Consider the following 54823-nt stretch of genomic DNA (forward strand, 5'->3'; position numbering starts at 1 on the left):
AAGGACAAACATGTAGACGTCCGCAGTTCCTTAAGACTCACTTAAGGTTCGCGAGGCGCATGCATCCAGTAACCAAGTCGCGCGTTCAATCCAGCGGCGTGGCATCGTCGAAAAGAGACACAGCGGAGGAGCTGACCAATGTCCGTCACGATCGGTCTACTTCTCTCTCTCAGTTTCGTGGTGTCCATTGCGGCCCTGGCATTCCTGATTTGGGCGATAGCCAACCACCAGTTGTCCGCCACTCAAGACAACGCCTACACCATTTTCACGCCTGGTGAGGCAGGTGCCCCCGACGATGCGGCTTTTGAGGGCGAGCCAGACACAGCACACGGCGAGCACCACTTCGATGTAGAGCGAGCCGGCATCGACAAGATTTCGAGATTGCCGGTTTTGGTATTGTTGACTGGTGCTGTCTTCTGGCTGATTTTGGGATCGGTGTTTGGCCTGACGGCTTCGCTCAAGCTGCATTGGCCCGATTGGCTAAGTGGGGAAGCAGCGCTGACCTTCGGTCGGGTCCGCACTCTGCACCTGAACCTGGTAATTTATGGATGGCTGTCCCTTGCCGGCATCGGCGTGGTGATGTGGATCGTCCCGCGCATATTTCATACTGCGTTAAAATATCCCAAGCTGCCGATCATCGGTGCCGGGCTATGGAACCTTGGCGTTCTGGCGGGAGCGCTCGCTATAGCATCGGGTTGGACGGACGGCGAAGAGTGGCTGGAAATCCCTTGGCAGATAGATATCGTGCTAGCCGTGGCCGGTTCGTTTTTCGTGGTGCCAATCGTTGCGACGGCTGTCGCCAGGAACGTGCACCACATCTATGTCAGCGGCTGGTATTTTCTCGCGGCCTTGTGCTGGTTTCCCGTTCTTTTCGTCATCGCAAATTTTCCGTTCATTCATTCCGGCGTCGAAGAGGCGACGGTGAACTGGTGGTTCGCGCACAACGTGCTTGGGCTATGGCTCACGCCTTTGGGAGTCGGCGCCGCCTACTATTTCATCCCCAAGATCATCGGGAAGCCGATCTACTCCTACAGCCTTTCTTTGCTGGGGTTTTGGGGGTTGGCACTCTTTTATAGCCAGGTTGGCATCCACCACCTGATAGGCGGCCCCGTTCCCACATGGGTCGCTACGCTTTCCATCGTCCACAGCGTGATGATGTTCGTCCCCGTGATCGCCGTGGCAGTAAACCAGCACGTCACTGTCGCACGCAATTGGTGGGCAGTTCGGCAATCGGTGCCCCTGAGGTTCATATCCTTGGGGGCAGTGCTCTACACGGCCGCATCATTCCAGGGATCAATCGAAGCGCTTCGTACCGTCAATACGGTAACCCACTTCACCCAATATACGGTGGGTCATGCCCATCTTGGCGCTTATGGCTTCGTCAGCTTTATCATGTTTGGCGCTATCTACCACATGATGCCGCGATTGACCGGCCGACAATGGCCATGGCCTGGCCTGTTAAATGTCCATTTCTGGTTCGTGGTGGTCGGCTTCGCGATTTATTTCGTTGCGCTTACGGTAGGTGGCGTTTTCCAGGGCCTGGCGATGCTCGACATTACTCGTCCGTTTGCCTACAGCGTCACCCTGCTGATGCCATATCTCGAGGCACGCTCCATCGGTGGTAGTCTGATGACGGTTGGCCATCTGGTTTTCGCGTTCAACATAGTCGCGATGCTGGTGATGAAGCCCGCCGACGCCCAGCGCCCGCCTGCTCCGGCATCCACCGCTCCGGCCACAGAATCATGAACCGTCTACTCCCGCTTTCGATCGTTGCTCTTGGTATCCTCGCCTTTGCGACGTTGATGCTCGTCGTCGTTCCAGGCATGCAGATCCGATCCCAGTCCCCGTCACCAGGATTGCTCCCTTACACCCAAGCTGAACTGCGTGGTCGGGAGCAGTATGTCTCCCTTGGCTGCCTCTATTGCCACAGCCAGCAGCCTAGGGCGTCCGATCAGGCGCCTGATGATCAACGTGGATGGGGCCGTGCTTCGGTTGCGTCCGATTACGTTTACGATCAACCCCATCAGCTCGGTACGATGCGCACCGGCCCGGATTTGCTCAATGTTGGCGCGAGGCTTCCCAGTCAGGCCTGGCACCTGACTCACCTTCTACAGCCGCGTGCGATCTTTGATTGGAGTATCATGCCGGCATACCCGTTCCTGTTCGAGCAGAAACCCGCAGCGGAGCCAGGAGATGTGGTGGTGGCGCTGCCGCCAGGTTACGCTGCGCAGAACGGGGTCTTCGTCGCCAGCCAGCAAGCGCTTGACCTAGTGACCTATCTTCAGGGCCTTGACCGCACTTATCCCGCCTTGCCAGACGCGGTAAGGGACGACGGCTATGCGGAACCCGATGATGAGGGACGCAAGCCATGAAACGCAACCGTCGACCCGACCCGACGCCACCCGATGAATCGTTCGAGCCTTATGAAGAGCCCCGGACGATCCCCATACCTGTCCTCTCCATCGCCGTTGCCTTGGCACTTTGGGGAGGATTGACGCTCTACCAGAACGGTCAAGCGGTTGGTGTTGGGCAACAGGAGCGTGCTGATGATCTGGCTGCCCAACCGGCACTGGGCACAGATTCCGGTGCGGTCCTGTTCGAGGCTCGATGTGCCACATGTCACCAGCCCAACGGGGTTGGCGTGCGAAACGCTGTACCACCTCTAATGGGCTCCGAATTCGTCGCCGCTGCACCTCAGGTCATGACGCAGATCCTGCTCCACGGGATCGACGGACCGATCAGCGTCGCGGGAAGACAGTTCAACGGCCACATGCCCAGTTTTTCGAGCGTGCTTCCGGATCAGGAGATCGCAGCCATTGTGAACTATGCCCGAAACAGGTTCGGTGCGCCTCACTCTTCACAACTGGCGATCGACAGTGATTTCGTGGCCGAGCAACGCTCGAAATACCCCAACCGCGGCAGCTGGTTCGGTGGAGAAGAAATCGCAGCCGTGCTTGATACCACTTTGCCATCTCAACCACCTGCGCGATCCGGATCTATCGAGAGCGCCAATCCGGCCGTCCTGAAACTGATAAATGACGGTCGAGGGCCGGCTTGGGCCTGTTCGTCTTGCCATGGATCGGAAGGACAAGGGGGCGAGACGGTTCCTCGCCTGGCGGGCTTGCCGTCGGGCTATATTGCCAAGCAGCTAAAGGATTATGTGGCCGGCGATCGCCACAACGAAACCATGACGCTTGTGGCCTCGACCTTGACTGAGGATGAGATGACAGGGTTGGGCAACTATTATTCCAGGCTGCGCTCTCCATCCAACGCTGCCCCCTCGTTGGGGGGAGACCTGGAACGTGGGGAACAGTTGGCACTTGAAGGGGACTGGTCCCTCGACGTTCCCGGATGCTTCTCATGCCATGGACCTTCCGGTTTCGGCGTCGCTCCGGGGTTCCCGTCACTGGCGGCCCAGCATCCAGCCTATACCGCGGCACAGCTTGCCGCGTGGGCCGGAGGGCAGCGCGACAATGCTCCGGTGGCTCTGATGAATCATATCGCGATTGCCCTCGACGACGACGATCGTCGCGCGGTAGCGGACTACCTTGCGACACTGCCTCCGGTTCCGGCCACCGGAGGGCCAGCGGGAGATGATGAAGATGAATGACATGGACCAAGAACGCCGAGAGGTGGAGGGCCACGAGGGCCGTGACCGTCCCAGATCGGGAAGACGCGCCCTGCGATGGATTTTTGCAGTCGGTGGTGGCCTGGGGCTCTTCGCTGCGGGACTTCTCGTGTTCGACTTCGATTTGATCAGGAGCTGGGGTGAGCCGGCCGACGCTCCCGAAACAGCCACTGCCATGTTTGAACCACCGTCTGAAGCGGATATCCCGGATGGTCCGGCGGGTGACGCCATCAGATTGGGAATGGAAATCTTCAAGAACACCGGGACCAACGCGTCCGATCATGTCGGCAATTCGCTGTCCTGCGCAAATTGTCATCTTGATGGGGGACGACGTGCTGACTCGGCGCCTATGTGGGCGGCGTGGGTCACCTATCCGTTGTTCCGATCCAAGAACAACTCGATGAATACAATGGAAGATCGGATAAAGGGGTGCTTCACCTATTCGATGAATGCCCAGGATTCGATCAGCGGCGGTCCGCCACCCGCGGGTGACGACATATACCGCAATCTGCAGACTTATATGCACTGGCTGGCTACCGGCGCTGCAACCAACGTCAAGCCTGCGGGGGCCGGGTACCCGGCGTTGGAGTTGCCGGAGCAGGGATACGACCCGGCACGGGGCGAAGATGTGTTTCAGGCCAATTGTGCAGCTTGCCATGGCGCCGATGGCCAGGGACAGCAAGACGCGAACGGACGCTATACCTTCCCGCCGCTATGGGGACCACAATCATATAATTGGGGGGCAGGCATGGCGCGGGTCAACACCGCCGCAGGCTTCATCAAAGCCAATATGCCGCTCGGTCAACCGGGTCGGCTGACTGATCAGCAAGCATGGGATGTCGCGGCGTATCTTAACAGCCACGAACGACCCAAGGACCCTCGTCAAACCGGCACGGTAGAGGAGGCAGCGGCCAAGGACCACGCCGGTGAGGAGACTTACTATGGCAAGATTTTGAACGGCGTATTGCTTGGGACAGGAACGCCTCGCCCCTCGGCACCCATAGGTGGCACACCGGCACCAGCGCCCGTTCAGTGAGGGTGTGATGGCTACTGCGTCGATGACAACCCGGCTGTTTGGAATCGACGGTATGTCCTGCGGCGCCTGTGCCAGAGGTCTGGAACACCGGATAAGACAAATGACCGGTGTGGACCAGGCATCCGTCCACTATCTCACGGCATCGATGCTGGTGAGATGGACTGATGAAGTCACCGATATGACCGCGATCGCGGAACGGGTTCGACAGTCCGGATATCAACTTGTCCCCGAAAGCCGTCCTGAGCTAACCGCCGCCCGCCTGCAACGGGATTTCGATTTGGTGGCCCGCCGGCTTGCGGTGGCCGTATTCTTCGGCATGTGGTCAATGGCCGCCGCCATCGCTCTTTATGCAATGCCCCAGGGGGATGCGACGGTCTCGCGAGCACTTGCCCTTGGGTCGGGTCTGCTGGCAATGCCGGTCGTCGCATATGCTGGGGCCGATATCGTTGCAATGGCCTGGAAGTCGCTCAGATTGGGTGACCTCGGTATCGATCTTCTGGTGACTTTGGGCGTGCTGGGCTCCGTTCTGCTTTCCATCAGCCACCTGTTGAGCGGATCGACGTCGGTTTATTTCGATACGGCCGCAATGCTCATCACCTTGCTGCTTGTCGGGCGGCTTATCGACCTATGGGTTCGGAAAGGTGCGGTAGCGGCCATAACTGCCATGGACGCAGCCAGCCCAGATCTGGCCAATCGGGTGACTGAAAACGGCAGCGTCGAAACTGTTCCGGCGGCTTCTCTTGTTGTAGGCGACACCGTGGTTGTCGAAGCAGGGTCGACGTCCAGCGTGGATGGTGTCGTCCTGACGGGCTCCTCTTCGGTCAACCGCGCTGCACTTACAGGGGAAAGCAGGGTTGCCGACGTCGGGCCGGGAGAGCGGGTAGAGGCAGGAACCATCAACCTCACACGACGACTTCAACTAAGGGTCGATCGCGATCCGGGCGACAGGGATATTGACCGTATGGGCGGGAGGATAGCTGTCGAGATCGCCCGTCGTGGACACGACTCTACTCGTACTGACCTTTGGGCCCGTCGTCTTTCAATCGTGATCCCGGCGCTTGCCATCGTCGTCGGCGTCGCGACGTTCCTAACCGGCGTTGGCTTCGAAGTGGCAGCCAGCCGAGCTCTGACGCTGCTCGTGGGTGCTTGCCCATGCGCCCTGGCTTTGGCGGCGCCACTGGCGCAGGTGAGAGCAACCCTAGCAGCCGCGAGGTTTGGCGTTCGAATCCAGGACCCTGTAGGGTTCATGCGGTTAGCTGAAGTGAAAGACGCAATCTTTGATAAGACCGGGACGCTGACGATCGGGATGCCGGGTGTGATTTCGATCACGGCAAGCGACGGTTGGAGCGAGCAAGAAGTCCTGGCTATGGCCGCTCATGCAGAAACCGGGATCGACCATCCGTTGGCCCGATCCATCATCAGAGCGCATGGCTCGGAGATGGGGGAGGGCGGTACGCGCTGGGATCGCGGAGCGTCCGCAATTACACCGGACGGTGCCGTAATTTCCGTGGCAGGCGCGCAAAACACGTCGGATGCTTCCGGCACCGTACTGCAGGTGCTTCGGGACAATGAACTTGTCGGTCATATCCTTGTGGATGACCCTATCGACCCAAGCGCATCTGCAGCAATTGGGGCGCTTTCTTCACTTGGTATCCTGTGTTCCATTGCAACGGGAGACAACGCAAATCCGGCGCATCGCGTGGCAGAGGCTGTTGGCATCGCATCGGGTCTGGTCCATGCAGGATGCACTCCAGCCGAAAAAGCAGACCTTGTAAGAGCGGCAGGAAGACCTGTACTCTTCGTCGGTGACGGTATTAATGACGGTCCTGCCTTGGCAGCATCAGCATGTGGGCTATCGGTTCGATCCGCACATGCATCGGCGTCGAGCACGGCCCACGTCGCGATCGTCGACGAGGGAATCCGAGCTATCGCGCCTTTGGTCAGGCTCTCCCGCAGAACGGTGGCGACGGTGAACGAGAACATCGTTCTGGCCACCGTTTATAATGTTGTCTTGGTGCCTCTCGCCGCTACGGGGATGATGACACCGCTGACCGCGGCATTGGCCATGCTGTTCAGTTCGCTCAGTGTGCTGCTCAACACGTGGCGGCTCGGTCTCTCGGCACGTCCGCGTGCGGCAATTTCTGCGCTGGGAAATGTTATGCGCCATTAGCATTTTGCCGTGACGGTCGTCCTTAGCGGGTGCGGTCAAAGCGCGCACCGTTCAATCTACTCTTTTATATATAAGAATTACAGAATATATGAATGAGTAAATATTAAAGGAGTACGTCATGACTATCCGTATCGGCGAAACCGCCCCCGATTTCGACGCCGACACCACCACCGGACCTATAAATTTTCATGAGTGGATCGGCTCCTCCTGGGCCTTCTTTTTCAGCCATCCAGGTGATTTCACGCCCGTCTGTACGACGGAAATGGGCCGCACGGCGCAGCTAGCGGAACGCTTTGCCGAGCTCAATACCAAACCTATCGGTTTGTCGACCGACTCGGTCGAGGAACACCTCAGCTGGATTTCTGATGTCAACGAAACCCAGAATACCGTGTTGCGCTTTCCGATCGTTGCCGATCCGGACCTGCGGATTGCCAAGCTCTACGAGATGATCCACCCTTCACAAAGCGAGACCGCCGCGGTCCGCTCGGTTTTTATAATCGATCCCGCCAAGAAGGTGCGGTTGACCATGACCTATCCGCTTAGCATTGGTCGCAATTTTGATGAGATCATTCGCGTCATCATGGCGCTGCAGACCAGTGACAAGAACCGTGTTTCCATGCCTGCGGATTGGCAGCCTGGGCAGGATGTCATTATCCCACCCTCAATCAAGAATGATGAAGCCAAAACTTTGTTTCCGCAGGGCTGGAACGAACTTCGTCCTTACTTGCGCATGACCAAGATTTAGCTTTCTGTATATCGGGGAGTGCCAGATGGATTTTGGACAGACTGCAGAAATTCTGGCGCGCATCCAGTTCGCCTTCACTATTTCTTTTCACTTCATATTTCCGGCGTTTTCCATCGGCACGGCCAGCTATCTGGCCGTGCTGAACGGCCTTTGGCTGTGGAAGCGTGACCCGGCCTACCTCAAGCTTTTCGAGTACTGGAAGACCATATTTGCCGTCACTTTCGGCATGGGCGTCGTCTCTGGCATAGTCATGAGCTACCAGTTCGGGACCAACTGGTCCGCCTTCTCGGAACGTGCCGGGGCGGTCATTGGTCCGTTGATGGGCTATGAAGTGCTGACGGCGTTCTTTCTTGAGGCCGGATTTCTGGGGATTGCCCTTTTTGGCCGCAAGCGCGTCGGCGACACGCTTCACATGGTGGCAGTGGTGACCGTCGCCATTGGCACCTTGATTTCCGCTACCTGGATCCTTTCGGTCAACAGTTGGATGCATACGCCCCAGGGCTTTTCGATCGATGCCAGCGGCAATTTCGTGCCGGAAGATTGGTGGGCAATCGTTTTCAGCCCGTCTTTCCCCTATAGGCTCGTCCACACGGTGCTTGCCGCATTCCTGACCACAGCATTCGCTGTTGGTGCGGTTGGTGCTTGGCACCTGCTAAAGGATCGGGACAACCGCCAGGCACGGATCATGTTCTCCATGGCAATGTGGATGGCGGCGATCGTGACGCCGATGCAGATCCTGGCGGGCGACATGCATGGCATCAACACATTGGAGCATCAACCTGCCAAGATCGCTGCAATGGAGGGGCACTATGAAAGTCATCCCGACGGTGCGCCACTAATCCTTTTCGGCATCCCCAACGAGGAAGAAGAGCGGATCGACTACGCCATTGAGATCCCCAAAGCCTCTTCGCTTATTCTCAAGCACGACCTGAATGCGCCGCTCGACGGTCTCGATGCGTTCGCTGTCGAGGACCGGCCACCGGTGACGATTCCCTTCTTTGCTTTCCGCATCATGGTGGGCATCGGCTTTGCCATGCTGGGCATCGGAATGTGGTCGCTATGGACGCGCTGGCGCAAGACGCTTTTCACCAACCACTGGTTGCATCGCGCCGCACTCGTCATGGGCCCTTCCGGATTTGTCGCCGTGCTTGCAGGTTGGTTCACGACCGAGGTGGGGCGGCAGCCCTTTACGGTCTATGGGCTGATGCGGACATCCGAAAGCCTTTCGCCGGTCGCTGCACCCGCCGTTGGGGCATCATTGGTCGCCTTCGTCATCGTTTACTTCATTGTGTTTGGCGCCGGCGTTTTTTACCTGTTCCGGCTGTTCAGACGTCCGCCGGTCATGGAAGTGGATCACGAACTCGATCTCGGTCCGACGCGGGCAGCTGGTATAACGCCGGGACCCGCCCAGGAAACCACCATTCGTGAGGGCGTAAATCATGGAGATTGATCTTCCCACCGTCTGGGCAGGCATCATCGCTTTTGCCGTGCTTGCCTATGTGGTGCTCGACGGCTTCGATCTGGGCGTCGGTATCCTGTTCCCGTTCTTCAGGGATAGGCACGACCGGGACATCATGACCAACTCCATCGCTCCGGTTTGGGATGGCAACGAAACCTGGCTGGTTCTGGGTGGCGGCGGGCTGATGGCGGTCTTTCCCGTCGTTTATGCCACTGTCCTGCCCGCGCTCTACATGCCGGTTATTCTAATGCTGCTCGGGCTGATCTTTCGGGGCGTTGCCTTCGAGTTCCGCTGGCGGACGACCAGGGGTTCGATCTGGTGGGATATAGGTTTCTGGCTCGGCTCGACCGTCGCCGCATTCACGCAGGGCATTGCACTGGGAGCGCTGGTACAGGGTATCGAGATCGTTGACCGGGCCTATGCCGGCGGGTGGTGGGATTGGCTAACGCCGTTTTCCCTCATAACTGGCGCCGCGGTCACCGTGGGCTACGCCTTGCTAGGTGCGACTTGGCTCAATCTCAAAACCTCAGGCGACTTGCAGGCAAGGTCCCGCCGCATCGCTATGTGGACTGGTGGTGCAACGATTGCGCTGATCGGCGTCGTGTCGCTTTGGAGCCCGTTCATCGACCAGATCTACTTCGAACGCTGGTTCGGCTGGCCCACGGCGTTTTTCTCTGCATTCGTTCCCATGCTGCTTGCCGTATGTGCCTTCGCGCTCTGGCAGGGATTGACCACTGACAAGCACCTTCAGCCTTTTCTGGCCGCGCTGGGCCTATTTGTGCTCAGCTTTATCGGGATCGGGATCAGCTTTTACCCCTACATGGTGCCAGGTGCGCTCACGATAGAAGAAGCCGCAGCGCCGGACAGCTCCTTGATGTTCCTCTTGGTCGGCGCATCGGTGCTGGTACCGGTGATCCTGGCCTATACCGGCTACGCCTATTGGGTCTTCCGTGGAAAAATCGACCCGGAGGAGGGCTACCACTGATGCATGTGCAAAAATCCCTGAAGCAGGTCGGCTGGTTCGTGGCGCTATGGGCCATGGGTGTTGGCACCATTCTAGCGGTTGGCTTGATCATCCGTCTGGCGCTAGGCCTTTAGATGGTCACTCCGATTTGTCGGACCCCACGCGACTACGGGCGCCGGGCCGAGAGCGCACGGATCGGCCAATCGTCGCCGGTGCTGGCGCTTGTTTGGAGGTTGCGTCCATGATCAAGCCGATAAGACTTTCTCCCAGCTATGCCATCTCAAGTCAGCTTTTGCCTTCCGACCTGGCGGACGCCAAGAGTGCCGGTTTTCGAACAGTGCTGGACGTACGTTATGACGATGAAGATCCTGGGCAGCCTGCCTTTGAGGAGATGGCTCGGGCTGCTGATTTGGCGGGAATTGCGATAGTCCACTTGCCGTCTGCATCGCCGCCCAACGACGGGCAACTGCGTGAGTTCGTTCGGCTTTCGCTCAAGTTGCGGAAGCCTGTCCTGGCATACTGCCGTTCGGGGGATAGAGCGAGACAACTTTGGAAACTCACGGAACTGCGTCGAGGCAACCTCTGACGAGCCAACGATTGAGCTGCCGACCGCAGCATGGGGTCGATGTTCGGCGCAGAATTCCCAATGGGTATCTAGGGACCTCAATGCGGGCTGACTACTAACTGCCGCCGCCTTGCGCCATTGCCAACGGCATAGTGAGTGTCGCAGGCATCAAATCTGGACAGCTACATCTTCTTTGGAACACAACAAAATAGAGAGTTCACCACATGGCCTATACGGAAAAATTCCAAGCCCTCGCCGATGAGGCTCAATCACGTGTTTCGGGTGTCTCGGCCCATGAGGTTGAGGGCCTCGTGAATGAAGGCGCCCTACTGCTCGACATACGAGATAGCGAAGAGCATCAGGCTGATCATATCACGGGGTCAATTAACGTCAGCCGTGGAAAGCTAGAAATGAACATTGAAGCAGCAGTGCCCGACCTTAATGCGACCATCCTCTGCTACTGTAATGCGAATAATCGAGGTGCCCTGTCCGCTGACACTTTGCGCGCAATGGGTTACAAAAATGCGCGATACATTGCTGGGGGCCTAAGAGCCTATCGCGCAATGGAATGATCTCATTGGCTGTGCGCTACGACCAAAGATTTGGTGCGGTCTCCTCCCAAGAGCCGGGCTGTCGGCGAGCCGAAGGCTCGCTATGCGGGTCTTCGCCCTTCGGGCTTTCATCCCTCACGCGAAAGAGGATCGCCGTAGATGGGGACTTGCTCCTTACCGCTTGCGCGCAGCACCGGGCAAGGGAAGCTGCGCCGCGGCCTCATGTTTGCGCCAACCGGTACAAACGCTGGGTTGCCGGCCGCGCCCTTGCCCGCCTTGCTCTTCGCGGCGTCCGGCTCCTGCTCAGGAAAATCCCGGGCGGTATCGAAGAGAAGGGAGCGCGACGAGGGCGCGGGCAAGAATGGAAAAAGCAGAGCTAGAAAGGCTGAAGGACAAGGTGCCCTGCGCGGCCGTCCTCGAACGCACGGGATTTGCGCTCGACCTCAAGGAAAGCACGCGCCGGGCAATGAAATTTCGGCGCGATGCGGCAATTATTATCGTCATCCATGACGGGAGGGGCTGGTTCGACCCTCTCTCGGACGGCAAGGGTGATGTCTTCCGTCTCGTCGAACATCTCAACGGCGTGCCTTTCATCGAGGCCATGAAAGAAGTCACCGGGCTGGTCGGGTTCGTGCCCACTACACCCCAATGGGACCGACAGTCACGGGAGCGAGAGCCCGATCTGTCGATTCCAGAACGCTGGCAGGCCCGCCGCAATCCATGGCGCGGATCAGCCACCTGGCGTTATCTTATCGAGGCACGTCGTCTTACCGAACCGGTTCTTCGAGCCGTGATCGCGGCAGGCTCGTTGCGCGAAGGCCCGCGTGGCAGCATGTGGGCGGCGCACAAAGATGCCGACGGCATCGTCACCGGGTGGGAGGAGCGGGGTCCGGACTGGCGTGGCTTTGCCACTGGCGGCGCCAAGGTGCTGTTCCGACTTGGCCACCGCGATGCGCTTCGCCTCTGCGTCACCGAGGCGGCGATCGACGCCATGAGCCTCGCGGCGATCGAGGGTCTCCGCTCCGACACGCTCTATCTCAGCACCGGCGGTGGCTGGTCGCCGGTCACCAACGCGGCAATCCGGGCGCTGGTCAACCGGCCGGGGATCCAGCTCGTTGCCGCCACAGACAACAACAAGCAGGGTGACGTCTATGCCCAAAGGCTTATGACCCTCGCCGGAGAGGTCGGGTGCAGCGCGGAGCGGTTGCGTCCCCTGGCGGACGACTGGAACGGGGATCTGAAAGGGATGGGGGAGGCAGGAGGAATGGAGGGGAAAGGCGGAGTGCCGCATGCCCGCCGACCGCGTCAAGGGTGAAGCTCACGCCCGGCTGCGCCGGCCCTTGACCCGCCCGGTCGGAGAGGCGGTCGCGGGGGAGGGGTCCGGAAGGGCTGAAGATGATGGTAATCCGCAAGGGATGAACCGCGCTCCGGCCCGCAAGTGGCCAGGAGCTCCCTATGACCCTTCACACCTCCATCCGCAAAATCTACTTCGGCGTCGCTGATCGCCGGCAAATGTTCCGCCTGTTCGACCGCCATGCGCAGCGGCCCAATCGCTGGGAGAATGACGATAGCGCGCTGTTTGCCGGCGAGTGGTTCGAGATCGCGCGCGCCGAACACGACTATATGCTCGACATCCTGCCGCCGCTCTGGATGCGCGGGGAAATGTTCGCCATGCGCGAATTCCTCACCGGCTCGGTGACCAGCGTCTTCTACACGCTGCGGATCGACGGCAAGACCCGCTATTTCCACGCCTATTGTGACCTCGCCCAGGCTCGTTCCCCGGTCGAGATGCGCGACGGAATCGTCGAACGCGAATGCTGGCCGGTGAAGGCCATGACGCATGATGAGCGTCTCGAGCATGTTTGGAGCGAAACCCATGATGAGTATCGTGGCTATGCCGGGGACAGGTTCCTCCCCCAGCATCGCGGCAAGCGCACCATTCTCGCCTATGGCTTGGGCACGACCGAGCTCAAGCTGCTCGACGATCTCACCGATGAAGAGATCGCTGCCAAGCTGCCCGTCCATTTGCGGCACCTCCCCACCCGCGTTGCAGCGTGAGGTGTGAGCGATGTTCACATTTCCCATTCTGGCCGTGCGCAAGATCGTCGAGCGCGGCATTGCCGATGCCGCCGCCAATGGCGGCTTCCGCAATCCCTACTACGGCACGCGTCCGGGCCAGGGCGAGAGACCCGGCATCTGGCTGGTCGGCGACGAGGGGGTCTACATCATGTCCAACGGCAAGCTAGCCGAGGGGCAGAAGGCTCTCGTCATCTATGCCGAGCAGTGCCACCCCAAGGGCGATATCGACTGGTGGGATTACAAGCGCCGCCATTTCGGCGCCGATGACGGTATCGAGTTCATCGAAGCTGACCGGCTGATCCCGCTCTTTGACCGCAACATGCGGGCGACCCACCTCAATGTGCAGCTTACCGAGAGCGAAATCGCTCTCTCGCTGCTCACCCGCTGACCTCTTCCAAATCCATGCCGCCGACCCTCGACCGATATCCTTCGGCCGAGCGGCCACGCGCGCCTTTGCTCTGGAGACCGCCCATGTCCAACGATCCCTTCACCCTCGACCTGTTCAGCAACACCTCACTTTCGTCCGGGCTCGGCCTGGGCGTTACCGCCTTCGGCAGCCTCTTCGACGACGACCGCGTCACCGAGGAGGCGCCGAACAGAGAAGGTGCCGCCGCACCGGCGCCAACGTCACCGAATGGTCCTTCGACCCCTTCAACATCGCGCCCGACACCAGACGCCACGCCTCGCGGCCAGACCTTCTTTCTCGAAGGCAATCGCGGCCTGGCCAAAGGCTGGAAGCAGCGCGCGCGCGATAATCTCGAGGCCCTCCAGCTCGCCGCGAAGATCGAGACCGAAAACCGCCCGGCCACGCCCGAGGAACAGGCCCGCCTCATCCGCTTCACCGGTTTCGGGGCCTCGGACCTTGCCAATGCCGTGTTCCGGCGTCCGGGCGAGACGGCATTCCGGGACGGCTGGGACGAGATCGGCGCCGACCTCGAGGATGCAGTGTCCAGCCAGGATTATGCCTCGCTGACGCGTTGCACCCAGTACGCCCATTTCACGCCCGAATTCATCGTCCGGGCGATGTGGTCCGGCCTCATGCGGCTCGGTTGGCGTGGGGGCAGGGTGCTCGAACCCGGCATTGGCACGGGCATTTTCCTCGCGCTGATGCCGCTGGAATTGCGCGACCAGGTGCATGTCACCGGCATCGAGATCGATCCCGTCACCGCGCGCATTGCCCGGCTACTGCAGCCGCAGGCGCGCATCATCAATGCCGACTTCGCCCGCGCCGAGCTGCCTGCCAGCTTCGATCTCGTCATCGGCAACCCGCCATTCTCGGATCGAACGGTGCACTCTGATCGCGCTTATCGCTCGATGGGACTGCGATTGCATGACTATTTCATCGCCCATTCGATCGATCTGCTGAAGTCAGGTGGCCTCGCGGCCTTCGTGACGAGCGCGGGCACCATGGACAAGGCGGATGCATCGGCGCGCGCGCATATCGCCAGGTCCGCCGATCTCGTCGCCGCCATCCGTTTGCCCGAGGGCAGCTTCCGCGCGGATGCCGGCACAGACGTCGTGGTCGACATTCTCTTTTTCCGGAAGCGTCGGACCGGAGAGGTCGCGAGCGATATGGCCTGGATCGATGTCGATGAAGTCCGCCCGGCCAACGGCGACGACGGCTCGATCCGCGTGAACCGTTGGTTCGCGCGCCACCCGGATCTTGTACTTGGCGCGCATGCCATCACGTCGGGCCCATTCGGTGAGACCTACACCTGCCTGCCGCGGCCTGGTGTTGACCTCGAAGACGCCCTTCCGGTGGCGATCTCCCATCTGCCGGAGACCATCTATGACGGCGAGCCCGATGCGATTGACCTCGACGCCGATCACGGCGCGCCCGTTGAAGACGGCGGAGACCCGAGCCCGGCCACCCGCGAAGGCAGCTACTTCATGGCCTCAAACACGGCGCTGATGCAGATGGTGGACGGGGTTCTCGTGACCATTGCTGTGCGCAAGGGGCGCAGCGCCGACGGCGTGCCCGACAAACATGCCCGCATCATCCGCAAACTGATCCCCATTCGTGACGCGGTGCGCGAGGTGCTCAAGGCCCAAGAGCTCGACCGGTCGTGGAAGCCGGCACAGGTCAAGCTGCGCATCGCCTGGTCCAATTTCGTGCGCGCCTTCGGGCCGATCAACACCACCGTGGTGTCGACGAGCGAAGATCCCGAGACCGGCGAGGTTCGCGAGATGCATCGCCGGCCGAACCTGCAACCATTCCTCGATGACCCCGATTGCTGGCTGGTCGCCTCCATCGAGGACTACGACCTCGAAACCGATACCGCGCGGCCAGGCCCGATTTTCACCGAGCGGGTGATCGCGCCACCCTCGGCGCCTATCATCACGTCGGCCGCTGATGCCTTGGCCGTGGTGCTGAACGAACGCGGCCAGGCCGACGTCGATCACATCGCCGGGCTGCTGCAAATGGATGCCGATGCTGTTATCGCCGAACTGGGCGAGGCCATCTATCGCGACCCCGAAACCGGGGCGTGGCAGACGGCCGATGCGTACCTCTCCGGTCAGGTCCGCGACAAGCTCAAAGCTGCCGAGGCCGCCGCGACCCTCGATCCCGTCTTCGAACGCAACGTCCGCGCGCTTGTCGATGTTCAGCCCGCCGATCTTGGTCCGTCCGACATTACCGCGCGTCTCGGCGCACCCTGGATTCCGGCGGTCGACGTCGTCGCCTTCGTCAAGGAGGCCATGGGCGCCGACATCAAGATCCGTCACATGCCGGAACTGGCATCATGGACAGTGCAGGCCCGCCAGCTTGGCTATATGGCGGCCGGCACATCGGAATGGGGCACCGGACGCCGCCATGCCGGCGAGCTCATCGCCGACGCGCTCAACAGCCGGGTGCCGCAGATCTTCGACACCATCAAAGACGGCGACAGCGAGAAGCGCGTGCTCAACGTCGTCGATACCGAAGCCGCAAAGGAGAAGCTGACCAAGATCAAAACGGCGTTCCAGACATGGATCTGGTCCGACCCTGATCGAACGGATCGCTTGGCGCGGGTCTACAATGACCGCTTCAACAATATAGCGCCCCGAAGCTTCAATGGTGACCACCTCCAGCTTCCGGGCGCCTCAGGCGCCTTTTCTCTTTATCGGCACCAGAAGCGCGGCATCTGGCGCATCATCTCGGCGGGCTCGACTTACCTCGCCCATGCCGTGGGCGCGGGCAAGACCATGACCATGGCCGCCGCGGTCATAGAACAGAAGCGTCTCGGTCTCATCGCCAAGGCCATGCTGGTCGTGCCCGGACACTGCCTGGCGCAGTCGGCGCGCGAGTTCCTGGCGCTCTATCCGACCGCACGCATCTTGGTCGCCGACGAGACCAATTTCACCAAGGAGAAGCGCCACCGCTTCCTGTCGCGCGCGGCGACCGCGACGTGGGATGCTATCATCATCACGCACTCGGCCTTCCGCTTCATCAGCGTACCCTCGGCCTTCGAGCAGCAGATGATCCAGGATGAGCTCGAGCTCTACGAGACCCTGCTCACCAAGGTGGAGAGCGATGACCGTGTCTCGCGCAAACGCCTCGAGCGCCTGAAGGAGGGCCTCAAGGATCGCCTGGAGTTGCTTGCGACGCGCAAGGACGATCTGCTCACCATCTCGGAAATCGGCATCGACCAGATCATCGTCGACGAGGCGCAGGAGTTCAGAAAACTCTCCTTCGCCACCAACATGGCGACGCTCAAGGGCATCGACCCCAACGGCTCGCAGCGCGCCTGGGACCTCTATGTGAAATCCCGCTTCGTCGAGACGAAGAATCCAGGCCGGGCGCTCGTGCTCGCCTCCGGCACGCCGATCACCAACACGCTGGGCGAAATGTTCTCGGTGCAGCGCTATCTCGGCTACGCAGCGCTGCTTGAGCGTGGCCTGCACGAGTTCGATGCCTGGGCCTCGACCTTCGGCGATGTCACCACCGAGCTCGAGTTGCAGCCCAACGGCAAATACAAGCCGGTCACGCGCTTCGCCACCTTCGTCAACGTTCCCGAGCTTATCGCCATGTTCCGCTCATTCGCGGACGTGGTCATGCCCGAGGATCTGCGCGATTACGTCAAGATCCCAACTCTCTCCACCGGGGCGCGCCAGATCAGGACCTCAAAGCCGTCGGCCGCCTTCAAGCGCTATCAGGTCCTGCTCGATGCCCGCATCAAGGCGATCGAGCAGCGCGAGGGGCCGCCCGAGCCTGGCGACGACATCCTGCTGTCGGTCATTACCGATGGCCGCCATGCGGCGATCGACTTGCGCCTCGTGGATGCCGACAATGACAATGAGGCGGACAACAAGCTCAACGACCTCGTTTCCAATGCTTTCCTCATCTGGCAGGAAACCGCCGGCAACGACTATGTCCGTCCCGACGGCAAGCCCTTCGAGCTGCCGGGCGCCGCGCAGATGATCTTCTCCGATCTCGGCACCATCAACGTCGAGAAGACACGGGGCTTCTCGGCCTATCGCTGGATTCGCGACGAGCTGGTGCGTCTCGGTGTGCCGACCTCCGAGATCGCCTTCATGCAGGATTTCAAGAAGTCCGACGCCAAGCAACGACTCTTCGGCGACGTCCGCGCCGGCAAGATCCGCTTCCTGATCGGCTCCTCCGATACCATGGGCACCGGCGTCAATGCGCAGTTGCGCCTCAAGGCCTTGCACCATCTTGATGTCCCCTGGTTGCCCTCCCAGATCGAGCAGCGCGAGGGCCGCATCCTGCGGCAGGGCAACCAGCACGATGTCGTCGACATCTTCGCCTATGCCACCGAGGGGTCGATGGATGCCCAGATGTGGCAGAACAATGAGCGCAAGGCCCGTTTCATCGCGGCGGCGCTCTCAGGTGACACCTCGATCCGCCGGCTTGAAGACCTCGGCGAAGGCCAGGCGAACCAGTTCGCCATGGCCAAGGCCATCGCGTCTGGCGATCCGCGCCTGATGCAGAAAGCTGGTCTTGAAGCCGACATAGCCCGGCTCGAGCGCCTGCGCTTCGCCCATCAGGACGATCAGTTCGCGATTCGCCGCCAGATCCGGGATGCAGAGCGGGATATCGAGTATTCGACGCGTCGGATTGTCGAGGTCGGCAACGACCTCGCCCGTCTGGTTCCGACTGCCGGAAACGCCTTCGGTATGACGGTCGGCGAAGAGCGCCTCACTGAGCGCAAGCTCGCCGGCCGGGCGCTGATGAAGGAGATTCTGACCCTCGTGCAGCTTCAGCACGAGGACGAGACCATCATCGCCTCAATCGGCGGATTCGAGCTCGCATATTCCGGCCAGCGCTTCGGCCAGGACGGCTACAGCTACAGCACGGCGCTGCTGCGCACCGGAGCCGAGACTGAAATCGAACTCCCGGTCACCAACACACCGCTCGGTGCAATCGCCCGGCTCGAGCATGTCCTTGTCGGCCTCGAGGAGGAGCGGGCACAATATCGGCGTCGCCTCTCTGACGCCGAGCAGCGCCTCGCCTCCTACCGAGTGCGCGAGGGCGGAGAATTCAGCTTCTCTGCCGAGTTGACCGACAAACGCCGGCAACTTGGTGAGATCGAAAAATCGCTTGCCGAGGATATCGTCCCCGCCGGCACCCGCGCCGCAGCCTAGCCAGAACTGCAACGCTCGGGAGGAGCAAAAAAGGGCGGAATGAGGAGGGGATAAGCCTGCTCGCAGATCGGGCGATCCGCCGGCGCTGACGCTCAATCGCTCCCTTGCGATCCCGGCCCGTCACCCTGCGCAGGGCTGAAGGCGCCCCGCTGGGCCAGCCGGGCAGGAATGCTCGGGCGCAATTGCACCGGTTCGCCCGCTCCGCGGGCCGGAGGGTGTCTTCGGGAAGAAGACGGACAAGGACCGGCAAAGGCCGTGTCCGCAATCCTAAAGGAGCATCTCCATGGAACTGAAATTTGTCGATCCGCGCTCGCTCACGGACAATCCGGACAAGGCGCGCCGCTCCAGGTCCAGCCCGCAGGCCGACGCCCTGCTGCTGGCAACGATCAAGGCCGTAGGCATCGTGCAGCCGCCTGTCGTCACCGCAGAAACTGATGGCGGCAACGGCTTCGTCATCGATGAGGGTCATCGCCGCGTGAAGCAGGCGATTGCCGCCGGGCTAGAGGAAATCGCCGTTCTGATCGTTCCGCGCGCCGAGGACGGTGGCGCCATGCGTTCGTTGGTTACAACGATCGCACACGAGCAACTCAATCCGGTCGATCAATGGCGCGCCATCGAGCGCCTCGTCTCGCTCGGCTGGACCGAGGAGGCGATTGGCATCGCGCTCGCCCAGTCGGTGCGCCAGATCAAGAAGCTCAGGCTACTGGCCAGTGTGCTGCCGGCGATGCTGGACCACATGGCCAAGGGCGACATGCCCGATGAGCGGCAGCTTCGCACGATCGCGGCGGCGTCGCTCGAGGATCAGAAGGAAGTCTGGAAGGCGCACAAGCCGTCCAAGGGCGATCCGCAGGTCTCGTGGTGGAGTGTCGCCAATGGCCTCGCCAGGACCCGCATGTACGCGCGCGACGCCAGTTTTGGCGACGAGCTTGCCCAGGCCTACGGCATCGCCTGGGTCGAGGACTTGTTCGCTCCCGCCGACCAGGACAGTCGCTATACCACCGATGTGGAAGCTTTCCTTGGCGCCCAACAGGAGTGGATGACCCAGAACCTGCCCAAGAAGGGCGTCATCACCGACGTCAACACCTATGGCGAGGTCAAGCTGCCGCCCAAGGCAGAACGCGTTTATGGGACGCCCAAAAAGTCGTACCACACCGCGATGTATCTTGACCGCGAGGGCAAGGTGAAGTCGGTCCACTTTCGCCTACCCGAGGCCAAGAAGAAAAGTGAGGGCTCCAACGACGCCGGCGGCGCGGACGAGACGATCGTCATCTCCAAGCCCCGTCCCGACGTCACGCGCAAGGGGGTCGAAATGATCGGCGACCTGCGCACGGACGCACTGCATGAAGCGCTGGCGCGGGCACCCATCGAGGACCACACCCTGCTCGCACTGCTCATTGTCGCCTTCGCGGGACAGAACGTGCGCGTCGACTCCGGCGCGGGCGGTGACTTCCGCTTTGGCGGACGCCTCGGCCGGCACGCGGCAACCCTCTTCGATGGGGAGGGCAAGCTCGCCCCTGACACCAATGCGCTGCGCGTCGCCGCCCGCGGCGTTCTGATCGACGTGCTCTCGTGCCGCGAGAACATCAGCAAGTCCGGCATCGTGGCGATCGCCGCTGGCTCGGCCATCGGCGCCAATGGCTTTCTGGCCAATATGGGCACAGAGGACTTCCTCTCCTGCCTGTCGCGTCCGGCGCTCGAGGCTTCGTGCAGCGATACGCCGGTGGTGCCGCGGGCGCGGGTCAAGGATACGCGGGATGCGCTCGCCGAACATTACAAGGAGGGTCATTTTGTCCATCCAGCCGCGCTATTTGCCCCCGACGCGACCAGCCTCGCGGAATGGCTCGCCAAGAACACCGTCACGGAAGTCGAGGATGACGATGTGACGGACGTCGATGAGATCGGCGGAGGTGCCGACGACGAATTCGAGGAGGGCTTCCGCGACGCCGCCGAGTAAGGCCTTCGCGGTTCCATTCTTTCGATCGCTCTTCCGCCGCCGGGTCGACCCGGCGGCGGTTTCGTCTTTAGCACTTCATGGAGGGCGGCATGTCCGCACACGCGATCTTCCAAACCGCACCCGTGGGGGCCTTGCCGCCATGTCTGACGGAAAGTCGTGGCAGCCTGGTGCCGACGCCGTCTAGGCAACTTCCAGTCTCGGCTCCATTTCACGCACCATGCCGGTCCGTTCAGTTCGCCCACTGGCGAGGGAGGGGGTCGCCGTGATCCCCGCACCAGAGCTGCGCCGCCAACTCTCCCGGATGCGGGAGGCACACCGGCAAACCCAGCGTCAGCTGGACATGGTGGACCGGCAGATCACACGCCGCATGACCGCGCTGATCCCCGGCCTGCTGCCCCGCCGGTCTCACTATCATCGGGGCAAGCCGGCTGACCCTGGGGCGTTTCTTGAGCGCTATCGGGCACAGGTCTCCGCCCTGACCACTGAACGCCAACCGGAGATCGAAGCCCTTTCGCTTAAACTGGCGTTACAGGAGCAGGCGATCGCCAACTTCATTGAGCGGCACGGTCATGAGGCCGGCCTCAGCGAACAGGTCCCTTGACGTATGCGATCGGGTCGGAAGCCGCCGAGGGTCGATGGCCCCTCGACTGATGCGGGGCATCTGGGCGACCAACACGTGGTGGTTGTCCCTACCGCAGACACATTGGAGCCTGGCGCGTGAATGTCAGTTGGTCATGACCGTCTGTCCTTCGGTTCCCATGTCGAAATTGAGGTCCCGTGCTGGTCCTCCCTCGGGCTTCATGCAGTCCTGAACCGGCGACCGTTCGCTTCAAGGCCGCGTACCGCGCCGCGCGGCGGCCGGCTCGAACCAATCTCGACATGGCAGGCCCGCGGCCCGCGCGAGGGCTGAAGGGCCCCTGCTTGGCTGCAAACCTTCCATGCTCGCCTCGGTCCGCCCGGACCCTGAAGCACCCGTCATTCCGCCGGTTCTGTTGGTCTGCGCCCGAGGGAGGGCCGGCACGGGGCCGGTCCGAGCTTCGGGAACCTAAAAAGGAAAACGCAATGACCGACAAACCAGCCAAATCCCGCCCCAACGCCCGCGTCGTTCCGCTCCGCAAAGCTACCACCCTGCAGATGGTCCGGCTTGCGTGCCCCGACCCCGGACAATGCGCTCTCATCTCGGAGAGTTTCGGCCTTTCTGTCCTCGACAGCGACGGCATCCGCGACCTCCACGAAAAATTCATCATCGATGCCGCTGCGGCGCTCGACGAGGGGCTTGGCGAACGCGCCATGCAGATACACATGCAGCGCATCGTTGGGGCATTCGTTGGTTCGGCCTATGGAGCCGGTCAGTTTTACAGCCGGGCCGTCTCCGAGGCGCGCGACGCCACAGCCAAATCAGCCTGCGATGACCGCGACGAGGATATTGGTGGGCCGGTTGGCTTTGGCAGCGCCGCGCAGCGCAAGCGGGAGTTCGCCGCAGATATGGCGCTCCAGGCTCACGCCTTGCGCATGGCTGCCGAGGGCACTATCGCAGCTTACGAGAAGATCGTTGGCGAGGCTTGGAAACCCTTCGAACGGGTCGTCGATAACCCCGGCCAGTCCGTCGACCGCAAGGCGGCCGAGGTGCAGATGGCGGCCCTTGGGTGACGGGCCCCTCGGGCGGAGCTTCGGCTTCGCCCACTTATCGCATCAGATCTTCCAAAAAGAAACTACGGTGGGCTGAGGGGCGACGGCAGTGCGCCGCTCCACAGCAGTCGGTCCGCAGGATCAGGTTATTCAGCGTGCTCGCCCTCCCGCCCCAGTCTTAGAACTGAAGGATTTCTAGGCTGAATGGTGGGGATGCGCGAAGCGTATCCCCGATCTCGATTACTCGCTGGCGCCTTCGCCTTCGAGCCACTCGACCATTTCGGCGATCTCTGCCTCCTGGGCATCGATCACCTTCTGCGCCATTTCCCTCGCCCACTGGTTATCACCATGCTCCAGCTCGGCCTTGGCCATGTTGATGGCGCCCTGGTGGTGCGGGATCATCCCGCAGACGAAGGCCACGTCGATGTCTTCCACCATCATGCCGTCCATCATCTGCTTGTTAGTCACGTCCATGCCGGCCATCAGGTCGGTATGGGCCGCGTCCATCTCATGGGACATGTTCATGGCCATGTCGCCGACCATGCCCTCGGCGGTCTTGCAGATTTCGGGCAGCTCGGCACCCGCCGCCGACATGTCATGGCCCGCCATGGCGTCCTGGGCGAAGGCAGAGCCGGAAGTGGCGATCAGGAAGGCGCCGGTCAGAAGGGTCGTCTTGAAGAGGTTCATTATCATAGCTCCTTGGTTTGGCGTTCTTGTAGTTCGATTACATTACGTGCCCGGAGGGGATAACCCCGAGAGCCGAAAGACCCATCCAGATCGCCATGGCGACCATCATCAGGTTCTCGGTAAGGGAGACAAACCCGAGCGGTACGTTGCTGGAACCGCCGACGCAGGCGCATTTGAGCTCACGTCTGTCTACGTAGACCGCCTTAAAGACAGAGACCGCGCCGATCGTCCCGATGAACAGCGCTATCGGAACCGACAACCAGGTTAGAGCCCCGGCGACCATCAGGATGCCGGCGGCGCCTTCGGCATACGGATAGACGTAGCTGTACGGAACCCAGCGCTTGGCTAGGAGGTCGTAGTTCAGGAACATGGTGGCGAAGCTCTCGACGTTCTGCAGCTTGAGCAGCGCCAGCACGACCATCGAAAAGCCGATGAACCACTCGGCGGCCCGCAGCGTGAACGGATTGCCCGTAACGGCATAGCTGGCCGCCATGGCGGTCAACGCAGTCATGGCGAACAGCACCGCCACGGGCCGATACGTCGTTGCCTTGGGGTCTGCAACGGTCTTGCCCAGGAACCGGCGGGTGTCGTCATGACCGCCGACGCGCTGGCCGTCGACAAAGACCTGGGGCGTCGTCTTTACGCCGTACTTCTCCTTGAACGCGTCGGTCTCCTCGCGTGTGGTCAGTTGATGATCCTCGACCTCATAACCGGATCGCTTCAGCATGTCCTTGACCTTCAGGCCATAGGGGCAGGTGTGGTCCGGCATTACCATGCGATAAATGACGGCCTTCTTCCTGGCCGACGTGGCGTCCAGTGCTATGGTGGACATGGGACAGTCCCTTCTTTGAAACCAGTGATTTTCATCTTGTGCACCTTACCATCATTGGAAGGTCAAGGCCCCTTATCCATGACTTACCATCGTGACGTGGATGCCTACGTCCGCAGGCTCGACGGTAACCTTCACGTCAGTATACATGGTCTATGTTGACGACCATGACCCCAGATGATGCCACGCACCTGCTGTTCGAAGCCCATCTGCTGGTGCGGCATGGACCGGAACGCAGCGAGCGGGCAATGGCGGACCTTGCGCCTGCCATCAACCGGCTGGACGAGGTAGAGTCGTTTTACCCTGATCTCCAGGTGGAGATCGACCCGATCCGGGCCGCCTTCGCCTGCCAAACGCGTAGAGATCGAAATGACATCCAAATCTTACCTCTGGCCCGGCGTCCCCCTGGCGCTCGGTTCCGCTGTGCTGTTCGGCGCAGCGGCGCCGCTTTCGAAACTGCTGATCGGGTCCGTTGACCCGTGGCTACTCGCAGGCATTCTTTACCTGGGTGCCGGCACCGGGCTGGCGATTGTGCACCTCGGCCGTCCGCTGATCGGCCTTCCGTCCCCGGAGGCACCACTTCAGCGCAGCGACCTGCTGTGGCTGGCGGCGGTAATCCTGTTCGGCGGCATGCTGGGACCACTCTTCCTGATGCTGGGCCTGTCGCAGACCAGCGCCTCGTCCGGATCGCTCCTGCTCAACCTCGAGGGCCTGGCTACAATGGCCATCGCGTGGATCGTGTTCCGCGAGAACGTGGACCGGCAGCTGATCCTCGGTGCCGCCGCCATCCTCGCCGGCGCCGTGCTGCTGTCGTGGACGGGAGCTGGCCTGAGCCTCGACACCGGCAGCCTGTTCATCGCCGCGGCATGCCTGAGCTGGGGCATCGACAACAACCTCACACGCAAGCTGTCGTCAGCCGATCCCGTGCAGATAGCCATGATCAAGGGCCTGGTCGCCGGATCCACGAACCTGGTACTGGCTCTGTCGCTGGGTGCCAGCCTGCCGGGCATCGGCCTGATCGGCGCGGGTGCCGTCGTCGGTTTCCTCGGTGTCGGCGTCAGCCTCGTCATGTTCATGCTAGGGCTGCGGCACCTGGGTACCGCGCGGACCGGGGCGTACTTCTCGCTGGCGCCGTTCATTGGTGCAATGCTGGCCATCCTGATTTTCCGCGATGCCATCACCTGGCACTTAGTCGGCGCGGGGATGCTGATGGCGATCGGGCTGTACCTGCACTTGGCCGAGCGGCACGATCATGAGCACGACCATGAGGGCCTCGAGCACGACCATGCCCATACCCATGACGAGCACCACCGGCATGCACACGATGGCCCGGTGACGGAGCCTCATTCGCACTCGCACCGGCATGAACCAATGCGCCACAAGCACCCACATTACCCGGATCTGCACCACCGTCATGGGCATGGCCACGGCTAAAGTTCAAGTTCAGTTCAGCCTGCATAACAGTGCTTGGTTTCTGCTCGCCAAGATCAGAGGCAGATTATGTACAACGGCCTGGTAAATGTGGATGTCCGAAAAGGGGTGGAGGCTGCCTCTTTGCGGAGCTTGCCAAGTGGCGTCTGGTGGCTACCGTGCTCATCTCGACCTTGCTCCAACCGTTGCTGGCCCGCCTCGCTGCCCCATCCCGCTCTCTTGTGATGGCATTCCTAATGCGACCGCGGATCTTCCACGATCAACCCGCAAGGGGTCCGCTAGCAAGCTGCGGCCTCTCGGCTGACGCCTTCGCGGTGATCGCGCCCGCCGCCGCACCCTGACGGAGCCATCGAGCGGGAATTGTCCCGCTCCAAGATGGAGCCCTCAGATGTCCAACGATCTAACCCTCGCCCAGAAGGCCGCCTGGCACCTCGCCCGCACTCTTATGGCCCCAGTGGTTCTTTTCCAGGTCGACGATGAATTCGGCGTGCTGCCCGCCGACGAGATCGATGACGCCGACGTCAAAGTCCTCTTCGAATACGATCCCTATAGCGGCGGTTGCTCGGTTCACTGAAACCGATCCGACCTCCGATTGAGGCGGCGCCCGGCGCCGCCTTTCTTTTTGTCTCTCGCCTGCTCCCGCCCCCGTCCTGCCGGTGGTCCTGGCGGAGCCAGGCTATCAGCGCAACGGCTTCGCCGTCCTCCGCTGCGCTGCGGCCCATGGGGGTGCGCTGTCCGCCTTCCTGCTCCGCCCTGGCGGACCCCGTGACGGGGCCGCGATCGGCGCAGCCTCCAGAACCGGAGGTTCATGAAAATGAGCATGAAAGAGAAAGGACCGCGCATCGACATCTATGCGCGGATCACCGACCGCATCGTGGCGGATATGGAGAAGGGCGTTCGCCCATGGATGCAGCCGTGGCGTGCGTCGAATGCCGTGGGCCGGGTGACGCGGCCCATACGGCATAACGGCCTGCCCTATAGCGGCATGAACGTGCTGCTGCTGTGGTCTGAGGCCCTCGCCCGCGGCTTCATCAACCCGATGTGGATGACGTTCAAGCAGGCGCTTGAGCTCGGCGGCGCCGTCCGCAAGGGCGAAACCGGCTCGATGGTCGTTTTTGCCAGCCGCTTCACCAAGACAGAGACAGACGCCGCCGGTGAGGAATTCGATCGGGAGATCCCGTTCCTGAAGGCGTATACGGTCTTCAATGTCGCGCAGATCGACGGCTTGCCGGACCAATATTACGGGCCGAAGACAGAACCCGTGCGCGATCCAGTCGCGCGCATCGAGTATGCCGATCGCTTCTTCGCCAGTACCGGCGCCGTGATCCGGCACGGCGGCTCACAGGCCTATTACGCCCCCTCGCTCGACATAATTCAGATGCCGCCATTCGAGACCTTCCGCGACGCCGCCTCATATGTCGCCGTCCTCAGCCATGAAGCCGTCCACTGGACTGCAGATTCTCGACGGGTCGGACGCGATCTCAGCCGCTATGCCAAGGACCGCAGCGAGCGGGCGCGTGAGGAACTGATCGCCGAGCTCGGGAGCTGCTTTCTCTGCGCTGATCTTGGCATCGCGCCAGAGCTCGAGCCCCGGGCCGATCATGCCAGCTACCTGGCCTCCTGGCTCAAGGTCCTCGTCGACGACAAGCGGGCGATCTTCTCGGCCGCTGCCCATGCGCAGCGTGCAGTCGCCTTCCTGCACGGCCTTCAACCGGCGATCTCTGAAGATCGCAGTGCTGCCTGATGATCATGAGCCTGTCGACGGCGGGGACGGTCACGGGCCCCCGGTCCCTCTGCGCGCCCTCTTGCTCCTGGCGGACGTGTAATCCACCGCCTGGGCGCTGATAGCCCGCCCATGGCGAAGTCGGACCCAAGATCGCCCCCTCCTGTGTGAGAAGGGCCTCGTGTGTGTTGGATGCTGAATGGAGCGCCAACGGCGGACGGTCATCATCCTGCCCTGACTACGAACCGTTGGCAGGGTGCATCCGGGGGGCGGTCGTTATCGTCTGTGTCACACCGAAGGTTGCAGGCTGGGCTCGTGGTCGTCTGCACAGCCTTTACCGGGTCCGTGCTGAGAAACCAGAATGGGGGCTGGTCGCGTCGTGGGCGCCAGCGCTCGAAGCGAGGCTGACGAGGTCGGGCAACGGATCGCGCCGCACCGTCACCCCAGATGAAAGTGCCAGACCGACACCAGCCAATGTCACCTCCGGGCGGGTCTTCAAGCTCACGCCCAGATCACGTCCTCGATTTGGCATGTCTGACCGAATGACGTCGTCGCCGAAACGGCGACGCCTCGATCTTATCCCCGCAACCGCCGTCCGCAACTTTCTTCCCCTGATCGCTGCGCGCTCATTCCTCGCGAAGCAAGAATGCTGCTCCCGGCCGCCCTCCACTTTGTTCCGGCCTCTTCGAGGTGCGGGTCGATCGCCCCCGGTCTGTCGACAGCCATCGAGGTCGCGATGGGCGCGACCCGACAAACTTACGGAGACGACAAATGGCTACCATCGGCACCTTCACCTCCAGCGCCAACGGTTTCACCGGCACGATCAAGACCCTCAACCTCAACGTCAAGGCGCGCATCGAGCGGGTCGAAAACCCTTCCGACAAGGGCCCGCAGTTCCGCATCTTCTCGGGCGCAGTCGAACTCGGTGCAGCCTGGCAGAAGACGGCCAAGGAAACCGAACGCGACTACCTCTCGGTCAAGCTGGACGATCCGAGCTTCCCCAACCCGATCTACGCCACCCTAATCGAGGTCGAAGGGCAGGAAGGCCTACAGCTCATCTGGTCCCGGCCCAACGGCAACCGCGACTGATCCGCATCGAGGCCCCGTCCACTGGCGGGGCCTTGATCCTTTTATCCACTGCGGGAGAAACACCTTGGCCTTCATCGACGAAATCGAAGAGCTGCGCGCCGAACTCTGTCACAGCCACCTGACCGTCGCGGAACGCCGTAGCGCTGAGACAAGACTGGTCGAACTCCGTCAAAATCGAAACGTAGAACCCGGCAACGCGCAGAAGGCCACCACAAGGCACTAGCTCCACTGCGCCTAGCCTGTGACGGCTCAATGTCTACTTAGCGTCGTCACCCACGTCAGGATCGAGGAACGGCTGTCACAGAGTTTGGAACCGATCGAGAGACCCGCCTCGGCTGATAGCCGCGGAGCCTTTTGGCCCGCAATAGCTCAAGGAAGAGTCCCACAGCCTCACCCTCGTCATCGAAGGAGTGCTGAACTGTGCGCCCGATGGTTCCGATCCGGCCCCAGCGACGGATGAGCCGGGCTTGACCGAACAGCGTTTCCTCAATCGACAGCGCGTAGAAGCGCGCCATGTTACGGTCCGGGTCCCGGCGTTCGATATAGAGCTGATATTGCTGCGCGATCATGCCGAGCAGAATCGCGCAGCCCGAATCCGCCGTCCAATGATTGGTTTGAATCACTGGATCGGCATCGATTCATTTTGGTGATGGATGCGGCGGCCGCCGATCAGCCGTTGAGCGCATCCTTGATCGCCTTGGCCGGCGTAAAGCTCAGCTTCTTGGAGGCCGCAATCTTGATCGCGGCGCCCGTCGAGGGATTACGACCCTCGCGCGCCGGCGTGTCCTTGACCTTGAACTTACCGAAACCGGGAATGCTGGTTTCGGCCCCCGATGTCGCTGCTGCGGCAATTTCCGCGAATACGGCTTCAACGATGGCTTTGGCTTGGGCCTTGGTGAGGCTTTGCTCAGCGGCGATCTTGTCGGCGATCTCGGTCGTCGTGGTCATTGGTCACTCCTCATGATGGAAACGGTTTTTGCTTACCACGGATTTCATGTCCGCACGCCGGAACCAGATGGCGCGCCCACAGCGGATTGGTGGATTGCCCGCTGTGAACACGATCTGCTCGTCGGCACGCATCTGCAGCACTTCATGCGGCAGGATGAGAGGACGTCTCGATAATTGCCTGGAGCGGGTGCGAGACGATCCAGACGATTTTGTGCTGGTGCTGACCTGGCTGACCTCGACCGTGGTATCGCCGCACCGTTTGGAAATGTAGTCTGCCGTCTCTGGGTCATTGATCGCCGCAAACGACATCCAGGACGCGCTTTCAAACCATTTGCTCGTCGCGTCACGGCCGCCGTAGGCCTCGCGCATCTGCCCGATGGACTGAAACAGCAGCACCAGCGTGATGCCATACTTGCGGCCGGCATCGCGGGCAGTTTCGAGAATGCGCATAAAGCCGAGCCGCGCCACTTCATCAAGTAGGAACAGTGTCCGACCCTCGATCTTGCCGTTGCGATTATAGATGGCGTTCATCAAGGCGCCGATGATTACCCGGGCGAGGCCCGGATGGTTCTCCAAAGTCTTGAGGTCGAGATTGATGAAAATGTCGGTCGTGCCGGCGGCGAGGTCGTCGGTGGAAAAGGTGTTGCCCGAAACGAGCGCCGCGTAGTTCTCGTAACTCAGCCAGTGGGTTTCCTTGGCGGCTGAAGCGTAGACGCCCGAAAAGGTCTCGGGCGTCATGTTGATGAAGGGCGCGACGTTCTCCTTGACGAAGGTCGAGCCGGAACTGTCGTAGATGGCTTGCAGCCGTTGCCGTAGTTTGGGTTCGGGCTCAGCCATATTGGCGCGGACCCGCCGCAGGGTTTGTTCTGCCGGATCGACATGACCTGACAGGCACACATCGGCGATCAAAGCCGTGAGCAGTTGCAGCGCCGCACCCCGGAAGAAATCATCGCGCGCCGAACCTGCGCGCGGCGCCTCGGTGATGATCCAGGACGCGACGGCGGCAATGTCCTCTTCCTTGCTGCCACTAAAGCGACCGATCCAGTCGAGGGCGTTAAAGCCAATTTCGGGACTGGATGGATCGAGGGCAACGACCGTGCGCTGTGCGGCGCGCCGGTGCTCGCGGACCATCGGCGCGACCTCGTTGGACGGGTCGAGTATCACCAGACCATGCCCCCATTTGAGGGCGGTCGGGATCGTCACCGAGGTTGTCTTGAACCCGCCCGATCCCGCAAAGGCGATGCCGTGGGTTGAACCGAAGGCACAGTCAAAGCACAGGAGCGGCGACGTACCGCCTACGCCCCAACTTTCCTTGTCATCGGCGCGGAACGCCCGCTCGGCGACAACATCCTGGTCAACGCGACAGCGTTCCCCGATGACAACGCCGCCCATACTGGGGAACAGCCTTTTGGTTTCGGCTTGGCTCATCCAGTTGGAGGATCCGTGAATGGCGCGTCGTCCTTCTATCCGCTTCGGCGCCTTGGCGGAAAAGGCCCGGTTGCCGCGCGAGACGACGCGGAGCCCAAACAATCCGGCACCAAGGGCGAGCATCGCGCCCATCGTTGTCGATGGATCGACAAAGCCGAGAACCGCATTAAACGGTACCTGGTCTGCGAAGCTGGAGAGTCGCGCAAGTTCACGCCACACGGCGACCGCGACCGCGACCGTTGCGCCGCTGGCAACCCCACCGCCGACATAGCGGATCGCCGTCGAGCCGGCCGACGCAAACAAGATAACAACGCCCAAGCCGGCAGCTGTCGCATAGGGCAGGGCTATGCCGAGCTTGCCGAGTAGCATCTGCGCGCTAGATGTCGTCCCTAGACCTGCCATCCGCTGCTCGATCCCTGTCAGCATCCAGACGGTCGTGGTCATCAGCAGGATGGGCATCAACACCGAAGTCAGCTTCTTGAGCGTCATGGCGGAAGGCCTCTTCTCCGATGGCAAGGAGGCGCGCGCGCTCAGGCGCATTGCCGGCCAACTTGCGTTTGGCCTCGAGCAACAGGCCAAGCAGCAACGCCCGCTTTTCGTAGCGCAGCCCCGCCTTGGCGATGAGGCCGCCCAGTTGGATTTTTTCTCTGGTGTCTTTTTTCCGGTCGTCGGTCCTGGCCAATTGCATCATCCGCTCAGTCCGTCCGAGTGTTGCCCTGAGGCGCGCCAGGAGCGGCCTCCTTCGCCCCGGTGGCCTTCCGAAACCGAGCTGAGAGTTCTTCGAAGGCTTTGATGAGGTCGCTGTCTTCGACCTCGACGTCGCCGAGCCCGGCCCTGAGCGCGATGCGTCCGATGCGTCCGGCCTCTTTGGTTTCCGCCTGCTTGAGCTGCTCCTGCAGCCTGGCGATTTCGTCGCGGAGTTTGATGACGGGCTTTTTCACGTGTCGTTTCCCCTTGGACCGAAAATGCCCCGAAGTACGGCATGATCTTCCTCCCATGCACGCCAGTGCGCACCCTATCAAATCCGATAGGTCGGCAGCGCCGACTTCTTTTGCGATTATCCCGCCGTTCCGAAGGAATGGCTCCAAGGGCGCAGTAATACGTTGCGAGGCAACGTTGCGGGCTCCGCCGGAAGGCAAGGACCAGTTCGGGTGAACACCGATCCTGCAACACCGGAAGCTCCGCTGCCTTGGCCATCACCCACTTCACACCCCAGATCATCAGTCGCGGCTCCGGCCGCAGCGCGGTCGCGGCCGCTGCCTATCGGCATTGTGCGCGTATGGAGCATGAGGGCGAAGGCCGAGTGATCGACTATTCGCGCAAGCCTGGCATGGTGCACGACGAATTTGTGCTGCCGCCCGACGCACCCGCTTGGACAAGGATATTGATCGCCGATCGCTCCGTGGCAGGAGCGGCGGAGGCGTTCTGGAACAAGGTTGAGAATTTTGAGAAGCGGCCCGACGCCCAGCTGGCCAAGGAGTTCATTCTGGCGTTGCCGATCGAGCTGACGACCGAACAGAACATCTCGCTGATGCGCGCCTTTGTTTCCGAGCAAATCTTGGCCCGTGGCATGGTGGCGGACTGGGTGTACCACGACGTTCCGGGCAATCCCCATGTTCATCTCATGACGAGCCTGCGGCCGCTGACAGCAGAGGGGTTTGGCGCCAAGAAGGTTACCGTTATCGGCGAAGACGGCGCGATAGTCCGCACCAAATCCGGGCAGATCGCTTATCAGCTCTGGGCCGGTGACAAAGACGACTTCCTCGCTCTTCGGCAGGCCTGGTACAATAGCCAGAACCAGCATCTCACCCTCAATGGCCATGACGTTCGGGTTGATGGCCGGTCCTACGCAGCGCGCGGCATCGACATCGCGCCCACCATCCATATCGGCGTCGCCGCCAAGGCGATCCAGCGTCAGGCCGAACGCGACGGCCGGGAAGCCGAGTTAGAACGCCTGCACTTGTTCGAAGCACAGCGACAGAAGTCCGCCCGCAAGGTTGAACGCAATCCAGCGATCGTGCTCGACATCGTCGGCCGGGAGAAAAGCGTCTTTGACGAGCGGGACCTTGCCAAAGTCGTGCATCGCTATATCGACGATGCAGGTACCTTCGCAGCCGTCATGGCACGCATCCTCCAGGATCCGGAAATCGTGCGGCTGGAGCGCGAGCGCATCGATCTCGACACCGGCGAAATCCTGCGATCGCGCTACACGACTCGAGCCATGATCCGGATCGAAACGGACATGGCCGATCAGGCCATACGGCTTGCCGGTAGACAGGGCTTTGAAGTCGATCGCCGCGTCACCCAATCAGTCTTTGATCGGCACAGCAGACTTTCTGACGAGCAGCGCTCCGCAATCGAACGGGTCGCCAGTCGCGAATGTATCGCAGCAGTTGTTGGTCGTGCCGGTGCGGGCAAGACCACGATGATGACTGCGGCGCGCGAGGTTTGGGAGGCGGCCGGCTATCGGGTTGTCGGCGCGGCGCTGGCGGGAAAGGCGGCTGAGGGGCTGGAGAAAGAAGCCGGCATTGAAAGTCGCACATTGTCCTCCTGGCAATTGCGCTGGAGCAAGGGTCGAGACCTCTTGGACGAACGCACAGTGTTTGTACTGGACGAAGCGGGCATGGTGTCCTCGCGGCAGATGGCCGAATTCGTATCGGCCGTGTCGGCGGCCGGCGCGAAACTGGTCCTGGTCGGCGATCCCGAACAGCTGCAACCAATCGAAGCCGGCGCTGCCTTCCGTGCCCTGGTTGATCGCATCGGCTATGCGGAACTGGATAACATCTATCGCCAGAAGCAACAATGGATGCGCGATGCGTCCCTCGACCTTGCCCGGGGTAAAGTTGGCGAAGCCATTACGCGTTATGCCGATCAGGGGAGGGTGCTCGGCTCTGCTCTGAAGACCGAGGCCATCACAGCCCTGATCAAAGACTGGAACCGCGACTACGATCCGGCGAAGTCGACTGTGATCCTCGCCCATTTGCGTCGAGATGTCCGGGAACTGAACGTTCTCGCGCGTGGCAAGCTGGTCGAGCGAGGGCTGGTCGAGGCCGGTTATGCGTTCCGCACAGAGGACGGAGAGCGCCATTTCGCCAAAGGCGACCAGATCGTCTTTCTCAAAAATGAGGGCTCGCTTGGCGTCAAAAACGGCATGATCGCTCGTGTCCTGGAGGCAAGCAGGGGCCGGATTGTTGCGGAGATCGGTGACGGCCCTGTTGAGACTCGCCACCGCGTCGAGGTGGAGCAGCACTTCTATCGCAACCTCGATCATGGCTATGCCACGACCATCCATAAAAGTCAGGGAGCGACCGTCGATCGGGTGAAAGTGCTGGCGACGCTGTCGCTGGACAAGCACCTGACCTATGTGGCGATGACCCGGCATCGAGAAGATGTCGCGCTCTACTATGGCAATCGTTCATTCAACAAGGTCGGCGGTCTGACCAAGATCCTGTCGCAGCGCAATGCCAAGAAAACGACGCTCGATTATGATGGAGGCCGGCTCTATTCCGCCGCGCTCCGTTACGCGACTACGCGCGGCCTGCATGCCGTCCGTGTTGCTCGAACCCTGGTCTCCGACCGTCGCCTCTGGATCAGCCGACAGAAAGCGCGACTGGAAGAGATGGCAGGCCGGCTGGCGGCCATTGGTGCGCGTCTCGGCGTGGTCAAAACTTCCCATTCCCCGATCACCGTAAGGAGCGAGCCAATGGTCCCTGGCATAGGCAGTTTTGCAAAAGCCGTCGCCGATGTGGTCGAGGAACGGCTATTGGCCGACCCAGCATGCAAGCGCGAGTGGGAAGAAGTGTCAGACCGCTTCCGCAACACCTATGCCGATCCGGCAGCGGCGCTTGCAGCTATGAAGTTCGATGCGGTCATCAAGGACGCAGAGCACAGAAAAGCCGTTCTCGAAAGGCTGGAACAGGGGCCGGCCGCATTCGGAATTCTCAAGGGCAAGTCAGGGCTCCTGGCTTCGCGACAGGAGAAGATGGATCGCTCAAATGCCGAGCAGAGCGGTCCAATTATCCGGCTTGAGATCGAACGCTACTTGCGCGTTCGAGCCTCTGCCACGGCCCGGATCGAGGCCGAAGAGCAGACGTCACGGGCACGGGTCCGCGTCGATATTCCGGCGCTGTCTTCGGAAGCGATCGCGGTATTGGAGAAGGTTCGCGACGCCATTGATCGCAACGATCTGCCAGCGGCGCTCGGATTTGCCCTCGCCAACAAAATGGTCAAGGCAGAGCTGGACGGGTTCAACGCCGCCGTTGCGGAACGTTTCGGTGATCGGGTCTTTCTCGGGATCAACGCCAGCCGACCCGATGGCCCCGCCTTCAATGCCATGGTGTCGGGTCTCAAGCCTACTGATCGCGACAAGCTCGCGACCGCCTGGCCGGTCATGCGTGCCGCTCAGAAGCTCGCTGCGCATGAGAAGACCGAGCAGGCCATCAAGGAACGTCAGGCGATCGAGAAACACCGCGCCCTGACGAAAGGCCTGTGATGGTGCGGCAGCAAAAGTTCGCCATCGGGGCTTTGGCAGTCGGTACCGGCATACTTTTGGCTCTCGCCGCCGGCGGCATTTGGGGCGGCCTGCGTCTGAATCTGACGCCGAGCTATCCGGTTGGCATTTGGCGGATCCAACCGCTTGATCGAGCAGCAGTCGTTGGCGATTTGGTGTTCATCTGCCCGCCCAATACGCCAGCATTTGTCATGGGTGTCGAGCGCGGCTATCTGCCCACCGGGCCGTGTCCGAGCGGTACCGCCCCATTGATCAAGACGGTAGTCGCCGTTGCCGGCCAGGTCGTCTGTATCGCAGGCACTATCGTCATTGATGGGGTAGTACTGCCGAATTCCGGGCTCCGTTCAACGGACGCTGACGGCAGGCCGCTGGCCGCTTTCGTCGGCGGGCAGGTTCCGCCCGGTTCCGTATTCCTCCATTCCGACTTCGGTGGCTCCTATGACTCGCGATATTTCGGGCCGCTCCCGGCCGACGGCATTCTTGGCCTCGCTGCGCCGGTCTATGTCCTGGCGCCATAGGGCCGGGCGCCTCGCGATCCTGTCGGTGGGATCCGCAACGCTGGGCGTTGTCGGCTGGAGTGGCAATCCCTCGGCGTTGCCACTGGCCATGGCCTTCCCGGCGCTGTGGAGCCTTGCGGGTTCACGTGCCAGCGCTGCCTTGATCGCTGCCATCTATTTTCTTGGAGCGTCACGAGGCTTGCCGGAAGGTGTTTCCATCTTCTTCGGCAGTGATCTGCTTTTGGGCTTGGCGCTTTGGGTAATCGCGTCGCTCGCCTTTGTCACTGTCCATACCGCCTTTTGGACGGCGCAAGGCGGATGGCACGGGCCAACCCGATACCTCATCGCCAACGTTTTGATGTCACTGCCGCCCCTCGGCATCGTGGGTTGGGCAAATCCGCTAACGGCTGCAGGCATTATCTTTCCAGGGTGGGGCTGGCTGGGCCTGGCGATGGCAATGGCTCTTTTGATGCTTGCCACGACGAAACATCGATGGCCGGCCGTTGCTATCGTTGGCGTGTTTTCTCTGGCCTCAGCGGTTCTCTGGGTAGAGCCGGAAGGCCGGCCTGGATGGGTTGGCATCGACACCAGTTTCTCGGCGGGGAGGGAGCAGTACGCCGACTATCATCAGCAAGTCGCGACCATCGGGCTTGTAAAAGCGGCCGCTGCTGATGGTGCCAGCTTTGTCGTTCTGCCCGAAAGCGCTCTGGGGATTTGGACGCCGACAACCGAGGCACTTTGGCGGGAATCCCTCGTCGGCATGCCAGTGACCATGATAGGAGGAGGCGTCGTCCTGCAGGCCAATGACTACGAGAATCTCATGATCACCGTGACGTCGGCAGGATCGAATGAGCTGTATCGGCAGCGAATGCCCGTACCTATCTCGATGTGGCAACCCTGGTCTGCCGGCGGAGCCGACGCCGACTTCTTCCGCAACGCAGTAGTCGAGCTAGCCGGTTTGCGACTCGCAGTCCTACTTTGCTACGAGCAATTGCTGGTGTGGCCGGTGCTGCACTCTGTGTGGATGCAACCCGAAATCATGGTGGCAACGGGTAATGCATGGTGGACCGGCTCGACCAACATCCTGCCGATCCAGCGAGCCGCATCAATCGCGTGGGCCCGACTGTTCAATCTCCCGTTGACGATGGCCTATAACGCGCCCGATTAAGCTTCACGGCCACGGCCTGCTTTTATGTCGGTCCACTGTGACTTTGGCGTTCTAGCCGGTCGAGCAGACTCGCCCTACGCCGTGGTTTCGACGCTCAACCGGAAGATACTCATGCCACCCAATCATGCATCCGCGATTATCCGCTGGCGCGACCAAGTGGACGAACTTGGTGGTGGCCTGGGAGCCTTTGATCAGTCTGCCACAGTATCGACCATGCTGTTTGGCTGCCATAGCTGGTTAAACCATCATGCCGGTACAGCCTCCGCCGAGGAAGCGGCCACCATGCATCGGATCAAGGCTGAGCTGGAAGCATGGATGAGCGCGCGGGGGTTGAGGTACACACAATAGAGTTCTCCGGCACCAAGCCCGTTGCCCTCGGAAATCTTTGATGCCATCGTTTTGCACCATGCGGCGGATGTCCACATGACTGACGGTCATGTTCGCCCTTCCGGTTCGAGGCCCGCCATAAGAGGCAAACGATATTTTCCGGATCGCGCGAACAGGCCTCATCCGGGCCTAAAGGACCGGTAAGTCTGAAGATTCACACAAAGTTTGGCATGTACATTGTCGCCCGATTAGGGCGGCGCGGAGCATGCTCCAATCCTCATGGCAGATGGCTGTTGTAGGACCAGGATCGACGGATGACAATTTCCCGCCACATGGCTCGTCTGGGCATAGCCGCACTCGTCCTCGTTCAGGTCTTCCCCGCGATAGCCGAAGTCGGGGCAACCAGCGACGCGGTCGAAGGGTTCGAGCTCGCGGCCGACCCAACCCTGCCCGATGCAGATCCGACATTGATCGATAACTCACCAACGCTTGGCGTCGAGATCTCTCCGAGCGATAATGGGGGTACCGATACGCCGACGAGTGCCGAGGGAGAAGTGGCGGTAGAAGTCGATGCGCCGACGCACGTGGCTTCATCCGCTCCTGGCTGCGTCATCGACATCACCTCAGCGCTGGAGGTCGAAGGCGCAGAAGATGCTCCGACGACCAGTGCATCCGTGGAACAAGCGTCGGCCGACGACACGCCGAGTGGCATTGGTGGGGATGCCGAGCCCGAATGCGTCTCCATGGTGGATGCCTTGGTCACCCACGCAGACGGATCTCAGATCACGGCGCCCGCCGATGGCATGTCTGCCACCGAAGCGCTGCTGCTCACACGGCTGAAGGAGCGACGCTCGGAACTCGACACGCGGGAAGCGACCCTCATGTTGCAGGAGGACCTGTTGCGGGCCGCCGAGCTCAGGCTGGAGGAACGGGCAGCCTCGCTCGAGGCCAGTGCCAACCAGCTGGCCGCGGCCGTGGACGCAGAAACCGCTAGGAAGGCAGAGGAGATTGCCGGGCTGGCGAAGCTGTTCGAGACCATGAAACCCAAGGACGCTGCAGCGGTTATGGCCGGCCTTCCCGACGATACCCTGGTTGCGCTCGTCAAGCTCGTCTCGACGCGGAAGATGGCGCCCATCATGGCCCAGCTGCCGCCGGATCGGGCGAGCGCGTTGACGGTCATGCTGGCCCAGTCCCCGTGAACGGGCCAAAATGATCTCAAGCTCAGCGAAAGGGATGGGTATTGCCCACTGTCGGCGTTCATCCTGGCCAATCGAACGATCTTGCCGCCACCGCAAAAGCCGATGCTGCGGGACTGAATTGACGCCCGGGCCGCCCCACTAATCTGCGACCGGGGCAAGATTGAGCTGAACATTGAAAACCGTTCCCCCGAATTCGCGTAGGAAAACGTGCCGCCCAGTTGCTGCACCATGGCGCCGATGAGCCGACTGCCCATGCTCGATTTCACCGGGGTCGGATCGAACCCCGGACTGTCGTCGGCAATGATCAAGGTGGTGCACCCATCGCCATCGTCTTCAGGTTTCGCTTTGGCAGGGCCGCGCAGCATCGCCGCCCCGAGAACCGCTGCTTCCACGCTTGGCAAATTCGTGCCACGTTCTGGGCAGCGGAGGACTCCCATGCCAAACATGACGCTCGACCACGTCTCCCTTCTGGTCCGCAGCCTCGAAGCCAGCTCGAAATTCTATACCGAGGTGTTGGGCCTCGTGCCGATCCATAACGGCACTGAGAAGCCCAATATCCGCTGGTTCGGCATAGGAGACGTCTCGGCGCTCCACCTCACGGAGGAGGTTTTCGGCGACACGCGGGTCAAGAAGCAGACCCACTTCGCCCTGTGCGTCGACGACTTCGACGGCTTCGTCGCCGAGTTGAAGGCCAAAGGGGTGAATTTCTGGAGCTGGTCGGAAAAAACAGGAGAAGTCACGGGTCGTCCCGACGGATTCCGCCAGATCTACCTTGCGGACCCTGATGGCTATTGGATCGAGGTCAACGACCACAATCGCAACGTGGCTTGACTGTTGTCCACCGTCGCGGAGTTGGTTCCATTTCGACGGCCTGCTGCTTAGAGGAAGCAAGCCCTTTCCAGCTCTCATAAAGCGTTCCCTGCACTCCCCGAGTCGGCGGCCCGGGCAAGATGGCCGGCAGCAGTCATTCGGTCCCCGAAGCGGTGTTGTCCATCGAAGCAGGGCAGTTGAACGCGTTTGGCTGGTCGGCCAACGACGCATAGCCTCGCGAGGATAGCCAATCCCGCATTATGAACCTGACGGCATCCTGCCTGGAGACCATTGGCGCCACTCCGCTGGCCATGAACGCCCCCAACGCCTCGGCAAGGGGGGCGTCGATGCGAACCGTAACCCGCTTTTCCAAGTTCATTCTCCCCTTGTCGGCACGCCGGTAGCGCCAACCCCGGCTTTACCGACCCGGAAGGGTGGAAAGCAAGCCCGAGCGTGACTTGTTTCCGACAAGGTCCTAGAGACAACGGCAACAACATCCGCACGACTTCGGTAAGTGGTGCGGTGACGAACAGTTCCCCGCTCGGGCAATGTGGCTGCCCCACCACAAGTGTGTCAGATAGGTTCGGCAATGGTGGTGTGGTCCGGCAGACTTCCGGCTCGGACGGGCACCGGAATAGCGGTGTCGCTGGGGGGCCATCTGGTCCTCCTGGCGTTGCTTTTGGCACTGCCGCCGGAGGCAGTCCCGGAAGCGCCGCCACCCCGTGTCATTCAAGTGGAGATCGTCTCCTTGGACCCGAAGACCGTATCCGATCGTGTCCCGCAGGAGTCGAACGCACCGCCTACCCTGCCGGGAGGGGACGACCGAGCCGCGGTCCCACCGGTGGCGCCTGCTCCCCGGCCAGCGGTTGCAAAACCCCAGGTGCCACCTCCTGTAGCTCCCGAGCCAGAACAGCAGGGTATGATCAGCGCCATGGCGCTCTATGCAGGAGAGCTGCTTCGTGATCCCGCGAACGCTCAGGTCCGGCAAACACTACCATTGCTGGGTCCCGAAGAACGTATCGTGCAGTTATGCAATATCGAAGCGCTTGAGCAGATCAGGCTCTCCGGGGACAAGGGTTTTCCCGATTCCCTGGATGCCTCGGCCTTCGAGGAGACGCAGGTCGCTGACGGAAAGCTGATCGCGCCTCTGGGAGCCTACCGGTCAAGTCGCGGTTGGTACTACGTCTCCTTCGAGTGCACCCCGGGGCCGGACTTCGAGAGCGTCGAGGAGTTCAAGTTCCGCCTCGGCGACCAGGTGCCCCGGGACCTTTGGGAAGCGCACGAACTGATCCCGGAAGATTTCGACGATGACTAGCAGCCGCTGCGTCGAGTATGGACCCGCAGCCACTCATGAATATTGCCCGTCACGGCAATGACGGTGTGGCCACGGATGTCGCCGTCGCTAGTGTATATGCCCCGCCGGTTCTACCATGACGAAAGACAATTCCTCGACTTCCGAGCCCGACGCCAGCAGCAGCCGGGCGTTGAATTCGTGAGGTTCGGCGGGAGCGGCGGTGCTTTCCATGATGTGGTGGTCGAGTGCAGCGGGCCTCAGCGCCAAGACCTCCTTCGCACCATTCGCGCGCTCTATGGCTACCTCAGCCGATAGGTTCGTTGCATGGCGGGATAGTCGAAGTCGCATACGTTCGCCGACCGCCGTATCGACAATCTCGAGAAGACCGCCTGCGAGCTTCCCGTCCACGCGGAACGGCTTCGGGGCGTTGTGATGCGGATGGTCCGGGCCCTGATTGGGCGAGACAAACGACACGATGGTTTCCTCCAACCCCGGGATGTGTTCAGCCAGCTCTTGTCGGAGTTCGTCGGCGATGCTGTTGGCTGCTCCGAGAAGCAGACCGTCATGCAGGGCCAGCTCGATGTTCAGATGCAGGCGATGGCCGATCCACCGTCCCCTGACGCGGGTCACTTTGTCGATTCCGTCTACATGGGCAGCGGCATGATGGACTTCGGCCGTTGTTGCTGGTTCCACGCCGTCCAACATCCTGGTGAGAACGGCGCGCGCCGATTGCCAGACGATGCCGAAGATGGCGGCCGTAATAAGCAGGCCGATCACGGGATCGGCGAGTGGGAAGCCGAGCCAGACGCCGATCGCGCCTCCGACCACCGCGAGGCTGGTGAGGCCATCGGTACGCGCGTGGTAACCGTCGGCGATCAGGGCCGCGCTGTTGATGCGCCGACCGACGCGGATGCGCAGCACGGCAACGGCCTCATTACCGATGAACCCGACGATGCCAGCGGCGACCAGCCAACCGAGTTGCGTAACCGGCTGGGGGTTGAGCAGCCTGTCGATAGCCGCATAGCCCGCGACGATGGCGCTTGCCAGGATGATGAGAACGATGACGATCCCGGCAAGGTCCTCCACCCGGCCCAGACCATAGGTGAACGTCTTGGAGGGTTTGCGGCGGGCGAGGACGAAGGCGATCCAGAGGGGGATCGCCGTGGTGGCATCGCCCAGGTTGTGGATGGTATCGGCGAGCAGTGCCACGCTCGAGGAATAATAGACCACGACGAGTTGCAGGACTGCAGTCACCGCGAGAATAACGAAGGACCACTTGATTGCGGATATGCCCTGCGACGTCGTCGGAATGCTGGCATCGATGAGGCCGTGGGTGTGCCCGGGTTCTCCCTCTCCGTGGGAATGGCCGTGTGCCGAGGAGGGATGGGCCGGGCCAAAGCCGAACCACGATAGGACGGAACGAAGCATTGGTATCCTCAAAGGTATTTGGTGATCTCGCGGAACACCGCGAGTTTCTCACGCATCTTCGGCGTCAGGCCCTCGTCGTCGCCGCCAAGGTGGTGGTCAATGTGATCGACGATGATCAGCTGCTTGGCTTTCTCGAGCGCGCCGATTACCGCCTGCATCTGCTGGACGATGGCCAGTCCGTCCTTTCCTTCGGCCACCATCTTCACGACGGTGGAAAGGTGCCCTTCGGCGCGGCGCAGCCGCTTGTGTATTTCGGGATCGTTGACATGGCTCATGACATGTTCCTATCCCCCAGGAGGGGACAACGCAACGTGTATCTGGACGATGGAAGGTCCCAAGACGACCGGACGTGGTTCGCCCAAGCGCGGCCCCCATTGTAGCTCAGGACCCGTTTGCGCGCTGAGGTTGGTCAACGAAGCCCCAGAATGCCGGTCCATTGCGCCGGTCCGGCTCCCGAGCCACGGGAAGTGCCCGTATGCGAACGACAGCTGTCGCGCCGCGACCTCGGGAGGAAGCCCGGCGACCGCAAGCAGATACAACGCGGCGGCGAGGCCTGTGCGGTCTGCGCCGGCCTTGCAGTGTATCAGGACAGGTGTCGGCGACGCGCGAAGAGCGTCCAAGAGGCGGGTGATGCTGGCAATGTCGGGTTCCTTGTCGTCTGCGATGGGAATGTCGACGAGGCGGGCGCCTGCCCCAGCCACGACGGCGGCTTCCTCGCGATACCAGGCATCTTGCCTGGAGCCGCCGCGCAGGTTGATCACCGTGCGAATACCCTCGTCCTGCAGCAACGCTCGCAACTGCGCAGGGCCAAGTTGGTTCGATCGGAACAACAGGCCGGGGACCACCTCGTGAATATTGCCGGTCGCCTGCAGATAGGCGGCCCATGCACCCGCGCCGCCAGGCAGTACGATGCCGGAAACGATGAGGGCTATCGCCGCGCTTCGAAGGAGCGACCGCAACCGTTTCCCTCCCGCGCCCGTGGCGCGTGCGGTCGTCGTGCTATCCACGCCGTATTCCTTTGACGGCACTGGCCACGAGAACGATCAAGCAGCCCGCGAGCAGCGCGACGCCGACTAGGAACGCGGGGGCATGAACGAAAAATGCAAGGACCGCCGCGAACCCGACGACAGCGAGCAGTGCGACGGCGAGGAACTCGTCGTCGATGAACATGCCGACGAACTCGGCGAAAACGAGCGCTAGGAGTCTCATGGCGCCGCCCTCCTTGCCCCGGCGGGATGAACCAACCGCGTCGTCGCTACCCCGACGAGAAGGAACGCTGCCGCGAAGAGGGGAACCGCAAGGTCGTGGCCCGGCCAGTCCACCCCGAGCCCTTCCCCCGTCCAGAACACCCCGAAGGCGGAAAGCATGACGCCGACGCCATATTTGAGGTTGTTTTCCGGCACCCGTGACAGAGGCTTGTGGACGCACAGCCCTACCGCTAGGACAAGGCAGCATGCAGCCAATGCCCCGAGACCGGCGGGTACGAGGAGCCCCCGTCCGGCACCTACTGCGATGACGATGAAGACGACTTCGAGCCCTTCCAGCACGATGGCCTTGAACGCCACCAGGGCGGCTATCCAGTCCAGGTGCTCCCCGGCACGCCCGGGGTCCGGGGATAGGGCAGCGGCTTCCACCGTGTAGGCGGCAGTCTCGTCGTGCAGGGGGATCACGCCGGCCGAACGCAGCATCGCCTTGCGGAGCCAGCGCAGGCCGAAAAGGAGCAGCAACACCCCAATGACGAACTGCAGTGCCTGCAGCGGCATCCTATCAAGCACGGGGCCGAGCGCCAGGACGATGACCGCCAACAGCACTAGGCCCGCCGCGGTGCCCACGAGGGCCGGACGCCAGCCGCGGACGGTGCCTACTGCCAGCACGATCGTGAAGGCTTCGACAACCTCGACGAAGGACCCCAGAAACGCGGCCGATACCGCCGGTGCCGCAGTGGCCCAACCGATCATGGATGCACCCGGCGCACTTTACATGACGTCAGCGTCATTTCCTCAAACCTCATCCTTGGGACTGCGGTTCTCGTCCTGGCGGGCGAAGACCTGGTGGGCGTAGTTGTCCAGAAGGGCCTCGCATTCGGCGATCCGCGAGAGAGCCTCCGGCGCCAGCGGGGCATCATAGAAATCGAGGGCCTTGATCTTGGCGTACCAGGTCTTGAGTTTCTTGAGGTCTTCATCGTTCTCCTCGACCTCGGCATACGTGAAATGGTTGGCCGCGATCTCCTTGGCGATCTCCGCCTCGAAGTCGGTGCACTTGTCCACGAGTTCCTCGTACTGCTCGTTTCGATCTGCCCGAAAGCGCGCCACGACCTTCTCCCCCTGCATCATGTCGAGGGCGGAGGACTCTAGCAGTACGGCCTCGCCGCCCATCTCGGCGATCTCGTTCTCGATCACCTTTAGGGCCCGCAAGTGGTCGTCGGTCTTTGGAAGCAGGCATGTGCCTCCTTGCAGATAGACGGCGCCAAGGCCCTTCAGCCTACGCCATAAGGCCACGCGGCGCCGGTTGGGTTCTGCAGGAACCTTGTAGGTGAGGGTATACCAAACAACTGTAGCCATGAGTCAAAGCGTAATGTAACTGTCGTTACAATTCAAGTGTGCAACGAATGGGAGGTCGCGGTGTCCGAGGTGGAGCGGATGACAGGTGCGTTGCGCCGAACCGTGCTGATCGTCGCTATCTTGAACCTGGGGTATTTCGGGATCGAGTTCGCGGTGGCGACCACCATAGGTTCTGTGTCGCTTTTTGCCGACAGCATCGATTTCCTCGAGGATACTTCGGTCAACGTCCTGATCATGGTGGCCTTGACCTGGGCTCCCAGGGCAAGGGCCCGCATGGGAATGGCGCTAGCGATCATCTTGCTCCTGCCGGCGCTGGGCACCGTTTGGGCCCTATGGAGCAAGGTTACCACGTCGGTACCTCCCGAGCCGTTCGCGCTGTCGATGACCGGTCTCGGCGCGCTTGCCATCAACGTCTCTTGCGCCTTCCTCCTCGTTCGGTTCCGATCCCATAGCGGCAGCCTGACTCGCGCCGCGTTTCTCTCCGCCCGCAACGACGCCACCGCCAACGTGGCCATCATCGCCGCGGGCCTGGTCACTGCCTTCACCTATTCCATATGGCCCGATGTCATCGTGGGCATCGGGATCGCGGGCATGAATGTCGACGCGGCTCGCGATGTCTGGCGGGCGGCACGCAAAGAGCACGAGACAGCAGCCTAGCCGCGGGCGTCAGAGGTCGAACCAGCGCGCGGGACGTCGCTGGATCGTGTCCGAGGGAAGCGGCTGGCGCCGGAAGTGCGGACGGCCCGGATGCAAGTTCGCGCGTGAGGCACCTATGATACCCCACCGTCCGTCGTCCAGGCAGAGGGAGCCCAGGCGGGGCCGGTTTGAGGCGAACCCGATCTATGCGACCAGTCGGCAAGGCCGAAGCAGGACAGGGTCATGTCAGGGAACGATGCCGCGACACGCCCAGGCGATGGCCGCGAACGACCGGGGACCATCTGGCTTGCCACCCTCGTAAGCGGACTTGACGGTCGCATCGACTGCCACCCGCTCATCCGCGTCGAGGGACGAGACATACTTCCCGAGCGGTCCTTCGCCCGTGGCGATCGGACCCCAATAGTCTTCGAAGCAAGCATACTCCATCCGGATCATCAGCGGTTGCTCCACCACGTCTAGCAGCCCCTCTTCGACGAAGCAGCGTTTCATCTCGCCCGGTTGTGTCATGGGTTGCCAAAGGTAGCGGGCCCTCGCCTCCCAGGCGTTTACCCCCATCGCCGCGACCGTATCCCACATCATCCGCATGCTCGGCAGCCCTCCGAGATGGTCCCACACCGCCGCGGACACCGTGCCACCGGGTCTTACCACCCGCCTCATCTCGGCCACCGCCTTGGCCGGTTCGGGAATGAAGTGCAGGACGAGGAGCGAAAGGGCCCGATCGTAGCTGTCGTCCTCGAAAGGCAAGGCGCACGCGTCGGCTTGGCTGATCCGGATGCGGGCGTCCGAGTTCCGCCGCGTTGCCTCCTCGACGAACACCGGCGAGAGATCGACTGCCGCTACCTCGGCTATGTCGGCGGCTTGGGGGAGCGCGAACGTCAGGCTTCCCGTCCCGCAGCCGACATCGACAATACGCTCGCCCGACTGGATTCCGGCGAACTGGATGAAAGGGGGGGCGAGCAGGCGGCTCCAGCGCCCCATGAGGCGCTCGTAGCCTTCGGCACGATTGACGTTGAAAGTTGAAGACATCGGGTCCCCCGCACAAGTCGGACGCGGAGTCTGGACCGAACTCCGCAAGCCCGCAAGAGCCATGCATGGCTGTCTCAGCGGTGCTCCTTTTAGAGGACCGCGCCCGAACATTTCTGACCAGCAAGTCGCCTTTGCGTCATAAGGGCTTGCCCTTGCGCTCGCCCGGGGCCAGAATCTGCAGGGGAAGCGCGGATGGACGGCAGTGATTAACGGCGAAGTACAGGTAACCCGCGAGCAGCGGCATTACCGTGCGACATACTTCATGGAAGCTGGACTAGTCGCCATCAAGGGGCGAGGTGCTTCCATCAGCATAGCGGCCGGGGGCCTGCCACCGGAAACCGCAGCCAAACTGACCTTGGGCCGATGGGTAGAGGACGGAAGCGTGCAGGCCGAACAGGACGACGGCTAAAGCGGTCCCGACGCCGCTTTAGCCCCGTCGGTAGCGGGGAAGTACCGACACATCTGCCGGTGCTTGCCCCTTGGCGTTAGGTCGCAGAAGAGCCGACGATGTCACGATCGGTCCATCTGGCGCGGACGGCGCTGAAGATCAAGAGGCACAGCAGCGCCCAGGCGGACCCTATCGACCAGCCGGCGACGACGTCGGTGGGAAAGTGGACGCCGAGATATATCCTGCTCAATCCGACGAGGACGGTGAGGAAGGCGGCCGCCGAATAGAAGAACGTCGTAAGTCTCCGTGATGCCGAGATCTCAGCCAATATAGCGCCGAGAGTGAGGTACACCACCGCCGAGATGGTGGCGTGGCCGCTCGGGAAGCTTGCCGTGAAGACCTTGGCGACGCCCGTGAGCTCCGGTCTGGGACGGTCGAAGAGGGCCTTCAACACGGTACTGACGGTCGTACCGCCCAGCACGGATGCTGTCAGGAAGACGGCGGTGCCGCGTTTGCCGACCAACGCCAGGAACGCCACGACGCCGACCACCAGTATCGTGAGGACGGAAAAGCTTCCCAAGGCGGTCACGTCGCGCGCGGCTTCCGGCAGCCAGGACGGACCGATCGGCATGGAGGGGTCCCCGGGCACGCGCAAGGCCATCAGCACGGCGTTGTCGAAACCGAGCGTCTCGCCTTCGGAGACCTCGTCTGCCACAATGCCGAAGCCCCCCAGGAGCGCCGCGAGCACGCCGAGGGGAATGTAGTTCTTGAGTTTCATGGTTTCGGTCCGTTCGTTGCCGGGAAGGTTATCGTGACCGCTAGTCCGGGGTTGGCGCTCGACAAGGTAATAGACGCACCGTGGAGATCCGCTATGGCCTTCACCATGCTCAAGCCCAGTCCCGTGCCCTCGGTGCTCCGGCTCTTTTCTAGGCGGTAAAGCCTTCGGAAGACCTTTTCGCTTTCATCCTTCGGAATGCCCGGCCCGTCGTCCACGACCCGGGCGCTTACCGTGCCGTTCCGGCGATGGACATACATGCCAATCGCCGTTCCGCCCTTGGCGTGGCGGATAGCATTTTCGATCAGGTTGGCGAAAAGCTGCGTGAGGAGATCCCTGTCGCCCCTCACGATCGCAGCGTCCCCCGTCTCGGTGGAAAGCGACAGCGTCTGACCGTTCTCGATTGCCACCTCCTCATAGGCCTCGGCCAACGTCGAGAGAACCGAGCTGAGGGAGACCTCGGTGAACCTTTCGCGTCGGGCGCCGGATTCGAGCTGCGCGATGCGGAGCAGGGCCTCGAACGTCGCGTTGATACGACCGGCCTCGTTCTGGGCCTGGACCAGTTCGGCGGAATTGAGTTCTCCCCTCTCTGCCTTTTCGAGAGCGCCCTCGATGATAATCGAAAGGCGGTTCAACGGCGTCTTGAGATCATGGGCAATATCGACGCTGACCTGGCGCATTCCTTCGACCAGTGCACTGAGCCGATCCAGCGCAGCGTTGACCTGTCCCGACAGTATGTCGATATCGTCGCCGGTCCCCCGTAGTGCGATGCGGGCCGTCAGTTCGCCCTGACCGACCCGGTCCATGGTTCCGCCAATGGCGTTCATCCGCGTCCTGACGGCCCTGGCCAAAATCAGTCCGGCGGCCACGGCGATCGCGCTAGCTATGACGCCAGCCCAGGCAAAGCTGGACAGTGCAAGTCCACCCAGCTCGTCGGTCTCCTCGTAACTGGATCCGACAACCATCGTATTTCCGCCGATTACGCCGCTAAAGGCACGGTATCGTGCATCGGTGTCGAGACCGAACGCCGAGCCAGATATCATGGACAGACCCGGATCGGCAGGAGCTGTAGTCACGTTTCCCGCTAGGACCTGACCTGACGCGTCCTCCAGATAGAAGACGCGGTCATGATCCCGGGTGGCTGCCGCATAAGTTTGCACCGTGCCGATGAGGTCCTCCACATCGGCATCGCCATAGGAGCTGGCGATCACATCGAAGGTTTCATTCAATGTCAGGTCGAGACGATCGTGAAGGTCCGTCGAGATGATCCGGTATGCCAAAAAACCTGCGACAACGAAGGTTACAAAGAAGAGGCCGCTGAAAATCAGGGCAAGCCTGAACGCGGTGCTTTTGAAGGTATCAGAGCGGAGCATGGATACTGTAGCCGGTGCTGCGAACCGTGTACAAAAGCGCGACCTCGAAGGGCTTGTCGATCTTGGCCCTCAGCCGGCTGATATGGGTTTCGACAACGCTGGTCTTGGGATCGAAGTGAAAATCCCAAACCCGTTCGAGCAGCATGGTCCGGGTCACCACCCGGCCTTCGTTTCGCATCAACACCTCGAGAAGGGTGAACTCGCGTGGTTGCAGGTCGATTTTCTGCCCGCCGCGCCGGACTGTCCGTCGAGCCATGTCGAGTTCAAGATCCGCTACCTTGAGGACCGTCTTCTCTGCCTGAACCGCGGGACGCCGCCCGAGCGCGTTTACGCGAGCCAGCAACTCTGAAAATGCGAATGGCTTGACCAGGTAATCATCGGCGCCGGCTTCAAGACCATCGACTCTGTCATTGACGCCGCCGATTGAGGTTAGAAAAATTGCTGGCGTATTGACGCCCGAAGCCCGCAGTGCCCGGACGAGAGAGAGGCCGTCGAGTCCTGGCAGCATTCGATCGACCACCAGAACGTCGTAATCAGTGTGTGTGGCGTGTACCAGCGCATCTCGACCATCGGCCAGCGCTTCCGCGAGATGTCCGGCTTCAGACAGGCCCTTAACAACATACTCAGATGTGCGTTGGTCGTCTTCGATGATCAGAATACGCATTCCATCGCTTCCTTCGGAACATGATCACCGCCCGCAACTTAAGCGGGCGGTGTAGGTGTCGACATCTCAGGCTTGGGCGTTATCGTGCGAGCCGCGCATCACTGTCATGTAGATCACAATGCCTGCGATCACGGTAAGGAACATTGCGCTGGTTCCAATCGTCCCGAGCCCCATCCCACCATAGTCCGTCGGTTGCGACAGCATATCGCCAAACGATGCGCCAAGCGGCCGTGTGAAGATGTAGGCCAACCAAAAGGCGAGTATGGCGTTTGCCTTGAAAACGAAGTGGGCCACTGCGATCAAGGCGATGATGCCCGCAAAAACCAGACCGGTTATGAGGTAACCTACGCCAAGTGCCTCGGAAACATAATCGCCCGCCGCCGTACCCAGGGCAAAGGTCGCCAGCACTGCCAGCCAATAGAATATTTCGCGGCGCGTGGTCACCACGGTATGGATCGAGAGCGTCTTTTCGCTGGCATACCAGGCAACGAAGATGGCGGCCAAGATGACAGTGCAGGCAATTGTCGTGGTCTGCAGCGGGACGCCGAAGGTGTCGATAAGATTATCCGTCAGCAGCGTGCCGACAACGCTGACCATCACGACGGCCGACCAATAGGCCCAAGGGACATATCGCTTTTGCGCGAACTGCAGAGCGATGACGCCAACGAGAATGGCCGACATCAGATAGGTGGTTGCCTGGAGTCCCAGCCCCAGATTGAGAGCGAGAAAATCTGCCGCCGTCTCACCCACGGTAACGGCCATCAACTTGATCAACCAGAAGTCGACGGTGACCTCCGGTACGCGGTTTGGGCGGTCTAGCCCTTGTTCTGTTTGAGTTAGCATTTGGATGGACCTTCTGAACTTGAATTGCTCACTTGCCCATCAGGGCAAGGGCTTGAGCGAAGAAATCGTCCGCACGTTTGTCGTCGTCAGCGTTGCACCGCTCGATGCCCTTGTTCGTCAGTTCGTCGAGCTTGGGCTGGTCGGCGCTGCTCACCACGGCCGCAGCGGTGGTGGCTCGCACGTCGGTCAGGAGATCTTCGCATGGCAGCGGGCGGGCATTGGCGTCGGTTACGGCGGTTGCCGGCCCCACTGGCATTGCCGTCATAGAGGGATTGTCCAATGCGGCAATCAACGCCGCGACGGCGGCCGTTGCATCGGACGCAACCGGTCCATTCGTGCGAACCGAGGCGATGGCGGCATCAGAGGCATCGTCGATGACGCCCCACTTGTCCGAACTCAACGCCCTCAACCTGGACGCATCTGAATCCCATGCAGTTTCGAAATCCGTGATCCGGGCGCTCGCCGCGGTCATATCGCCCTTGGCAACCAAATCCAGCGTGTCGGAAGCAATGGTCCGAAGTGCAGAGAGATCCCCGAGCTCCGTCGCTGTCGCTGCGGCAAAGCTGGGGGTGATGAGCCAGGGCGCCGCGGCGACCGGCATGGAAAAAAGGGCGAGGGCGATCAAAATCTTGTTCATGTGAAATCCTGGGGTAGCCGATCTGCGATCTGGTCACACCAGGACCATGAGCCGGTTGTCTTACGCGCTCCTGGCGCGAGGCATACGGTTTGGTAAGAAATGGAACGAGTTCCCAGGCATTGCGCCATGAATGGCAATGGGCGACCTCTTGCGGGACCGCCCATGTGCCATGTTTCGTTCTGACTGATCAGTCGGCGGCTTCGGCCCCGCCCTTGTCCTTGTTGACGTCAACGCTTACCGGCGCAAAGCCGGCCGCAGCCAACTCGAACGTCATGACCTTGGCGCTCTGGGTCGAATGATAGATGCCGTTTGGATTGTCGCGGAAGTGGCCGGCGATCGTGCCGTCATCTAGGTGGACCCGGGCTTCCCCGGACGCAGGAACCGTGAAACCCGGCAAAGGCTTGAAGTAGGTTTCGGTCGCTCCCGTATCTGCGTCCTTGACGGTCAGATAGAGACTGAAATCCTTGATCTCGGCGGCGGTGCTGTTGGTCACGAGCAGCTCAAGGTGATCCGGGGCATCCTTTTTGGCGGCATAGTCGTAGTTGTTTTCCACCAGCGCCTCCTTGATGGCGAACGGTGCAGCTGCACCCGACTGGGCGGTTGGGTCCGCCAGTGACAGTGGGGCGGTATCCTTGAGGTCGTCGACGCCGTCGCCGTCGGTGTCAGGGTTCATCGGGTCGGTGCCGAGGAGAACTTCCGACGCGTCGGGGATGCCGTCGCCGTCGGTATCGACACCCGCGGCATAGGCGCCGTGCGAGAGCATGAGGGCGGTGACAAGAGCGAGTGCGGAGACGGCAAGCGTATTGGTGCGTTTCATTTTTCTATTCCTTTGAGAGACGGTTGGGGTCGAGGCGACGCGCGAACAGCAGGAGGCCGAGCGCCAGGGCGATTGCCAGAAGCCAGACGAGATCGCTGGCCTTCTCGGCGAGGATCGGCATCAAGGGTTGGCCTGCGTAGGTGTCCTTGATGCCGAGGACTGCGAAGCTCAGCCGCTCGAAATGCTTGGTGGGCGATGCCACCTCGATCCCGTTTCGGATGGTTTCGTAGGTTGAGAAAGACTGGAGAATTTCGACTTGCTGCGGCTTGGCGATCTGCAATTGCTTGAAAACGCCGCCCGCCACCTGATTGTCGGGATCAAGGGTGTCCCCGATCTGGGGAGCGATCAGAACGAAGCTGAGCCAGACCGTGAACGCGAGTAGAAGGGCATTGGGCAGTTTTTTTGCCCAGAGCGCAGTCACGAAGCCGAGCAGGAAGAAGGCGAGCGCATAGAGCCCCGCAGCCGACATCACTATGGCCAGGCGGCCGATGTCTTCTGGGTTCAACACGATGCCAGAGATCGCGATAACGGCGATGCCGGCAATAACGAAAGCCAGGATAAGTCCCGAAGAGATGATTGCCGTTCCAGCAAGCACCTTGCCGGCAAGGAACTGCCACTGCGAGATCGGGCGGGTGACGATGAGGGCGAGTGTCTGCCGGCCGCGTTCGCTGGCCGCCGCACGGTATCCGATCAGGATGCCGATAATGGCGCCGATGATCTCTACATGTTCAACGAAGCCGCGAAGCAACTTGAGTGGATAGAAGGCCGGGTCGGGGATCGTAGAGGCGTCCTTGCCCAAAGCGATCAGGCCCGCCTTGGCTTCGGCATAGGTTGCCACATCGACCTTGAGGGCGATCGCAGCGACCGCAAGCGCGACCAGGGAGGCGAGCAACAGGAAGGCGGTCATCAGGATGATGAAACGGTCCTTCAGCGCGTCGCGGATATCCTTGCCGGCAATCGTCAGGACGGGCTGAATCAGATTACGCATCGTAGTCTCCTTTGGTCATGTCCATGCGAGCCACGGCGCGGGTGGCAATAGCCCCGACACCAGCGGCCGCTATCAGCAGAGACGCCGCAGCAGGGATTGCGACCCGATCGACGTAAGTCGGCGGCATGAAGTCGAGCAGTTGAGCGGAAATCACCCGATAGGCCTCGGCCAGCGAAAACGGTCCGAGTGCCCAGCCGGTGACCTGGAAGAAGGCCGAGGCGGGGGCGTCGGCCAATGCCGAAACCGGGTTGAGCGCAGCGACCGGGTTGATGTTGGACGTGATCTGCGGCAGCACGAATGTCAGGGTCAGCCAGACCGTGACCGGTATCAGAAGCCCGACGGTCTCAGACTTTGCCGCAGCACCGAACCACATGCCCAGAAAGCCGAAGACGAGCAGATAGAGCCCAGACATACCGTAGAACACGGCAAGCTTGCTCCACCCAGCGCCGTCGAGACGAAATTCGGGCAAGGCCAGGAACGTTGCGGTGTTGATGACTGCGGCGAAAGTCACCAAGGCTGCGATCGCGATGACAAGCGCTACGGCCTTGGCGATACCAAGATCGATGCCGCGCATCGGGCGTGTGGCCAACAACGGCATTGTTCCCGCTTTGCGGTCACTGGCGATCAATTGGTGGCCAACGACGATCGCCGCCAGGGCCCCGATCAGCGAGACGTAAGTCGCCATGTTGCGGAGCAGTGCCAGTGGCGAGGTATCAAGGACCGGATTTGAGGGAATGGTTTGACCCTGGGCGGTCATATAGTCGACCGAGCGCAGATAGATCGCATTGACCGTGGATGTCGCCGACCAGCCCAGATAGGCGGCGACAACGACGAGCACCAGAAAGAGCAGTGCCAGGAGAGCCACTGTCCGTTCGCGGGCAATGGTGGCCAGCGACTGGGAGATGAGCAGGCGAATGGGAGCGTTTGCAGCGGTATTGCCCATCACGCAGCTCCTTTGGCCTGGACCGGCGTGACCGACAAGTAGAGCTCTTCAAGCGAGCTCTCGCTGCCATAGCGTTCGGTTACCTTTTCGATGGTATCGCGGAACACAAGTTCGCCCTGGTTGAGCACGCCGATGCTGGTGCAGGTGCGCGAGATCTCGCTGATCAGGTGGGTGTTCATGAAGATCGTCGTGCCGAACTCGCGGTTGAGGCGAACGATCAGGTCACGCAGTGTTTTGATGCCCATCGGATCGAGCCCGGACGTGGGTTCGTCCAGGAACAAGACATCGGGCCGGTGCAGAATAGCTTGGGCCAGGCCGATACGCTGGCGCAGTCCCTTGGAGAAGGAGCCTACCAGGCGCGGAGCCAGGTCGCGACATTCCAGGAAGTCGAGTGTCTCGTCGATACGCCGGTCCGGGTTCTCGACGCCCGAGAGCCGTGCGAAGAAAAGCAGATTTGCCCGGGCAGTCATCGTGTCGTACAGGCGGACATTCTCGGGCACGTACCCAATGTGCCGCCGCGCTTCGAGGCTTTGGTCGGTGACCGACTTGCCGCAGACCAGTGCCGTACCCGACGTGGGCTTGAGCAGCGTTGTGAGCATATGGATGGTGGTCGTCTTCCCCGCGCCGTTATGGCCGAGGAAGCCGAACACTTCGCCTCGCTCGACGCTCAGCGACAGGTTTTTGACCGCGGCGTGATCGCCGTACCGTTTGGTCAACTGTCTGGTTTCGACAACGTAGGTGTTCATGTGAGGCTCCTGACGATCGCTCGGTTGCAAAACCGGCTGTGCGGCTTTCGTCAGAAACTTGTCAGGCGTTGTTTGCCGACACCTGTCGGGGGTCTTACCGATCCGTAAGGTTGCGGCGCTGGAGCGCGCCAAATAGGCGGACCTTACGGATCGGTAAGTTTGAGGAAATGACGGCGTATTGTCGCGCGCCCAAGACAAAGGTGTCAGACACGACACGCCAATCCGAGACAGAACGATGAAACGAACCAGCCTTTTGGGCGGCGCCCTTGTCGCCGCAGCGATGACCCTGATTTCTGTTGGAGGCAGCGTGGCGCACCCCGCTATGGCTGCGCTCCCGCCTCCGAGCTATGCTCAGGCGACTTTTGCTACCCCCACACCGCCAAGTTCGCCTGATGTGATCCTGGCCGTGTCTGATCTGGTCGACCTTGAGCGGACGATCAAAGCCACAAGCAAGGAGGAACGCGACAAGTTCAAGCTGGATAGTGCCAGACCGGGCATGCTCGATAGAGTATGATAAGCCAAATCAGGAACCAGGCTACCGTAGTTTCACGCGCCGCTTACTCGCAGAACCAACAGATGGAGACTATATGAACACGATTGCAAAACGGGCCTGGCTCGTCATTCTGGCTTCTGTCCGTCGTCAGATCATTTGGCGCAGTTTGGGTCTTGGATTA

52 protein-coding genes and 1 pseudogene are annotated in these 54823 nt (G+C 61.5%); 31 read left to right on the plus strand and 22 right to left on the minus strand.

Features of this window, described 5'->3' with window-relative positions:
• The first annotated feature begins 138 nt into the window (after window positions 1–138).
• The 17 genes from JP75_RS18685 to JP75_RS18765 all read left to right on the plus strand — a co-directional run bounded on the left by JP75_RS18685 (window position 139) and on the right by JP75_RS18765 (window position 22384).
• Window positions 139–1746: a cbb3-type cytochrome c oxidase subunit I gene (locus JP75_RS18685; protein ID WP_046133985.1), complete on the plus strand. Its 1608-nt coding sequence runs from the start codon at window positions 139–141 to the stop codon at window positions 1744–1746.
• Window positions 1743–2372 (plus strand): cbb3-type cytochrome c oxidase subunit II, encoded by a 630-nt coding sequence (locus tag JP75_RS18690; protein ID WP_035085911.1) that lies wholly within the window; start codon window positions 1743–1745, stop codon window positions 2370–2372. Before JP75_RS18685 ends, JP75_RS18690 begins: the two co-directional genes overlap by 4 nt.
• On the plus strand, window positions 2369–3610 hold the full coding sequence (locus tag JP75_RS25490) for a c-type cytochrome (RefSeq protein WP_051960922.1): 1242 nt from the start codon (window positions 2369–2371) through the stop codon (window positions 3608–3610). The genes JP75_RS18690 and JP75_RS25490 overlap by 4 nt, the downstream gene beginning before the upstream one ends.
• On the plus strand, window positions 3603–4664 hold the full coding sequence (locus tag JP75_RS18700) for a c-type cytochrome (protein WP_082093708.1): 1062 nt from the start codon (window positions 3603–3605) through the stop codon (window positions 4662–4664). Before JP75_RS25490 ends, JP75_RS18700 begins: the two co-directional genes overlap by 8 nt.
• A gap of 52 nt (window positions 4665–4716) precedes the next feature.
• Entirely contained in the window at window positions 4717–6834 is a 2118-nt protein-coding gene (locus JP75_RS18705) for a heavy metal translocating P-type ATPase (protein WP_280114002.1), read from the plus strand.
• A 118-nt stretch (window positions 6835–6952) separates the two neighbouring features.
• Entirely contained in the window at window positions 6953–7579 is a 627-nt protein-coding gene (locus tag JP75_RS18710; RefSeq protein ID WP_035085915.1) for a peroxiredoxin, read from the plus strand.
• A 25-nt stretch (window positions 7580–7604) separates the two neighbouring features.
• The gene (locus JP75_RS18715; RefSeq protein ID WP_035085917.1) at window positions 7605–9029 is read left to right on the plus strand and encodes a cytochrome ubiquinol oxidase subunit I; all 1425 of its coding nucleotides are present in this window, start codon (window positions 7605–7607) and stop codon (window positions 9027–9029) included.
• Complete coding sequence (gene cydB, locus JP75_RS18720) at window positions 9019–10023, plus strand: cytochrome d ubiquinol oxidase subunit II (RefSeq protein WP_035085918.1); 1005 nt, start codon at window positions 9019–9021, stop codon at window positions 10021–10023. The genes JP75_RS18715 and cydB overlap by 11 nt, the downstream gene beginning before the upstream one ends.
• 220 nt (window positions 10024–10243) lie before the next feature.
• Window positions 10244–10588, plus strand: a complete 345-nt coding sequence (locus JP75_RS18725; protein ID WP_051960923.1) for a protein tyrosine phosphatase family protein — start codon at window positions 10244–10246, stop codon at window positions 10586–10588.
• Window positions 10589–10791: 203 nt separating this feature from the next.
• The gene (locus JP75_RS18730) at window positions 10792–11139 is read left to right on the plus strand and encodes a rhodanese-like domain-containing protein (RefSeq protein WP_035085920.1); all 348 of its coding nucleotides are present in this window, start codon (window positions 10792–10794) and stop codon (window positions 11137–11139) included.
• A gap of 340 nt (window positions 11140–11479) precedes the next feature.
• Window positions 11480–12433 (plus strand): DUF3991 and toprim domain-containing protein, encoded by a 954-nt coding sequence (locus JP75_RS18735; RefSeq protein WP_035085922.1) that lies wholly within the window; start codon window positions 11480–11482, stop codon window positions 12431–12433.
• A 140-nt stretch (window positions 12434–12573) separates the two neighbouring features.
• Window positions 12574–13176, plus strand: coding sequence for a DUF1419 domain-containing protein (locus JP75_RS18740; protein ID WP_035085924.1), 603 nt, complete (start codon window positions 12574–12576; stop codon window positions 13174–13176).
• Window positions 13177–13186: 10 nt separating this feature from the next.
• Window positions 13187–13585 carry a DUF3085 domain-containing protein gene (locus JP75_RS18745; protein WP_035085926.1) on the plus strand — a complete coding sequence of 133 codons (399 nt, stop codon included), beginning with the start codon at window positions 13187–13189 and terminating at the stop codon, window positions 13583–13585.
• 83 nt (window positions 13586–13668) lie between these two features.
• Window positions 13669–18780: an N-6 DNA methylase gene (locus JP75_RS18750; protein ID WP_035085927.1), complete on the plus strand. Its 5112-nt coding sequence runs from the start codon at window positions 13669–13671 to the stop codon at window positions 18778–18780.
• Between the two features lie 283 nt (window positions 18781–19063).
• A complete protein-coding gene (locus tag JP75_RS18755) occupies window positions 19064–20734 on the plus strand; it encodes a ParB N-terminal domain-containing protein (protein ID WP_035085928.1) in 1671 nt (556 codons plus the stop codon).
• 262 nt (window positions 20735–20996) lie between these two features.
• Complete coding sequence (locus JP75_RS18760) at window positions 20997–21335, plus strand: hypothetical protein (RefSeq protein WP_244446356.1); 339 nt, start codon at window positions 20997–20999, stop codon at window positions 21333–21335.
• A gap of 461 nt (window positions 21336–21796) precedes the next feature.
• Complete coding sequence (locus JP75_RS18765; protein WP_035085929.1) at window positions 21797–22384, plus strand: hypothetical protein; 588 nt, start codon at window positions 21797–21799, stop codon at window positions 22382–22384.
• A gap of 219 nt (window positions 22385–22603) precedes the next feature.
• On the opposite strand, the gene JP75_RS18770 is transcribed toward JP75_RS18765, so the two are convergent.
• Both JP75_RS18770 and JP75_RS18775 read right to left on the minus strand, forming a co-directional pair.
• Window positions 22604–23050 (minus strand): DUF305 domain-containing protein, encoded by a 447-nt coding sequence (locus JP75_RS18770; protein ID WP_051960924.1) that lies wholly within the window; start codon window positions 23048–23050, stop codon window positions 22604–22606.
• 37 nt (window positions 23051–23087) lie between these two features.
• A complete protein-coding gene (locus JP75_RS18775) occupies window positions 23088–23882 on the minus strand; it encodes a glutaredoxin family protein (RefSeq protein ID WP_051960925.1) in 795 nt (264 codons plus the stop codon).
• Between the two features lie 366 nt (window positions 23883–24248).
• On the opposite strand from JP75_RS18775, the gene JP75_RS18780 reads away from it, so the two are divergent.
• From JP75_RS18780 to JP75_RS26640, 5 genes are all read left to right on the plus strand, one after another.
• Window positions 24249–25313 carry a DMT family transporter gene (locus JP75_RS18780; RefSeq protein WP_035085930.1) on the plus strand — a complete coding sequence of 355 codons (1065 nt, stop codon included), beginning with the start codon at window positions 24249–24251 and terminating at the stop codon, window positions 25311–25313.
• Between the two features lie 385 nt (window positions 25314–25698).
• Window positions 25699–25884: a hypothetical protein gene (locus tag JP75_RS18785; protein ID WP_035085931.1), complete on the plus strand. Its 186-nt coding sequence runs from the start codon at window positions 25699–25701 to the stop codon at window positions 25882–25884.
• Between the two features lie 240 nt (window positions 25885–26124).
• Complete coding sequence (locus tag JP75_RS18790; protein ID WP_035085992.1) at window positions 26125–27054, plus strand: ArdC family protein; 930 nt, start codon at window positions 26125–26127, stop codon at window positions 27052–27054.
• Between the two features lie 750 nt (window positions 27055–27804).
• A complete protein-coding gene (locus tag JP75_RS18795; RefSeq protein WP_035085932.1) occupies window positions 27805–28122 on the plus strand; it encodes a DUF736 domain-containing protein in 318 nt (105 codons plus the stop codon).
• Between the two features lie 64 nt (window positions 28123–28186).
• Complete coding sequence (locus tag JP75_RS26640) at window positions 28187–28345, plus strand: hypothetical protein (protein ID WP_160194728.1); 159 nt, start codon at window positions 28187–28189, stop codon at window positions 28343–28345.
• A 55-nt stretch (window positions 28346–28400) separates the two neighbouring features.
• Here the strand turns inward: JP75_RS26640 and JP75_RS18800 are convergent, their stop codons facing one another.
• Complete coding sequence (locus JP75_RS18800; protein ID WP_244446359.1) at window positions 28401–28637, minus strand: WGR domain-containing protein; 237 nt, start codon at window positions 28635–28637, stop codon at window positions 28401–28403.
• Here JP75_RS18800 and JP75_RS27095 point away from each other — a divergent pair.
• Window positions 28590–28772: a hypothetical protein gene (locus JP75_RS27095; RefSeq protein WP_244446360.1), complete on the plus strand. Its 183-nt coding sequence runs from the start codon at window positions 28590–28592 to the stop codon at window positions 28770–28772. The genes JP75_RS18800 and JP75_RS27095 overlap by 48 nt on opposite strands.
• A gap of 19 nt (window positions 28773–28791) precedes the next feature.
• Here JP75_RS27095 and JP75_RS18805 read toward each other — a convergent pair whose 3' ends face one another.
• The 4 genes and pseudogenes from JP75_RS18805 to JP75_RS18820 form a co-directional block, all read right to left on the minus strand.
• Window positions 28792–29070, minus strand: coding sequence for an HU family DNA-binding protein (locus JP75_RS18805; protein WP_035085933.1), 279 nt, complete (start codon window positions 29068–29070; stop codon window positions 28792–28794).
• A 3-nt stretch (window positions 29071–29073) separates the two neighbouring features.
• Window positions 29074–30987, minus strand: a complete 1914-nt coding sequence (gene traG / locus JP75_RS18810; RefSeq protein WP_035085934.1) for a Ti-type conjugative transfer system protein TraG — start codon at window positions 30985–30987, stop codon at window positions 29074–29076.
• Window positions 30977–31189 (minus strand): annotated as a pseudogene (gene traD / locus JP75_RS18815) (conjugal transfer protein TraD); the annotation flags it as partial. The pseudogene traD and the gene traG, both read right to left, overlap by 11 nt.
• 4 nt (window positions 31190–31193) lie before the next feature.
• A complete protein-coding gene (locus JP75_RS18820; RefSeq protein ID WP_035085935.1) occupies window positions 31194–31439 on the minus strand; it encodes a TraC family protein in 246 nt (81 codons plus the stop codon).
• A 248-nt stretch (window positions 31440–31687) separates the two neighbouring features.
• Here JP75_RS18820 and traA point away from each other — a divergent pair, with 248 nt between their 5' ends.
• The 6 genes from traA (at window position 31688) to JP75_RS26645 (ending at window position 40324) form a co-directional block, all read left to right on the plus strand.
• Window positions 31688–34990: a Ti-type conjugative transfer relaxase TraA gene (gene traA, locus JP75_RS18825; RefSeq protein WP_035085936.1), complete on the plus strand. Its 3303-nt coding sequence runs from the start codon at window positions 31688–31690 to the stop codon at window positions 34988–34990.
• Complete coding sequence (traF, locus tag JP75_RS18830) at window positions 34990–35526, plus strand: conjugative transfer signal peptidase TraF (RefSeq protein WP_051960926.1); 537 nt, start codon at window positions 34990–34992, stop codon at window positions 35524–35526. The genes traA and traF overlap by 1 nt, the downstream gene beginning before the upstream one ends.
• The gene (locus JP75_RS18835; RefSeq protein WP_244446357.1) at window positions 35447–36673 is read left to right on the plus strand and encodes a conjugal transfer protein TraB; all 1227 of its coding nucleotides are present in this window, start codon (window positions 35447–35449) and stop codon (window positions 36671–36673) included. Before traF ends, JP75_RS18835 begins: the two co-directional genes overlap by 80 nt.
• Window positions 36674–37314: 641 nt before the next feature.
• A complete protein-coding gene (locus tag JP75_RS25495; protein ID WP_152565909.1) occupies window positions 37315–38199 on the plus strand; it encodes a MotE family protein in 885 nt (294 codons plus the stop codon).
• Window positions 38200–38451: 252 nt separating this feature from the next.
• Entirely contained in the window at window positions 38452–39030 is a 579-nt protein-coding gene (locus tag JP75_RS18850; RefSeq protein WP_160194730.1) for a VOC family protein, read from the plus strand.
• 898 nt (window positions 39031–39928) lie between these two features.
• Entirely contained in the window at window positions 39929–40324 is a 396-nt protein-coding gene (locus JP75_RS26645; RefSeq protein ID WP_035085942.1) for a DUF930 domain-containing protein, read from the plus strand.
• Between the two features lie 87 nt (window positions 40325–40411).
• Here JP75_RS26645 and JP75_RS18865 read toward each other — a convergent pair whose 3' ends face one another.
• The 5 genes from JP75_RS18865 to JP75_RS18890 all read right to left on the minus strand — a co-directional run bounded on the left by JP75_RS18865 (window position 40412) and on the right by JP75_RS18890 (window position 44292).
• Entirely contained in the window at window positions 40412–41731 is a 1320-nt protein-coding gene (locus tag JP75_RS18865; protein WP_035085944.1) for a cation diffusion facilitator family transporter, read from the minus strand.
• Between the two features lie 8 nt (window positions 41732–41739).
• On the minus strand, window positions 41740–42006 hold the full coding sequence (locus JP75_RS18870) for a metal-sensing transcriptional repressor (protein WP_035085946.1): 267 nt from the start codon (window positions 42004–42006) through the stop codon (window positions 41740–41742).
• 9 nt (window positions 42007–42015) lie between these two features.
• Entirely contained in the window at window positions 42016–42738 is a 723-nt protein-coding gene (locus tag JP75_RS18875; protein ID WP_051960928.1) for a tyrosine-protein phosphatase, read from the minus strand.
• Between the two features lie 198 nt (window positions 42739–42936).
• Window positions 42937–43689 carry a COG4280 domain-containing protein gene (locus JP75_RS18885; protein ID WP_035085948.1) on the minus strand — a complete coding sequence of 251 codons (753 nt, stop codon included), beginning with the start codon at window positions 43687–43689 and terminating at the stop codon, window positions 42937–42939.
• A gap of 42 nt (window positions 43690–43731) precedes the next feature.
• Entirely contained in the window at window positions 43732–44292 is a 561-nt protein-coding gene (locus JP75_RS18890; RefSeq protein ID WP_035085949.1) for a Chromate resistance protein ChrB, read from the minus strand.
• Between the two features lie 78 nt (window positions 44293–44370).
• On the opposite strand from JP75_RS18890, the gene JP75_RS18895 reads away from it, so the two are divergent.
• The gene (locus JP75_RS18895; protein WP_035085950.1) at window positions 44371–44949 is read left to right on the plus strand and encodes a cation efflux transmembrane domain-containing protein; all 579 of its coding nucleotides are present in this window, start codon (window positions 44371–44373) and stop codon (window positions 44947–44949) included.
• A 225-nt stretch (window positions 44950–45174) separates the two neighbouring features.
• On the opposite strand, the gene JP75_RS18900 is transcribed toward JP75_RS18895, so the two are convergent.
• The 10 genes from JP75_RS18900 to JP75_RS18955 form a co-directional block, all read right to left on the minus strand.
• Window positions 45175–45975, minus strand: coding sequence for a class I SAM-dependent methyltransferase (locus JP75_RS18900; RefSeq protein WP_035086000.1), 801 nt, complete (start codon window positions 45973–45975; stop codon window positions 45175–45177).
• A gap of 485 nt (window positions 45976–46460) precedes the next feature.
• A complete protein-coding gene (locus JP75_RS18910; RefSeq protein ID WP_051960929.1) occupies window positions 46461–47141 on the minus strand; it encodes a phosphatase PAP2 family protein in 681 nt (226 codons plus the stop codon).
• Window positions 47138–48511, minus strand: a complete 1374-nt coding sequence (locus tag JP75_RS18915; RefSeq protein WP_035085953.1) for a HAMP domain-containing sensor histidine kinase — start codon at window positions 48509–48511, stop codon at window positions 47138–47140. Before JP75_RS18915 ends, JP75_RS18910 begins: the two co-directional genes overlap by 4 nt.
• Window positions 48498–49175, minus strand: coding sequence for a winged helix-turn-helix domain-containing protein (locus tag JP75_RS18920; RefSeq protein ID WP_035085956.1), 678 nt, complete (start codon window positions 49173–49175; stop codon window positions 48498–48500). Before JP75_RS18920 ends, JP75_RS18915 begins: the two co-directional genes overlap by 14 nt.
• Before the next feature lie 66 nt (window positions 49176–49241).
• Window positions 49242–50018 (minus strand): COG4705 family protein, encoded by a 777-nt coding sequence (locus JP75_RS18925; protein ID WP_035085958.1) that lies wholly within the window; start codon window positions 50016–50018, stop codon window positions 49242–49244.
• A 28-nt stretch (window positions 50019–50046) separates the two neighbouring features.
• On the minus strand, window positions 50047–50655 hold the full coding sequence (locus JP75_RS27100) for a hypothetical protein (RefSeq protein WP_244446358.1): 609 nt from the start codon (window positions 50653–50655) through the stop codon (window positions 50047–50049).
• 187 nt (window positions 50656–50842) lie between these two features.
• The gene (locus JP75_RS18940) at window positions 50843–51472 is read right to left on the minus strand and encodes a thrombospondin type 3 repeat-containing protein (RefSeq protein WP_035085960.1); all 630 of its coding nucleotides are present in this window, start codon (window positions 51470–51472) and stop codon (window positions 50843–50845) included.
• A gap of 4 nt (window positions 51473–51476) precedes the next feature.
• Entirely contained in the window at window positions 51477–52460 is a 984-nt protein-coding gene (locus JP75_RS18945; RefSeq protein ID WP_051960930.1) for an ABC transporter permease subunit, read from the minus strand.
• Window positions 52453–53403, minus strand: a complete 951-nt coding sequence (locus JP75_RS18950) for an ABC transporter permease (RefSeq protein ID WP_035085962.1) — start codon at window positions 53401–53403, stop codon at window positions 52453–52455. The genes JP75_RS18945 and JP75_RS18950 overlap by 8 nt, the downstream gene beginning before the upstream one ends.
• Window positions 53403–54149, minus strand: a complete 747-nt coding sequence (locus JP75_RS18955) for an ABC transporter ATP-binding protein (RefSeq protein WP_035085963.1) — start codon at window positions 54147–54149, stop codon at window positions 53403–53405. The genes JP75_RS18950 and JP75_RS18955 overlap by 1 nt, the downstream gene beginning before the upstream one ends.
• A gap of 235 nt (window positions 54150–54384) precedes the next feature.
• Between JP75_RS18955 and JP75_RS18960 the strand changes: the two genes are divergently transcribed.
• Window positions 54385–54663: a hypothetical protein gene (locus JP75_RS18960; RefSeq protein WP_152565910.1), complete on the plus strand. Its 279-nt coding sequence runs from the start codon at window positions 54385–54387 to the stop codon at window positions 54661–54663.
• Window positions 54664–54823: the final 160 nt, after the last annotated feature.

The sequence above is a fragment of the Devosia riboflavina genome (genome assembly GCF_000743575.1).
GTDB classification, from domain to species: Bacteria; Pseudomonadota; Alphaproteobacteria; order Rhizobiales; family Devosiaceae; genus Devosia; species Devosia riboflavina.

Bases quoted from the DNA above. Each gene is read 5' to 3' on its own strand.
- JP75_RS18685 (WP_046133985.1), top strand. From the start codon at position 139: ATGTCCGTCACGATCGGTCTACTTCTCTCTCTCAGTTTCGTGGTGTCC.
- JP75_RS18690 (WP_035085911.1), top strand. From the start codon at position 1,743: ATGAACCGTCTACTCCCGCTTTCGATCGTTGCTCTTGGTATCCTCGCC.
- JP75_RS25490 (WP_051960922.1), top strand. From the start codon at position 2,369: ATGAAACGCAACCGTCGACCCGACCCGACGCCACCCGATGAATCGTTC.
- JP75_RS18700 (WP_082093708.1), top strand. From the start codon at position 3,603: ATGAATGACATGGACCAAGAACGCCGAGAGGTGGAGGGCCACGAGGGC.
- JP75_RS18705 (WP_280114002.1), top strand. From the start codon at position 4,717: ATGTCCTGCGGCGCCTGTGCCAGAGGTCTGGAACACCGGATAAGACAA.
- JP75_RS18710 (WP_035085915.1), top strand. From the start codon at position 6,953: ATGACTATCCGTATCGGCGAAACCGCCCCCGATTTCGACGCCGACACC.
- JP75_RS18715 (WP_035085917.1), top strand. From the start codon at position 7,605: ATGGATTTTGGACAGACTGCAGAAATTCTGGCGCGCATCCAGTTCGCC.
- cydB (WP_035085918.1), top strand. From the start codon at position 9,019: ATGGAGATTGATCTTCCCACCGTCTGGGCAGGCATCATCGCTTTTGCC.
- JP75_RS18725 (WP_051960923.1), top strand. From the start codon at position 10,244: ATGATCAAGCCGATAAGACTTTCTCCCAGCTATGCCATCTCAAGTCAG.
- JP75_RS18730 (WP_035085920.1), top strand. From the start codon at position 10,792: ATGGCCTATACGGAAAAATTCCAAGCCCTCGCCGATGAGGCTCAATCA.
- JP75_RS18735 (WP_035085922.1), top strand. From the start codon at position 11,480: ATGGAAAAAGCAGAGCTAGAAAGGCTGAAGGACAAGGTGCCCTGCGCG.
- JP75_RS18740 (WP_035085924.1), top strand. From the start codon at position 12,574: ATGACCCTTCACACCTCCATCCGCAAAATCTACTTCGGCGTCGCTGAT.
- JP75_RS18745 (WP_035085926.1), top strand. From the start codon at position 13,187: ATGTTCACATTTCCCATTCTGGCCGTGCGCAAGATCGTCGAGCGCGGC.
- JP75_RS18750 (WP_035085927.1), top strand. From the start codon at position 13,669: ATGTCCAACGATCCCTTCACCCTCGACCTGTTCAGCAACACCTCACTT.
- JP75_RS18755 (WP_035085928.1), top strand. From the start codon at position 19,064: ATGGAACTGAAATTTGTCGATCCGCGCTCGCTCACGGACAATCCGGAC.
- JP75_RS18765 (WP_035085929.1), top strand. From the start codon at position 21,797: ATGACCGACAAACCAGCCAAATCCCGCCCCAACGCCCGCGTCGTTCCG.
- JP75_RS18770 (WP_051960924.1), bottom strand. From the start codon at position 23,050: ATGAACCTCTTCAAGACGACCCTTCTGACCGGCGCCTTCCTGATCGCC.
- JP75_RS18775 (WP_051960925.1), bottom strand. From the start codon at position 23,882: ATGTCCACCATAGCACTGGACGCCACGTCGGCCAGGAAGAAGGCCGTC.
- JP75_RS18780 (WP_035085930.1), top strand. From the start codon at position 24,249: ATGACATCCAAATCTTACCTCTGGCCCGGCGTCCCCCTGGCGCTCGGT.
- JP75_RS18785 (WP_035085931.1), top strand. From the start codon at position 25,699: ATGTCCAACGATCTAACCCTCGCCCAGAAGGCCGCCTGGCACCTCGCC.
- JP75_RS18790 (WP_035085992.1), top strand. From the start codon at position 26,125: ATGAGCATGAAAGAGAAAGGACCGCGCATCGACATCTATGCGCGGATC.
- JP75_RS18795 (WP_035085932.1), top strand. From the start codon at position 27,805: ATGGCTACCATCGGCACCTTCACCTCCAGCGCCAACGGTTTCACCGGC.
- JP75_RS18800 (WP_244446359.1), bottom strand. From the start codon at position 28,637: ATGGCGCGCTTCTACGCGCTGTCGATTGAGGAAACGCTGTTCGGTCAA.
- JP75_RS18805 (WP_035085933.1), bottom strand. From the start codon at position 29,070: ATGACCACGACGACCGAGATCGCCGACAAGATCGCCGCTGAGCAAAGC.
- traG (WP_035085934.1), bottom strand. From the start codon at position 30,987: ATGACGCTCAAGAAGCTGACTTCGGTGTTGATGCCCATCCTGCTGATG.
- traF (WP_051960926.1), top strand. From the start codon at position 34,990: ATGGTGCGGCAGCAAAAGTTCGCCATCGGGGCTTTGGCAGTCGGTACC.
- JP75_RS18835 (WP_244446357.1), top strand. From the start codon at position 35,447: ATGACTCGCGATATTTCGGGCCGCTCCCGGCCGACGGCATTCTTGGCC.
- JP75_RS25495 (WP_152565909.1), top strand. From the start codon at position 37,315: ATGACAATTTCCCGCCACATGGCTCGTCTGGGCATAGCCGCACTCGTC.
- JP75_RS18850 (WP_160194730.1), top strand. From the start codon at position 38,452: ATGCTCGATTTCACCGGGGTCGGATCGAACCCCGGACTGTCGTCGGCA.
- JP75_RS26645 (WP_035085942.1), top strand. From the start codon at position 39,929: ATGATCAGCGCCATGGCGCTCTATGCAGGAGAGCTGCTTCGTGATCCC.
- JP75_RS18865 (WP_035085944.1), bottom strand. From the start codon at position 41,731: ATGCTTCGTTCCGTCCTATCGTGGTTCGGCTTTGGCCCGGCCCATCCC.
- JP75_RS18870 (WP_035085946.1), bottom strand. From the start codon at position 42,006: ATGAGCCATGTCAACGATCCCGAAATACACAAGCGGCTGCGCCGCGCC.
- JP75_RS18885 (WP_035085948.1), bottom strand. From the start codon at position 43,689: ATGATCGGTTGGGCCACTGCGGCACCGGCGGTATCGGCCGCGTTTCTG.
- JP75_RS18890 (WP_035085949.1), bottom strand. From the start codon at position 44,292: ATGGCTACAGTTGTTTGGTATACCCTCACCTACAAGGTTCCTGCAGAA.
- JP75_RS18895 (WP_035085950.1), top strand. From the start codon at position 44,371: ATGACAGGTGCGTTGCGCCGAACCGTGCTGATCGTCGCTATCTTGAAC.
- JP75_RS18900 (WP_035086000.1), bottom strand. From the start codon at position 45,975: ATGTCTTCAACTTTCAACGTCAATCGTGCCGAAGGCTACGAGCGCCTC.
- JP75_RS18910 (WP_051960929.1), bottom strand. From the start codon at position 47,141: ATGAAACTCAAGAACTACATTCCCCTCGGCGTGCTCGCGGCGCTCCTG.
- JP75_RS18915 (WP_035085953.1), bottom strand. From the start codon at position 48,511: ATGCTCCGCTCTGATACCTTCAAAAGCACCGCGTTCAGGCTTGCCCTG.
- JP75_RS18920 (WP_035085956.1), bottom strand. From the start codon at position 49,175: ATGCGTATTCTGATCATCGAAGACGACCAACGCACATCTGAGTATGTT.
- JP75_RS18925 (WP_035085958.1), bottom strand. From the start codon at position 50,018: ATGCTAACTCAAACAGAACAAGGGCTAGACCGCCCAAACCGCGTACCG.
- JP75_RS27100 (WP_244446358.1), bottom strand. From the start codon at position 50,655: ATGAACAAGATTTTGATCGCCCTCGCCCTTTTTTCCATGCCGGTCGCC.
- JP75_RS18940 (WP_035085960.1), bottom strand. From the start codon at position 51,472: ATGAAACGCACCAATACGCTTGCCGTCTCCGCACTCGCTCTTGTCACC.
- JP75_RS18945 (WP_051960930.1), bottom strand. From the start codon at position 52,460: ATGCGTAATCTGATTCAGCCCGTCCTGACGATTGCCGGCAAGGATATC.
- JP75_RS18950 (WP_035085962.1), bottom strand. From the start codon at position 53,403: ATGGGCAATACCGCTGCAAACGCTCCCATTCGCCTGCTCATCTCCCAG.
- JP75_RS18955 (WP_035085963.1), bottom strand. From the start codon at position 54,149: ATGAACACCTACGTTGTCGAAACCAGACAGTTGACCAAACGGTACGGC.
- JP75_RS18960 (WP_152565910.1), top strand. From the start codon at position 54,385: ATGAAACGAACCAGCCTTTTGGGCGGCGCCCTTGTCGCCGCAGCGATG.